This window comes from Neobacillus novalis NBRC 102450 (genome assembly GCF_001591805.1).
GTDB lineage: Bacteria > Bacillota > Bacilli > Bacillales > Cytobacillaceae > Neobacillus > Neobacillus novalis.
The window spans coordinates 1-57,671 of sequence record NZ_BCVP01000030.1; the positions used below are offsets into that span (position 1 = coordinate 1).

A 57,671-nucleotide genomic window follows, 5' to 3' on the forward strand; every position below is an offset into this window, starting at 1 on the left:
CGCTGGAGCTAGACATTTCTCAAAGTCAAAAATTTATACTTTCTTATCTGTAAAGTAAAAAGATGATCCCTTAAGACCATCTTTAGCATATCCTTATTAAAGCATTTTTTGCAAGAAATCCTGTGCCCTTTTGCTTTTTGGATTGGCGAAGAATTCTTTTGGCGGGGCATCTTCAACGAGTATGCCGCCATCAAGAAACAGAACCCGGTCAGCGACTTCCCTTGCAAAGCCCATTTCATGTGTCACAATCGCCATCGTCATGCCTGTATCGACAAGCGATTTCATGACCTCAAGAACCTCCTTGACCATTTCCGGATCAAGAGCAGACGTTGGTTCATCAAACAGCATAACCTCCGGCTCCATCGCCAACGCTCGGGCAATCGCCACCCTTTGTTTTTGCCCGCCAGATAATTTTGTAGGATATTCATTGGCTTTTTCCGATAAGCCTACTTGTTCCAATAGCTTATAGGCTACTTTTTCCGCTTGATCCTTTGATAGCCCTTTTACTTTAATAGGTGCATAAGTAAGATTTTGCAAAACGGTTTTATGCGGAAACAAATGAAAGTGCTGAAAAACCATACCGACATTTTGCCGCACCTTCATAATGTTTGTTTTTTTATCGGTAACATCTTCATTTCCTACCCAAATCTTCCCGTCAGTTGGTTCTTCAAGTAGATTCAAACAACGGAGGAAAGTAGATTTACCAGATCCTGAAGGGCCGATGATTGCTACGACTTCCCCTTTATTAATGGAGGTGGAAATGCCTTTTAGAACTTCTAGTTTTCCATAGTTCTTATACAAGTTTTCGATCTTAATCACTGCGTCTCATTCTCCCTTCAAGCGCTTTTCCTAAGAAGGTCAAGGTAATCACCATTAAGTAATAAATTAAACCCGCTATTAATAATGGTTCAAAAAACGAGTAGTTTTCCGCCCCCACTTGATAAGAACGACGCATAATATCCATAACCCCGATTGTGGTGACAATCGCCGATTCCTTGGTTAGGGTAATAAATTCGTTCATTAACGCTGGAAGGATATTTTTAAGTGCTTGCGGCAGAATGATATCCCACATCATTTTTCTATACGGCACACCTAATGCCATCGCTGCTTCTTGCTGGCCTTTATCAACAGCGAGAATTCCTGCCCGGATAATTTCTGAAATATAGGCACCTGAATTAAGTGCAAATGATAAAATGGCCGCAGTATATGGCTCAATTTGATAGCCGATTAGCTGCGGTGAACCATAATAAATCAACATCAATTGCAATACTAACGGTGTCCCTCGGAAAATCGAGGTATACACATCCGCAACCCAGTTAAGAATTTTTACCGAACTAATTTTAAATAATGATAAAATGATTCCAAGTGCAAACCCTAATACCCCAGCTAATAGCACAATCTGAAGGGTAACTAAAATACCCTTTAAAATATATGGCATGGAGGGAATGAATTGAGTAAAATCTAAGTTCATTCATCTTCCGTCCTCTCTTTAATAAAAATGTTTAGAGACGCTCAGAATCGAACGTCTCATGCGAATCTAGATTATTGTTCCCCGCCGAACCACTTCACAACAAATTTTTGCAGCTCGCCGTTATCTTTCATTTTCTTTAACTCTTTGTTAAATTTCGCTGTTAACTCACTGTTTTTCGGAAAGGCAATTGCAGAACCTGCTTCTTTAGGGTCATCACTAAGGGTGAAGCCTGCAAAATCTTTTTCTTTCTCCAAATACCCTTTTGCTACTGTGTCTTCAATAATCGCAGCATCAAAACGGCCTGATTTGATTTCTTGAATGAGATCTGGAATACGATTACGGTTTTCAATTTTAATCGGCACTTCTTTATTGATTTCCTGTGCTTTCCCTTCTTGAATCGAGCCAAGCTGAACACCAACCGTTTTTCCTTTTAAATCCGCAATCGATTTAATGCCGCTGTCTTTTTTAGAAACTATTAAGTGATGGGCTGTAAAATAAATATCACTGAAATCAACGTTCTTTTTCCTTTTTTCCGTTGGCGTCATTCCCGCTAGGACAAAATCGGCTTGTCCAGATTTCAAGGATTGAACTAAACCACTGAAATCCATATCCTTAACCTTGACTTCGTATCCAAGGTTTTTCGTAATTGCTTTAGCTAGATCTGCATCAAAGCCAATGATTTCATCACTTTTTCCCGTTTCAACATATTCAAATGGCGGGTAATCCGCAGAGGTTGCCATTACTAATACCTTCTTATCCCCGCTTTTCTTATTTGCTTTATCGCTCGTACCGCATGCGGCAAGCACTCCTACTGTCAGCATCATGGTAAATAATAAAATAAAGCCCTTTTTCATTTGTTTTCCTCCTATAATTTATCCGAAAATTTGAACTCGTAATATTCATCTCATTTTCAAGATAGATAGATTATTTGATTAATAATTATTCAATGTAATGAATTTTAACACAAACTAATAATTATGCAAATATGTTTTTAAAAATTCGTATATATTTTTTTACTGTAATTTTTTCCATAGAAAAAGGACTAACCGCAATAAGAGATTAGTCCTGATGATTTCAGCTTAAAATTCTTCACAGTTTTCATCAAATTCTTTTTGCAGTTTTGAAACGACCGTTGCTGGATCAAAGCCTTCAATTTGATGTCTTTCGACCATTGAGAGAATCTTTCCATCTTTTAATAACGCAAAAGATGGTGAGGATGGCGGATAACCGGTGAAAAAGCTTCTCGCTGTTTCGGTTGCTTCCTTATCCTGTCCGGCAAAAACGGTAACCAGGTGATCTGGACGCTTATCATAATGAACAGCATGAGCAGCTGCAGGACGGGCAACGCCGCCGGCACAGCCACAAACAGAGTTAATCATCACTAACGTTGTGCCTTTTTGTGCAAGTGCTTCTTCTACATCCGCACCTGTTTTTAGTTCTTTATACCCAGCAGACACGATTTCTTGACGTGCCTGGTTAACCACATCATTCATAAAAAAGTTAAAGTCCATGCTCATAAAAATGTCACTCCTTAGTGTTTTACATAACTACATCATACCAGTTATAATGTGCTTTTTCCAAATGAAATGATTATTCTTTATTCGTTAAAAAGGTATTAAATAGAGTTTCAACAGCAGCTGCGACCGTCTTTTCTCCCGCAATAACTTCATTTTCCAACTTAGGCAGCTGATTTCTTATCCCACGGTGTTGATAGAAATGGAATTCGAGCTGATCGGTAATCATCGAATAAAGCCATTCTCTTGCTTGGCTTTTCCTTCTTTCGTTAAACACTCCTGATGCTTTGCCTGTTTGTTCAAAGGATTGAATGACCCTCCAGATTTCACTGATGCCCTCCTGGGTCATCGAGGAGCATGTATACGCTTTTGTTGCCCAGCCCTTTGTAGCTGGCTGCAGAAAGTGGAGGATGCGGTTATACTCTTTTCTTGTCTGCTCCGCCTTCTGCTTATTTGCTCCATCCGCTTTGTGAACAAGGATCGCATCAGCCAGTTCCATGATTCCCTTTTTCATCCCTTGCAATTCGTCACCTGCTCCTGTTAGCACAAGGAGCATAAAAAAGTCGACCATATCCCGAATAATGACTTCACTTTGGCCAACCCCTACTGTTTCGATTAAAATCACATCATAGCCCGCCGCTTCACAAATCAGCAGTGATTCCCTTGTTTTCCGGTGTACCCCGCCAAGCTTTCCCGCAGTTGGTGAGGGGCGGATGAAGGCTCTTGGGTTTCTCGCCAATTGCTCCATCCTTGTTTTGTCTCCAAGAATACTGCCGCCGCTAATACTCGAGCTTGGGTCAATGGCCAGAACGGCAACCCGGTGACCGAGGTCACATAAATAACTCCCAAAGGCTTCAATAAAGGTACTTTTGCCTGCGCCGGGGACACCGGTGATGCCAATGCGAATGGATTTGCCGCCATTAGGCAGAAGTTTTTGCAAGAGCTGCTGTGCTTTTTGGAAATGCTGTTCAGCATTGCTTTCCACTAGGGTGAGGGCCCTTGCTAGTAGACTCCGTTCACCTTTTATTACACCTTCATAAAGCTCATCAACTGATGGTTCCGAGTTCCTGCGTTTTTGAAAACGGATATTTTTTTGAATCGAAGCCGATTGCCCTTCATGCTCCTGACCTTTTCTTACGATACTTGAACAATTTTCAGGATTATTTGGGTCACTCCACTCCGGTTTATGATCCGTCGCCATTACTCTGACACTTCCTCATAACCAAGTTGTTTATAAATCTCCTTAATGACCTTTTGGGCTGCAACAGGAATAATTGTCCCTGGCCCAAAGATAGCTGATGCACCGTGGTCATATAAGAATTGATAATCTTGGGCAGGAATAACTCCGCCAATAACAACCAATATATCTTCCCTGCCTAATCTTCTTAGTTCCTCCACTAACTGTGGTAACAACGTTTTATGCCCGGCGGCAAGTGAACTCATGCCAATTACATGAACATCGTTTTCAACTGCCTGTAATGCGGATTCTTCAGCCGTTTGGAACAATGGACCGATATCGACATCAAAGCCGAGATCGGCAAATGCAGTGGCAATGACCTTCGCGCCGCGGTCATGACCGTCCTGGCCCATCTTCGCCACTAATATTCTTGGTCTTCTGCCTTCATTTTCAAGAAATTCATAGGTCATTTTTTGTACTTCCGTGATTTCCTCCTCATTGTTAAACGCTGTACTATATACACCGCTTATCGAGCGGATGATTGCTTTATGTCTGCCGGCAGCCGACTCAAGCGCATCAGAAATTTCACCAAGTGTCGCTCGCACTCGTGCGGCCTGTACTGCGAGCTCCAATAAGTTTTGCTCACCTGTTTCCGCTGCCTTCGTTAAAGCGCTCAGTGCTTCTTCCACTTTATGGTCATCACGACTGGCTTTCAAGGAATTTAATTTTTCGATTTGTTTTAAGCGGACAGCCGTATTATCGATATCTAAAATATCAATAGCCTCTTCTTTTTCGAGGCGGTAACGATTGACGCCAATAATTGTTTCCTTCCCGGAATCAATTTGCGCCTGTCTTCGAGCGGCTGCCTCCTCAATTCTCATCTTCGGCAGGCCTGTTTCAATTGCCTGCGCCATTCCACCAAGACTTTCAATCTCTTCAATATGTGTCCAGGCTCTTTGCACCAATTTATCGGTCAATTTTTCAACATAATACGAGCCTGCCCACGGATCAATAACCTTCGTCATTCCCGTTTCTTCTTGTAAAAATAACTGGGTATTGCGGGCGATTCGGGCCGAGAAGTCAGTTGGCAAGGCAATCGCCTCATCCAAGGCATTTGTATGCAATGATTGGGTATGCCCCATTACTGCCGCATGTGCCTCAATCAGTGTTCTAGTAACATTGTTAAAAGGATCCTGCTCGGTCAAACTCCATCCGGAAGTTTGTGAATGGGTTCGTAATGCTAATGATTTTTCATTTTTTGGCTGGAAGGATTTCATCATTTTTGCCCAGATTAAGCGGGCCGCCCGCATTTTGGCTATTTCCATAAAGTAATTCATCCCAATGGCCCAGAAAAACGACAGCCTTGGGGCAAATGAGTCGATTTCAATTCCAGCCTTAAGGCCTGTCCTTACGTATTCCAAACCATCCGCAAGTGTATAGGCTAGCTCTAAATCGGCCGGTGCCCCGGCCTCTTGCATGTGGTAGCCGGATATGCTGATACTATTAAACTTTGGCATGTATTTTGACGTATATTCAAAAATATCGGCAATAATCTTCATCGACATTTCCGGCGGGTAAATATACGTGTTACGAACCATATATTCTTTTAAAATATCATTTTGAATCGTTCCTGATAGTTTGTCCTGACTGACTCCCTGTTCTTCGGCCGTTACGATAAAATAAGCCAGTATCGGAAGAACGGCCCCGTTCATTGTCATCGAAACGGACATTTGATCCAATGGAATTCCGTCAAAAAGTGTCTTCATGTCGAGAACAGAATCGATCGCCACACCCGCTTTCCCAACATCACCAACAACCCGTGGATGGTCGGAATCATAGCCGCGGTGGGTTGCTAAATCAAAGGCGACCGATAACCCCTTTTGCCCCATCGCTAGATTGCGCCGGTAAAAGGCGTTACTTTCCTCAGCAGTTGAAAACCCTGCGTATTGTCTGACCGTCCATGGACGATTGACATACATAGTCGGATACGGTCCTCTTGTATAAGGTGGGAGTCCCGGAAGATCATCAATATGCGCTAACCCTTCCCGGTCCTCTTTTGTATAAAGTGGTTTTATAGCGATTTGTTCATTTGTTTCAAACAGTAGGTCCTCAATGGAAATGTCAATATCCTGTTTGACTTTTTTCTGCCACTGTTCTTTTGTGATTAACTTTTGCTCGTCAAACAATGCTAAATTTTGAAAATCAGGCTTTTGTTTTTTCATTGGTGTTCACCTCCAGTTCGCTCAAGATTGCCGACAGAGTTTTATAGCAGTTGCTTTTCAGATGGATAAACTGCTTAATGCCTTCGTTTATCCATTGGTCTTGTTTTTCCTTTTCGGGGAGTCCTGCTAAATAAAAAACCCGCTCTGGGAATTCAGCCTTTAATGCCGCTAGGATTTCATGACCAATCGTTTCATATTGATCATTTGTACCTAAGATACAGACGTACTTAGTCGACAGTTCTGAGACAAATTGTTTTGCAGTCTCTATGGATGAAATAGCATTACTTTCTACTACTTCTAAGCCACCCGTAGCAAGAAAACTCTTCATAAAATCAAGCCTTGCCTTATACTGTTTTAATTCCCCAATACAAATCAAACCTACTGATGGCTTCGCAGCTAATTTTTCTTCGATACTTTTTGCTTTTCTTCGCAATTCTTCATATGGTTCGGCCAACCGTTTTTCGAGAATAGCTTCAATTTTTCCCCCATCAGCAAAATATGGTTTCTCGTTTACTAGTGGTTTCTGAGGTACAGCATCAGCTAAATTAGCAAAGACATTTGTCCCAACAATACTTTGTTTTCTTGTTTGAATATCGCTATTCCTTTTTTCATAAACAGCGGTTATTTCCTGCTGGAGCCAGCTGGATTTTAACACTTCAAGAATTCCGCCTGATGAATCGATTTGTTGGAAAAAGACCCACGCTTTCTCAGCGAGTTGGTTAGTTAATGCTTCCACATACCAAGAACCGCCGGCAGGATCTATTACTTTTTTTAGATGCGCTTCTTCTTTTAAGAGCAGCTGGATATTTCTAGCGATTCTCTCAGAAAACGGTGTTGTACCAGTAAGTTCATCATAAGGACTTACATGTAAATATTGAATCCCACCTATAATAGCTGCAAAGGCTTCATTCCCTCCTCTTAGCAGGTTTACGTGGGGGTCATGAACAGTTTTGGTAAAAGAAGAAGTTACCGCAGCAATTACCATCCCACGTACTTCTTCTGTTGCACCATATAGTTCGGTTATTCGATTCCAGAGGACGCGGGCTGCCCGCAGTTTAGCTATTTCCATGAAATAATTACTGCCAATCGAGAATTGGAAGATCATTTTCGTTAAAATTTCCTCCAGCTCTATTCCTTTTTCCTGCAGTTTTTCAAGATAATAGACTCCTACCGCGATGGCAATCCCAAGCTCTTGAACAGCATTTGCCCCGCCATTATGATAAGGAACAGAATCAATTAAGATTGTGCGTAAGTTAGGAAAATTACTATTTGATAGCTGGATATTCTTAACCCATTCAGTGAAAAATTCATTGGAAATAATTCCCTCTTCTGCAAACAGAGCTATTGGGTCGGAACCAATATATCCGCAGAGTTGATTGTGGCCATCCAACCCTGCTACTTCTGTAAGAAATGACGTTTGTAAGTCTTTTGCGTTGATAGCAAATGGGTATTGATGATAGATTCCTGCTAGTATGTTTACTAGGCTTTTCTCCTCCTCAAACAGCACCTTTTTCACATCAAATGAAATGGCAGATTGCCCTTTATCAAATGATTGGTGGAGTTTCTCCTGCAATTCTTGTGGTGTTTGATAGGTAATACGCTGTGCTGCTTTCCATTCATTTTTCATATATCCAAGAGGATAAACCCCTCTTCTAAAATCGGAACCACCTGGGAATTCTGGAACGGACTGCTCATCCTGTCTTGTATAAAGCGGTTTCAAAACTATGTTTTCATATGTAGTAGTTTGTAATGATTCGACCGTTTTGCCTTTTAGAGATGCTTCAGCTTTTTCTTCCCATTCATACCTTGTCTTTAAGGCAAAAGACTGATTCTTTATTTTTTCCAAACTCCTCATCCCCCTTTCAATTACTAATTAAAGTAAAATTCAATTAACTCTTCTAAATACTATTTTATGGTACAAATAGAATTGAGGCAATGGAAAACGGTCGCCTAAAAACAAAACAACCGCTGCACCCGATATGCAGCGGTTGTTTAATTAATAAATCGAGGTTGTTGATTTTGAAGTATTTTCCAATATTTCTTTAACACGTTGTAAGAAACGACCGCTAACGAGACCATCTAATACTCTGTGATCAAGGGACATACATAGATTCACCATGTCGCGAACAGCTATCATGCCATGATTCATAACCACTGGGCGCTTGACAATTGACTCCACCTGTAGAATCGCTGCCTGCGGGTAATTAATGATACCCATTGATTGAACAGAGCCGAAAGAGCCTGTATTGTTCACGGTGAATGTTCCACCCTGCATATCCTCCGATCTAAGCTTCCCTGTTCTAACCTTTACAGCAAGCTCGGAGATTTCACGTGCAATTCCCTTAATCGTTTTTTCGTCGGCATTCTTGATAACTGGGACATAAAGTGCATCATCGGTTGCAACCGCAATCGAAATATTGATGTCTTTTTTCTGGATAATTTTTTCCCCGGCCCACATCGAATTGATTTGTGGGAATTCTTTCAATGCCTGTGCCACTGCCTTCACAAAGAAAGCAAAGAACGTTAAATTAAAGCCTTCTTTTTTCTTAAACTCGTCTTTTAGTGAGTTTCGATAGTCAACCAAGTTGGTTGCATCCACTTCAATCATGGTCCAAGCATGTGGTGCTTCGTGCTTGCTGCGCAGCATATTAGCAGCAATCGCTTTTCGGATGCCTGTTACCGGAATTTCGATGTCACCAGCAGTAACTGGGATATTCACCACAGGTGCCGCCTGCGCTGGACTAGAAACAGGCTGCGCCACTTCTTGTTTGGCAGCCGGGGCTGCTGCAGGCTCTACCTGCGCTTCTAGCCTTTGGCCAGCTACTGGGATATTTCCTGACTCAATTAATTTCAGAAGATCTTTTCTTGTAATTCGTCCACCCGCACCGGTGCCTGACACCTGAGTTAAATCAATGCCATGTTCTTGAGAAATTTTAAGCACTGCTGGAGAGTAACGGGCTTTATTTCCTTGATCCGCTTGGATTCCTGATTCTGCACCAATGGTTGCTGCAGCGGTTTTCTCAGCTTTTTCAGCTTCCTGAGGCTTACCGCCTTCAACCTCAATTGTACAGATAATCTCACCTACTGCTAATGTATCACCTTCACCAGCAATTAACTCTTTAATCACACCTGTAAAGGAGGAAGGGACTTCTGCATTTACTTTATCTGTCATTACCTCTGCAAGAGGGTCGTATTTATTTACTTTGTCACCTACGGAAACAAGCCACTTACTGATTGTACCTTCGGTTACACTTTCCCCTAACTGAGGCATTTTTATCTGTTCAATTGCCACTGTTCATACCTCCTATTGTCCAGCTCCGGCGCCTAGCCCCTCGAATCGCTTCGGTCCTGCCAATGAAGTCAAAGAACGACTTCACTGTCAGGCCCTCAAGCGCTTGTCGGGGCTGCCCAAGGCGCCTCCGCTTTTCTATCAATACTCCGCAAGCTCGCGCATTGCTTTTTCGACTTTGTCGGGATTTATCATAAAGAATTTTTCCATCGTTGGTGCATATGGCATTGCCGGTACATCCGGTCCAGCCAGCCGCTTAATAGGCGCATCTAATTCAAATAAACAATTTTCTGCAATAATAGCTGACACTTCACTGATAATGCTGCCTTCTTTGTTATCCTCGGTTACAAGCAGGACTTTCCCCGTCTTGGAAGCAGCTTCGATGATTGCTTCTTTATCAAGAGGATAGACAGTGCGCAAATCGAGAATATGGGCAGAAATTCCATCACTAGCTAATTTCTCCGCTGCTTGAAGGGCAAAATGAACACAAAGACCATAAGTAATAACTGTAATGTCTTCTCCTTCACGCTTCACATCTGCTTTTCCGATTGGCAAAGTGTAATCATCTGTCGGAACCTCACCCTTGATTAAACGATAGGCCCGTTTATGCTCGAAAAATAATACTGGGTCGTTATCGCGAATCGCCGCTTTTAATAAGCCCTTTGCATCGTAAGGTGTCGATGGCATCACTATTTTCAAACCAGGCTGGTTGGCAAATACTGCTTCAACCGATTGGGAATGATAGAGTGCGCCATGAACGCCGCCGCCATATGGAGCACGAATAACCATCGGACAGCTCCAATCGTTATTCGAACGATAGCGAATTTTAGCTGCTTCCGAGATAATCTGATTGACGGCCGGCATAATAAAATCGGCAAACTGCATTTCGGCAATTGGTCGCATACCGTACATCGCGGCACCTATTCCAACACCGGCAATCGCTGATTCTGCGAGAGGTGTATCGATGACACGTTCTTCACCAAATTGCTCATATAAGCCTTGTGTCGCTTTAAATACGCCGCCTTTTACGCCAACGTCTTCTCCGAGTACAAAAACCTTTGGATCTCTTTCCATTTCCTCACGAATGGCCATTGTAATTGAATCTATATATGAAATGATCGCCATGATATGTCCCCCTTACTCTTCCGTGTCCGCATATACATATTTCATTGCTTCTTCTGGTGCTGCATAAGGAGCATTTTCAGCATAATCAGTCGCTTCATTTACCTGCTTCATCACACGGTCATTGATTTCTTTTTCTATTTCATCATTCATAACGCCGGTTTCCTTTAGATAAGCACCAAACGTAATGATTGGATCTTGTGTTTTTGCCTTTGCCACTTCATCCGGAGCGCGGTAGGATCGGTCGTCATCATCAGAAGAATGCGGTGTGAGACGATAAGAAACTGTTTCAACCAATGTTGGGCCCTCGCCGCGGCGCCCGCGGTCAGCCGCCTCTTTAACAGCTTTGTATACTTCCAATGGATCATTGCCATCAACCGTAATGCCCGGCATCCCGTAACCAATCGCACGATCAGACACCTTTTCACAAGCTAATTGTTTTTCAATTGGAACAGAAATCGCATACTTATTATTTTCACACATGAAAATGACTGGCAGCTTATGAACACCGGCGAAGTTAGCCCCTTCATGGAAATCACCTTGATTAGAAGAACCTTCCCCAAAGGTTACAAACGTAACCAGATCCTTTCTTTCCATTTTTCCGGCAAGGGCAACACCGACTGCGTGCGGAACCTGAGTTGTAACTGGCGATGAACCAGTCACGATCCTATTTTTCTTTTGACCAAAGTGCCCTGGCATTTGTCTACCGCCCGAGTTTGGATCTTCTGCTTTAGCAAACCCTGACAGCATCAGTTCCTTTGGTGTCATCCCAAACGTTAACACGACGCCCATATCACGATAATAAGGCAGCACGTAATCTTTATCCCGATCAAGAGCAAAAGCCGCTCCTACTTGGGCCGCTTCCTGCCCTTGACATGAAATAACAAACGGGATTTTCCCGGCACGGTTCAATAACCACATCCGTTCATCAATACGACGAGCCAAAAGCATTGTTTCATATATTTCCAATACCTTGCCGTCGCTTAAACCTAAAGCTTCATGACGCTTTTCTACCATTAATTATTTACCTCCCATTTGTTCGACTATAATGCTTATGAATGGATAGCTTTCCCATCAACCGCAAGTGCGGCTTCACCTATTGCTTCTGATAAAGTTGGATGAGGATGGATCGTGTGGGCGATTTCCCATGGTGTTGCATCTAATACCATCGCAAGCCCAGCCTCTGTAATCATATCTGTTACATGTGGACCAATCATATGCACCCCTAGAATATCATTGGTTTCCTCATCAGCAATAATTTTCACAAATCCATCTGATTCTCCAAAAACAAGTGCCTTCCCAATTGCACGGAAAGAAAATTTACCAACCTTCACTTTATGACCTTTCTCTTTAGCATGATCCTCGGTAATCCCTACACTCGACACCTCTGGATTACTATAAATACATCTAGAAACTAGATTGTAATCAAATGGAGACGGGTCATTCCCTGCGATATGCTCTACCGCAACAATTCCTTCATGCGAAGCAACATGGGCCAATTGCAAGCCGCCAATTACATCGCCTATCGCATAAATATGGGATTCCTTCGTTTGGAAGAATTTATTTGTTACAATAAAGCCCTTCTCTACTTGAATTTCTGTATTATTAAGTCCGATGCCCTCCGTGTTGGCTTGGCGGCCAACCGAAACGAGAAGTTTCTCTGCTTTAAATTCCTTCACTCCACCCTTAACCTCGGCAGAAATGGCAACTCCGTTATCCTTAACAAGCGTTTCCGGAAGAACCTTGGCACTTGTTACGAGTTTAATCCCTTTTTTCTTCATCAAACGCTGCATTTCCTTTGAAATTTCTTTGTCTTCTGTTGGAATGATCCGGTCAGCATATTCAAGAACCGTCACCTCAACCCCGAAATCAGAAAGCATTGAGGCCCATTCAATCCCAATTACGCCGCCTCCGACAATAATAATTGAACTTGGCAGTGCTTCAAGCTGTAAGGCTTCGTCAGAGGACAAGACATAGTCACCATCAATTTCAAGCCCTGGCAGTGTCCTTGGTCTTGATCCGGTGGCAATAATTACATTTTTTGGAATCAACATTTCATTATCGTCGCCATTGTTCATTTCAACTGAAATTGTGCCAGGCATCGGCGAGAAAATCGATGGCCCTAAAATGCGGCCTAACCCTTCATAAACATCAATCTTTCCTTGCTTCATCAAATGCTGAACACCTTTATGTAATTGATCGATAATTTTATTTTTTCTTTCTTGTACTTTTCCGAAATTAACCGAAACCTCGCCGGTTACAACACCAAAATCTTCACCCCGTTTTGCTGTTGCAAAAACCTCCGCGCTTCTTAGCAACGCCTTACTTGGAATGCAGCCATTATGAAGGCAGGTTCCGCCAAGTTTTCCTTTTTCAACGATGGCTGTTTTTAAGCCTAGCTGTGAGGCGCGAATCGCCGCTACATAGCCGCCTGTTCCACCGCCAAGAATGACCAAATCGTATTCTTGTGCCACTTATGTTTCCTCCCCATTCCCGTTAAATTTTTGCTGTTGTAAAATTCCCTGGATATGTCTTTACGTTTTCTTCACCCCGTAAAACGCGGAGTGCTCCTTCTGCAAGTGCTTGGAGTTCGTTTTCACCAGGGTGTACAATCACATCAGCAATCCAATTAATCCTATCGGTGATAGATTTCACAAAGCCTTTTCCATAGGCAAGTCCGCCTGTTAAAATGATAGCATCTACTTTGCCGGAAAGGACAGCACTGGCAGCACCAATTTCTTTGGCAACCTGATAGGCCATCGCGTCATAAACAAGCCGCGCCTCTTCATCGCCAGCTTCAATTCTTCGCTCTACTTCTACCGCATCATTTGTTCCAAGGTAGCCGACAAGGCCTCCTTGACCGACAAGCCGCTTCATAATTTCTTCACGGTAATGCTCACCTGAAAAACACAAAGCAATTAAATCCCCTGCAGGAACCGTCCCCGCACGCACTGGGCTAAAGGGGCCGTCACCGTGCAAACCATTGTTAACATCGACAACTTTGCCTTGCTTATGGACGCCAACGGTTATCCCGCCACCCATATGGGTTACAATCAGATTCAAGTTGTTATATTTTTTTCCTAATTCCTTTGCCACTCTTCTTGCCACTGCTTTTTGGTTTAAAGCATGGAAAATACTTTTTCTTTCAATTAAGGAAAATCCAGAGATTCTTGCAATCGGGTCAAGTTCGTCGACAACGACTGGATCGACAATAAACGCTGGAATATTAAGGCCTGAGGCGATTTCCGAGGCAATGATAGCGCCAAGGTTTGATGCGTGCTGTCCTGTATGAGCAGAACGTAAATCCTGCAGCATCGTATCATTGACTGCATATGTACCGCCCTCAATCGGTCGGAGCAAGCCGCCGCGTCCGCAAACAGCCGATAATTTCGAAATGTTAATTCCTTCATTATCCAGTGTTTCCAAAATAGTGTTTTTTCTAAATTCATATTGATCAATAATAGTTGAAAAATTATTGATCATCACGGAGTCATGACGGATGGTTTTTTCAAAAATGGAAATTTCATTATCGAAGACTCCAATCTTGGTGGATGTTGAGCCTGGGTTGATGATGAGAATCCGATATTCATTATCTAGCAACGTAGTAACCTCCATTTAACAAAACAACTAAATTAAAGGCAAATGCGCTGAATTTCCCATTCAGCGCCCTGCCGTTTTCTATTTAACGAAAAATTTGCCTATCTTGAGATTCTATGACTTAAAATATGGTGGCCATTTTGCAGGAATTGGCTTCTGGAATTACGGATTCTTGCAATTCGCTCTTCAGCCATTCGATCTGCGGCAACGTAGGTTGGAATACCATCACGTTTTGAAATTTCTATTACCTTTTCAATCGTCGTATAGAGTTGTTCAACCTTCTTCATTGCCCGTTCTTGGTTGTATCCATAGAGTTCATCCGCAACATTGATGACACCACCGGCATTAATGACATAATCCGGAGCATAAACAATCCCCATTTCGTGGATGATATCCCCATGGCGGGTATCTTTCAATTGATTGTTAGCTGAACCGGCAATCACTCTTGCCTTTAGCAGCGGAATCGTTTCATCATTGATGGTTGCTCCTAGAGCACATGGAGCATAAATATCACATTCGACACCATAAATTTCATCCGGGTCTACCGCAAGCGCGCCAAATGCTTCTACCGCACGATTTACTGCTTCTTTATTAATATCGGTTACAATCAGCTGAGCGCCTTCTTCATGTAAGTATTGGCAAAGAGTATACGCTACATTTCCAATACCTTGAACAGCCACTACTCTTCCTTCTAGTGAATCAGTGCCAAAGGCTTCTTTCGCCGCTGCTTTCATTCCGCGATAAACGCCGAATGCCGTTACTGGAGAAGGATTGCCTGATGAACCGAAGGCCGGTGAGATTCCGGTAACGTAATCTGTCTCTTCGTGAATTAAATCCATATCGGCAACAGTTGTACCTACATCTTCCGCAGTAATATAGCGGCCATTCAGTCCTTGGATATAACGGCCAAATGCACGGAACATTGCTTCATTTTTATCTTTTCGAGGGTCGCCGATAATGACTGTTTTACCGCCCCCGAGATTTAAACCTGCAGCAGCATTCTTATATGTCATCCCTTTTGCTAAACGAAGGGCGTCTTCAATCGCAGCTTCTTCTGATGCGTATGTCCACATACGGGTTCCGCCTAAAGCAGGTCCAAGTGTTGTATCATGAATAGCGATGATCGCTTTTAAACCCGATTGTTTATCCTGACAGAATACCACTTGCTCATAATCGTATTTTTCTAAGTAATTGAAGATTTCCATGTTCATATTCCTCCTCGAATTTTGAGTATCTATTTTTTAACACAGCATAACGCTAACGCAAGAGAGTAAAGCTTACTTTCCGCTGAATCGGCCCTTGAGGTTAACACAATCGGCGCTTTCGCCCCGGCAATCACCGCTCCAACCTTTGCCTTTGCAAAGTAAATTAATGATTTATATAACACATTTCCAACCTCAATAGTTGGAACCAATAATATATCCGCTCTGCCGGCCACTTCACTCGAAATCCCTTTGTGTTCTGCAGCCAATGCTGAAACGGCATTATCTAACCCAAGCGGGCCGTCAACAATGCACCCGGATATTTGACCGCGTTTATTCATCATTGTTAACGCAGCAGCATCCACGGTAGCCTGCATCGCAGGATTCACTACCTCTACCGCAGCAATCGGCGCTACTTTCGGAGTTTCGATTCCAATAGCTTTGGCGAGTAAAACAGCATTTTTAATAATTTGTGCTTTTTGTTCCAAGTCAGGCGCAATATTCATTGCTGCGTCCGTGATAATCGTAAATTGGTCATAACCGGGAATTTCAAAAAAGGAAACATGCGATAAAACATTCCCTGTTCTTAGACCATATTCCTTATTTAAGACCGCCTTTAAAAGGATATTGCTTGGAATATTGCCTTTCATCAAAACATTTGCTTCTTTGTTAAAAACAGCTTTAACAGCTAGTTCAGCCGCAATGGCTTCAGAATCAGCATCCACAATTTTCAGCCGATTATTATTCATCCAATCAAATTTTTTCATTTCGATGAGTGAGGAAATTTTCTCTTTATCACCGAACAGGATAAAACGAGCAAGATTTCGGTCTAGTGCATCGATAACTGCTTCAATTACTTCAGCATCTTCTGCTGCAGCAACTGCAACCGTATTTGTGCCTTCCTGGGCTGCTTTGTCAATCAGTGAATCCAGCAACAAGTTGTCATCAACCCTTTCTCCTCTTACTGCAACTCCGATATAGTAATATGCAAGATTCGTGCCAAAACTAACTTCCATGAAAACGCTTTATTCTCTTTCTCTTCCACGCAACTTTTTTCATACTATGAAAATTATTGCGTGCTATTATTTTCAAGTTTGTATTTTTCAAGTTTATAATATAGATTTCTTACTGACAAGCCCAGCGTTTTGGCCGTAAGGGTTTTGTTTCCCTTTAAGCGGAAAAGCGTTTGCTGAATAATTTTTGCCTCGTATTCATCCATCATTTCTGTTAACGATTGGTTTAATGTAAAAGAAGCGCTGCTATAGGTTTCAGAAAGCTCATTGGTTAATTTTTTATTGTTTAATTCGGGTAAATGATGGACATCGATTAATGTCTCAAAATAATTCACAAAAATAATCGCCCTGCCAAGGATATTTTCTAATTCCCGCACGTTCCCGGGCCAGTCGTAGCCCATCAACTGCAGTAATGCTGCTTGGGTAACCCCTTCTACATTTCTTCCATAATCACGATTGATTTTTTGAATGAGTCTTTCACTTAATACAGGAATCTCTTCTTTTCGTTTTCTTAAGGGCGGAATATGTATTGGCATACGGTTTAAACGATAATATAAGTCTTCCCTAAAGGAGCCTTTTGCAATACCCTTTTCCAGATTAACATTGGTTGCTGCGATGATTCTAACATTGATGGGAACAGGCTTTGTCCCGCCTACACGGGTAATTTCATTCTCTTGTAAAACCCTCAGCAGTTTAGCCTGGGTATTGGCGGAAAGCTCACCTATCTCATCAAGAAAAATGCTGCCATTATTCGCTTCTTCGAAGAAACCAAGTTTTCCACCTCTTATTGCCCCGGAAAAGGCTCCTTCTTCGTAGCCAAATAATTCGCTTTCAAGCAAGGATTCGGATATAGCGGCGCAATTGACGCGTATAAATTTGTTATATTTTCGATCACTTGCATTATGGATCGCATGGGCAAACAATTCTTTTCCGGTACCCGATTCCCCCCGCAGCAGAACGGTTGCGGGGGTTTTCGCCCCTAGCTTTGCCTGCTCAATGGCCAGCATCATTTCATCAGATTTTCCGATAATATCTTCAAAGGTATACTTTGCCTCTAGTTTCCGGATTATTTGTCTTGCGCGACTTAATTCCCGGCTTAGCGATTTCATTTCCGACATATCATGGATAACCCCGACACTGCCTTTTAATTTCCCTTTGACGATAATCGGTGCGACATTAACGATGACTTCCCTCTTATTTGGACCTACCCTCATCGGAGTTCCCCGAACAGCTCGTCTGGTTTGCAGTACCTTCATATGCATACTTTCCCCCTCAGAGATGTCCGCGGTAGCAGGCTGGCCGATTACTTGCTCTTTAGTGAGACCAGTAATACGGGTATAGGCCGGATTGATGAGTATTCCACGGCCATTTTCATCGACAACAGAAATGGCATCATCACTGGAATGGATAATCGCTTGAAGCATGGTTTGGATTTCTTTTAAATCTGTGATTTCCTCCGCCAGATTAACAACCTCGGTAATATCTTTAAAGACAGCAAATGCGCCAATTAACGTCCCGTTTTCTTCAATGATCGGAATGCGGGTGGTAATGATTTTCCGATCATTACTCAGGACCATTTCTTGGTTTGCTTCTATCCTTCTAGTGTCAAGAATGAGCGGCAGCCTGGTTGTGGGTATGACTTCAACGACGGGTTTTCCTAATGCTTCCTCTTTTTTTACTCCCATTATTTCTTCTGCGCGTTTGTTAAATAAGATGACCGTTCCATGATTGTCAATCACCATCATCCCATCATTCGTTGCATTGAAAATCAGTTCCTGTTTATATGATTCATTTTGATGCTTAGCGATAAGATCTTCTTTCTCTTCCATAAGCTTCGACAACAGAAAAGCAACGCTTCCTGGAATTAATACTGTTTTTTTCTTTTTTGCATTTCTTAATTCTTGAAAGACTGCGTCATTCCCGGTTACCTCAATGATGATATCGATAGTTTCGGTCAGAAAAGGCTGCCAATTGGTCCCTGTTTTAATCCCCTCTTCTTGAGCCAATATAATTCCTGGTGCATCAAAATTTCGATCAATCACCACCTGAACATGTAACACTTCTGATTCTTTTAAAATTTTTAAGATTGCTGTCCCACCCTTACCGGCCCCAACAATCATAACGTTCTGCATTTTTTCTGCCCCTTTTAATTAAAGAAATATTTTTCATTCTTCCATAGGTAAAAGCATGCAATTTCCTTCACTCTCCCTATTTTATTACCAAACACAATGTTTGACAAATTATTTCTATGTAATAATATTTTCTTGAGATATAATTAGATATACCTTGTCATTATTATTAGCAATTGGAAGGAACTATTTATGATACGTATTTTTGCCCTTATCATATTATTGATCCCAGGAGCTTTAGCCGCTTATGGGATAAAATTAATGCGTGATATGACCTTCGGGATTCTTCAGGCGCCATTCCCTTATTTGTGGCTTCAATTTCTTGTGGGTCTACTCTTTTTCATCGGCGGTCTTGCGTTTGTAACAGGATTTATTTTTCATCGCGATCAAAAGAGAAATAAGGTCCAAACTCGTTTTAAAAAATAAGGAAGAAAAGAGGCCGCTAGGGTCTCTTTTCATATTGTTTCCGGATTCGAAGTGCCTTAACTGTATCGTCGGTAATAATTGCCGTGCAATTAATCTTAAAGAAACGATGCATATCGGCATCTTTATTGACGGTATAGGGCCTTACGGCAATTCCATTTGCCATCGTATTAACGATGATCTTATCTGACATCGCAGAATGTTTTGGATGAATCCCTTTTGCTCTTATCGATTGTGAATAAATCCACGGCATATATATGCCTTCAATAAAAAGCGGAGCTGTTTCAATTTCCGGAGCCAGCCGATAACTGTAAACGATACTATAGTGATTAAAAGAGGAAATAATAATCCGATTGGAGAGGCCGTAGCTTTGAACAAGATCAATGACCTTTTCTTCCATACCTTCATAAGGAAACAGACCGTTTTTCAGTTCAATATTACATAGAAGCTTGTTAGTCTTCATCCGTTCAAGGACTTCTGCCAGGGCTGGAATCGGCTCTTTTTTAACGCCTTTTTTATTGGCATTTAGTTTTCTAATTTCTTTATATAAAAAGTCTTTGACGAAACCATTACCGTTCGTTGTTCGGTCGACTTTTTCATCGTGAATAACAACTAGTTCACCATCTTTCGTCAATTGAACATCGAGTTCGATCCCATCCGCTCCTGCCTTTTCTGCTTCACCAAAGGCACCCATTGTATTTTCAGCAAAAGAGACAGCGTAGCCGCGATGTGCAAAAATCTGCGTCATTTTTTCACTTCCCAACTTTAGAATGGAGGACTTACAATTGAAACCTTTACAATTATCACCCGAAACAGCAATCAAGCTTTCCAAAAAATTAAAAGTACCGATAGAACAGCTTATGCATATGCCCCAACATATTCTTATTCAAAAGATAATGGAATTGGAAAAGGAAAACAATAATTCTTCAAAATAAAAAGCCTCATTGCTGAGGCCTTTTATTTTATTCTTCCTTTCAAGAAGCCTTATGCTCAAGGCGTAATTTATCGGCGACCATGGCGATGAACTCCGAGTTGGTCGGTTTTGCTTTTGACATGCTGACAGTGTATCCAAAAAGGCTGGATATCGAGTCAATATTACCGCGGCTCCACGCTACCTCGATGGCGTGACGAATTGCACGCTCAACTCGGCTTGCTGTCGTGTTATACTTTTTGGCAATATCCGGATATAATACTTTCGTGATTGAGCCAAGAAGCTCGATATCGTTGTAAACCATTGAAATGGCTTCACGCAAGTATAAATAGCCTTTAATATGCGCCGGAACACCAATTTCATGAATAATGCTCGTAATACTTGCATCTAAATTTTTTGGTTTTTGTTCCGATTGAGAACGATAGCTTGACGTCGAAGCCTTACGAGTAAACGAATTGCTATTGCCGCTGACTTGGCGGATATGATTCCCTAGATTCTCCATATCAAATGGTTTCAAAATAAAATAGGAAGCTCCAAGTTCAACTGCTTTTTTCGTCACATCTTCCTGCCCAAAAGCTGTCAGCATAATGACATTTGGCAGTGACCCTCTTTTTAACTCCCGTAGACGCTCAAGGACGGCCAAACCATCAAGATGGGGCATGATAATATCTAAAACAAGAACATCAGGGTCTACACTCCCTAACATGTCTAAACACTCCTGGCCATTATGAGCAATCCCAACCACTTCCATATCTTCTTGGGATGAAATATAATCCTCCAATAATCCAACTAGCTCCCTATTATCATCAACGACGCAAACTTTTATTTTCTTCAATTCCTGTTCCTCCTCAAGTTCAACTCATCTCTATTTCATCTTAAATCGATAATCAGCTGTAATCTCTTAATTCTATTCTAATTTACAAATTCGACAACGCAACAAAAATTCCTCTCATTTTTTTAATATTTCTTAAAATAGTGATAAAAACTTATCTTTTCTTGGTTTTTCTCTTCTTTTCGACGAAATTCGCTTTATTTCCAATATATCACTGGTTTTTGTCGAATATTCTTTTTACATAAAAAAGCAAAATAGAGATTTTCCCCTATTTTGCTCAAAAGTTAGCTAGCCTTGCTTTTTGCTGTTTCGTATATGTTAATTCCAGCTTCATTCAGCATCCATTCTATATGCACCCCATAACCTGAGGTCGGATCATTGACAAAGACATGTGTTACGGCTCCGATTAGCTTTCCATCTTGGATAATCGGACTTCCGCTCATCCCTTGAACAATTCCTCCTGTTTTTTCAAGGAGCCTAGGGTCGGTAACTTTTATGACCATCCCTTTAGTAGCTGGAAACTTTTGCGGAATTGTGCTTACAATTTCGATATTAAATTCTTCTACTCGGTCGTTATTCACCACTGTTAATATCTTTGCAGGTCCTTCTTTCACTTGATGAGATAACGCAATTGGCAATGGTTTATCCATAACGCCATTTTTTAATTCTTCATTTAATTCTCCAAAAATTCCGAACGGACTATTCTTTTGAATATTCCCAACGATTTCACGGTCATTTGAGAAGCGGGCAAGCTTTTCACCGGGATCACCATTACTGCCTTTTTCAATGGACGTGACGGTTGACCGAACAATTTGGCCATCCTCGACCACAATTGGTTTTTTTGTATCCATGTCTGAAATGACATGCCCAAGGGCACCATATTTTTTAGATTGAGGGTGAATGAAGGTCATTGTCCCAATCCCTGCAGCAGAATCCCTAATATATAAACCAAGCTTATAAGTGTTTTCCCCTTTATCTTTTAATGGGGTGAGTTTGGTGGATATCTTTCCACTTTCCCTGCTTATGGAGATATCGAGAGCTTTACCTGTTTGTCCTGCCGTTTGCACAAACGGAGCAACATCGGTCATTTTTTCTATTTTACGGCCGTTAATTTCTGTAATAATATCCCCAATTTTTATTCCTGCAATTTCACCTGGGGACTTTTTTCCATCTGTTGTATTGATTAAATGGTGGCCAACAACTAAGACACCAACCGTATTTAATTTGACACCTATTGATTGACCGCCTGGAATGACTCGAAAATCCTTTAAGACATGTACATCGACCTTTTTTATTGGAATACCAGCAAATTCTAACAGCATTTCATTCTTGCCTTTTTCAGTTGCTTTTACTGTAACCGATTGTTTTTCCTGATCAAGCGTGTTTTTAGAATTGTGAGAATCAAAGGCGGCTGATACCGGGGCAGCCTTATTGAATGTGTAATCCTGTCCTTCAAAAACAGTAATCGTCTTGGGAATACTTAAATATTGACTCATAGGCTGAAAAAAAATAAGGCTAACTAATGAAACAAGGAGAATTCCACCAATAATTTTTCTAATTATCTCAAACCTCAAAATTTTCACTCTCCTCGCTTCTAGTTACTACAGTTAAAAATGGCTACATCTTTAATTTTGCCTCGTTCACAAGCATTTATAACTGGTATAAACATAAAAAAGCTACCCGAGATGGATAGCATTACAATTTTTTCCGAATTAATGGGCGGTAAGACCTCTAAATGATTGAAATTTCACCTTATTTTATTTTCTGCTGCTAAATTTAATAATTCCTCTGCATGTTGTTTGGTAAGTTCGGTAATTTCCGCCCCGGAAATCATCCGGCCAATTTCTTTAATTTTATCTGCTAAAGACAATGGAGTAACCGAAGTTGTCGTTCTGCCGCCTTTAATCGTCTTTGAAATAAATAAATGAGTATCTGCCATAGCTGCCACCTGTGGTAAATGAGAAATACATAACACCTGGGAATCTATCGCAACTTTATAAATTTTTTCCGCAATTGACTGGGCAACTCTCCCGCTCACACCCGTATCTACCTCATCGAAAATGATCGAAGTCACACCTTGATGCTTGGAAAAAATACTCTTTAGAGCTAGCATGATCCGTGATAACTCACCTCCAGAAGCGACTTTCGATAAAGGCTTCAACGGTTCTCCCGGGTTGGTTGAAATATAAAACTCTACATGGTCAACGCCATTTTTTGAAAAATGCTGAATGTCGGATTCAAAACGAATTTCAAAAACGGTTTTCGCCATATATAATTCCTTCAATTCTTTATGTATTAATCGTGTTAGCTTTTCAGCCCATTTGTGACGAAGTTCAGTTAATTGCTTGGCTTCAAGAACTAAGTCTTTTCTAATCGAGGTTAATTCTTTTTCCAATTCAGCTATATGTGTTTCTTTGTTTTGGAGCGTTTCAATTTCTTCTTCGATTTTCGCTGCATATTCTACTATTTCATCGATTGTTTTGCCGTATTTCCGTTTAAGCTGGTTAATTTCATTTAAACGGTTTTCAATTTCATTTAGCCGTTCCGGATCGTATTCTAACGCATCCAATTCACTTCTTAATGAACTTGCTGCATCCTCTAACAGATAAAAACTATTTGATACGGAATCAAAAATTCCTTTATAGCTTGAATCAAGCGCTGCAGCATCTTCGAGGTACCCCATAACCATGCCAATCCAATCAAGCCCTTTTTGGTCTCCATTTAACGCGGCATAACCTGATTGAATCGCTTCAAATACTCTTTCAAAATTCCCCAATTTTCTTTTTTCCTCAAAAAGCACTTCATCTTCATGAAGTTTTAATTCAGCCTTTTGAATTTCATCTAATTGAAATTGAATTAAATCAAGGCGGTGGGCCGTCTGCTGATCATTTTCACTTAAAGTTTTTAGCTTATGTAAAGTCTGTTCGTAACGCCGAAATACTTGCAGGTATTCAGATTCCGAGGCTAAGATTTCTTCCGAACCGAATTGATCAAGCAATTGTAAATGTTTGGTCTCATCCATCAATTCCTGATGTTCATGCTGACCATGAATATCCACAAGGGTTCGTCCAATTTCCCGAAGTGTTGATATCGTTACAAGCTTTCCGTTTATACGGCAAACGCTTTTTCCTGTTCGGGAAATACCGCGCCGTAATACAACCATTTCTTCTTCAATATCGATCCCAAAGTCTAAAGCTTTCTTAATCACAGGATGGTCTGGATCATCAAGTTGGAATAATCCTTCTATTTCTGCCTTTTCCTCTCCATGACGGACAAACTCTGCTGAACCTCTGCCACCTGTAAGTAAATGAATGGCATCAATAATAATCGATTTACCTGCACCTGTTTCCCCTGTAAGAACAGTTAATCCCTTTTTAAAAGAGATAGAAAGGGCTTCAATTATGGCGAAATTTTTTATTGACAATTCTGCTAACAAGGAACTCTCCCCCAATTACAGCATATCTAGGAATCGATTGGTAACGACTTCTGTATCCTCCGGTGTGCGACAAATAATTAATATCGTATCGTCACCACAAATCGTTCCTAATATTTCTTCCCAATCAAGATGATCGATAAGCGCACCAATGGCCATCGCATTACCGGGCAAGCACTTCATGACTAATAAATGCCCCGCTGAATCAATTCTGACAAACGCGTCGACTAATGAACGTTTTAGTTTTTGCAATGGATTAAATCTTTGGTCTGCCGGCAGACTGTATTTATAACGGCCATCAAGTAATGGTACTTTAACCAAGTGTAATTCTTTTATATCGCGTGAAACCGTGGCTTGGGTCACATTATAGCCGGCACTTTTGAGCTCATCAACAAGCTCATCCTGTGTCTCAATATCATTGCCGGCAATAATCTCTCTTATTTTTATAAGACGCTGCCCTTTATTCATTTTTTCACCCCTAGTTGTTAAAAACATTAGAGTATTTTGTACTAAAATGTCGTATCTACCCATATGTTAGCCCATTTTTATTACCTTGTACATTTATTCTTTTAAAATAAATCGAATAAAAGGATAGGCATCAGCCTATCCTTAGTATTCTTTCTTTGTATGAAATTCATTATGTGCTTCCTTAACTACGTCCGTAGGACTAACAGGGAGCTGAATGACGCCTGATTTCCGTTCACCTTCCCATTTAAGGTGAAGTAAAAATTCAATATTCCCATCACCGCCTGTGATTGGCGAAAAGGATAGATCTTCGACAAGGAATCCTTGTTGAACGGAAAAATTAATGATTTTATCGATTACCTGTAAATGTACTTTTTCATCACGCACAATGCCTTTTTTACCAACCTGGTCTCGTCCAGCCTCGAACTGTGGCTTAATAAGGGCAATAATATCACTTCCAGGGACAAGAAGTGTTTTTAACACAGGCAAAATTAAGGTTAGCGAGATGAATGATACATCAATTGAAGCGAAATTTGGCATTTCACCGGTTAAATCAGCAGGTGTTACATAGCGAAAGTTAGTCCTCTCCATCACCACAACTCGTTCGTCCTGCCTTAGCTTCCACGCAAGCTGATTGTAGCCAACATCGAGGGCATAGGACATTTTCGCGCCATTTTGCAGTGCGCAATCGGTAAATCCGCCGGTGGAAGCCCCAATATCTACTAACACTTTATCAAGGACACTGACATTAAATATTTTCAGCGCCTTCTCAAGCTTTAAGCCCCCGCGGCTGACATACTGGAGCATTTTCCCCTTTATGTTTAGCGGGATATCAATCTTGACTTTTTCTCCAGGTTTATCGAGCCGTTCTTCATTTGTATAAACCAGACCCGCCATGATGGTTCTTTTAGCTTTTTCCCTTGTTTCTATTAAACCTCGTTCCACGAGTAAAACATCTAAACGTTCTTTATTTTTCATAAGTTAAGCCCTTTGTTGTTTTTTCCTTGCCAGTTTTGAAATTCTCTTGATCACTCCGTCAGTCGTTAGCCCAATCTCTTCAAGGAGGGAGCCGACATCCCCATGTTCAATAAATTGGTCAGGAATTCCAAGTCTGTCAATTTGAGCATGGTAAAAGCCGTGATCATGTGCATATTCAAGAACAGCACTTCCAAATCCGCCTTGCAATACCGCTTCCTCGATGGTTAGGAGCGGGATGTTAGTTTCTAATAACTTCGTTAGCATCTTTTCATCCAACGGCTTAATAAACCGGGCATTGACCACTCTCACGGAGATTCCTTGCTTTTCAAGGGTCATCGCCGCATCAATAGCCATCGGAATCGTCGTTCCAAAAGTTAGAATGGCTGCGTCCTCGCCTTCTTTGATAACCTCCCACGTCCCAATAGGAATGCTCTGGAATTTCTCATCCATTGGTACACCGATTCCATTGCCGCGCGGGAATCTCATCGCAATGGGCCCATCGTCATAATTCAATGCCGTATAAACCATATGCTGGCCTTCATTTTCATCCTTCGGCATCATTAGGACCATGTTTGGTATATGTCTTAAAAAGGAAATATCGAAAACCCCTTGATGTGTTTCACCATCTGCACCAACTAAACCGGCACGGTCGATTCCAATAAATACATTTAAGTTCTGCCGGCAAATATCATGAACAACCTGGTCATAGGCCCGCTGCAAGAAAGTCGAGTAAATCGCTAAAAAAGGTTTCATATTTTGCGTCGCTAATCCTGCTGCTACTGTTGCCGCATGCTGCTCAGCGATTCCGACGTCATACATTCGTTCGGGAAACTCGCTGGCAAAGCCTTCTAGCTTTGAGCCAACTGGCATCGCTGGTGTAATCGCCACAATTCGTTCATCCTCGCGCGCGAGCTTGCGAACGGTTTCGCTGACTAAGCTGCTCCACGCTGGCGGCTGCTTTTTATTTGGCTTTACAAAGGCACCGGTGTCCATCTTATATGGACCTGTACCGTGCCATGTACCTGTTTTATCCGTTTCAGCCGGTTGAAACCCTTTTCCCTTTTTCGTAATGACATGAAGGAGGACGGGTCCGGCGGTCTTTTTAGCATAACTAAGGTGCTCAAATAAATCGTCAAAATTATGACCATCAATCGGGCCTAAATAGGTGAAACCTAGCTCTTCAAAAAACATACCTGAAACGAATAGATATTTAAGACTGTCCTTTATCCGTTCCGCAGTTGCTGCAAGTTTACCGCCAACAGCAGGCACCTTTTTCAACAGGACTTCTAGTTCATCTTTCACCCATTGATATTTTCCAGCTGTTCGCAATTGACCGAGAATATTATGAAGAGCCCCAACGTTTGGAGCAATCGACATTTCATTATCATTTAAAATCACAATCATGTCTTTTTTCTCATGGCCAATATGATTTAAGGCTTCTAGAGCCATTCCGCCTGTTAAGGCACCATCGCCAATAACCGGTACAACGAAGGATTTTTCTTTTTTTAAGTCCCTGGCAATCGCCATCCCCATCGCTGCAGAAAGCGAGGTGGAGCTGTGCCCTGTCTCCCATACATCATGCTCGCTTTCAATTCGTTTCGGAAAACCGCACAAGCCTTTGAATTGTCTTAGTGTATCAAATTCACGCGCTCTGCCAGTTAAAATTTTATGGACATAGGACTGATGCCCGACATCCCAAATAATTTTATCCTTTGGACTATTAAAACATTTATGTAAAGCTAGAGTTAATTCAACAACACCTAAATTCGGTCCAATATGGCCTCCGGTTACGGATAGCTTTTCAATCAAGAATTGGCGAATATCCTGACTTAAAGCCTCCAGTTCTTTATTCGACATTCCTTTTAAAAAGGACGGGTCTTTTATTGCTAACAGATCCATTTTTGGACCACTCACTTTCATACTTTTTCTGAAAAAATAGCCGCTAACACAGGTAGTGATAACGGCATTTGTCAACGTTTTCTACATTGAAAACTATTATAACACACTTCATTCATTGCCTCAAATTCCCTTTATGATAAAGGAAGGAGCGCCGTAAAACCTGTTTTTAATGGTCTCTTGATGCAATTAAATCCGTTATTTCCTCTAAGAGGTTTGTATGTAAACCTGTCTTTTTTAGATGTACTTTCGCTTGGTTTATTTGCTTATCCAATGCTTCTTTTGCACCTTCCAAAGATAGTAATTGGGGATACGTACTTTTATGATTTACTGTATCACTGCCAACAGTCTTGCCAATTAATTGTTGATTGCCAACTAAATCAAGAATATCATCCTGGATTTGAAAAGCAATACCAAGGTGGTGCGCAAAGGCAGAAAGGTGTTCTAATTGGCTCTCCGTTGCACCTGCCAAGATCGCCCCTGCTAACACACTAAACCTGAGCAGCTTGCCTGTCTTATGAATATGAATATACTCAAGCTCCTGAAGGGTTAAAGACTTCCCTTCGCCTTCCATATCTGCCACCTGGCCGCCAACCATTCCTTCACTCCCGGCTGCTTTTGCCATTTCAATGATTACCTTTAGCAATGTGTCAGGAGAAGCGAAATCAGACGAGATTTTCCCAATAACTTCAAAACTATAGGTTAATAAGGCATCGCCGGCCAATACGGCTATCGCATCACCAAAGACTTTGTGATTGGTCGGCTTTCCACGACGTAAATCGTCATTATCCATACTAGGTAAGTCATCATGGATTAAGGAATAGGTATGGATCATCTCAACTGCTGCAGCTGCAAACAGCCCTTTTTTCGGATCTACGCTATAGGCGTCCAATGTCGCAAATAATAATAATGGACGAATTCTCTTGCCGCCTGCTTCAAGGGAATAGATCATCGATTCTTTAATAATAGGTGGAGCAATGAGCTTATCAACCAGCTTCCGCAGCTCTGTTTCAAGCAGTTGTTTATATTCTTCGGCAAATGCGTCTAGTAACCTGGTTTCCAAGTTTTATTCCTCCTCATCAATCGAAAAGTTCTCCTTTCGCCCATCCTCCGTTATAATTTGAGTCAGTTGCTCTTCAACACTTTTCAATTTATCATGACAAATTTTAGATAATTCCATACCTTCTTTATAAAAAGTAATCGCTTCTTCTAATGGAACATCTCCTTCTTCAAGCTTATCGACAATTTGTTCCAGTTTCGTCATGGCGTCTTCAAAAGATAATTTCTTTTCATTCGTCACTTTTTCCGCTCTCCTTTATATTCTCCACATTACAGTATAGACTCCCGTCTGATAATTGAATCTGAACCCGCTCATTCACTTTAACTTGTTTCACCGTTTTAACAAGGCTGTAATCTTCGGTATAGGCTAAACTATAGCCTCGTTCCATTATTTTCAACGGGCTTAAGGCTTGTAAGGTTGACAGAACATGATTGAAATCCGTTTGTTTTTTTGAGAATATTTGAAGCATAGACCGGTTCATTTCTTTTTGTCTACGGTTGAACTGATTTTTAGCTTCAAGTAATGCTTCACTCGGGTGGTTTCGCTCCAAATGTTTATTAAGAATTTCATACTGGCCTTTTTTTAATAATGATAACCGGGAAGATCCGCGAACAAGCCTTTCTGTTAATTTGTCTACTTGCTCTAGCTTCTGTTCATAGAGACGATGTGGATAGCGGAAGGCATATGATTTTTGCACCCGGTTTAACCGCTCTTTTTCAAACCGGAATTTTTCCTGCATGGCTCTTAAAAGACGTGTCTGCCGCTGCAAAATCCGGTCCATTAGTTCCTCAATATGTGGAACAGCGAGCTCAGCAGCACCTGTCGGGGTCGGTGCTCTTAGATCAGCAACAAAATCTGCAATCGTAAAATCTGTTTCATGACCGACGGCCGAAATAATCGGAATCATTGAGGAAAAAATCGCCCGGGCTACCTGTTCCTCATTGAACGCCCATAATTCCTCAATAGAGCCTCCCCCGCGCCCAACAATCAAAACATCTATTTCCTTTATCTCATTTGCTTTATCAATTGCTTTAACAATGGAGGGTGCGGCATTATCACCTTGGACAAGGGCAGGGAAAACAAGAATATTGGCAATTGGATAACGCCTTTTAATTGTCGTAATGACGTCTCTTATCGCTGCACCTGTTGGAGAAGTAATCACGCCAACCGTTCTCGGATACAGGGGAATGGCCTTTTTCGCTTCCATTACAAATAGTCCCTCAGCCTCTAATCTTTGTTTTAACTGCTCATAGGCTAGAAATAATTCTCCAATGCCGTCAGGCTGCATCTCTCTAATATAGATTTGATACTGTCCGCTTGGTTCGTACACGGAAATATCGCCTTTTACAATCACTTTCATTCCGTTTTCCGGAGTAAATTTCATGAACCGAGACTGGCTGGCAAACATCACCGCAAGAATTCGGGCTTTTTCATCCTTTAAAGTAAAATACATATGGCCGCTCGAATGTTGTTTAAAATTTGAAATTTCGCCTCTTACATGGACATCATGTAAATGTGGATCAGCATCAAATTTTCGTTTTATGTATTTAGTTAAAGCATTTACGGATAGATATCTTTGCTCCTGCATAATAAGTTCCTCTTTTCAACCAATTCGCGAGTCTGTCCTTATTCTTTAGAGAATATAAAAGATAAGGACATGATCCTGCTAATCGCGCGTTAAACTTTGCTCGGCGGATTTTAGCGTATTATACATCAGCATCGTTATCGTCATTGGTCCTACTCCCTTTGGTACCGGTGTGATATATCCAGCCTTTTCACTCACCTCATCAAAGGCCACATCACCACAAAGCTTGCCGTCCTCATTACGGTTAATACCTACATCAATGACAACCGCGCCTTCTTTAACATGATCCGCTTTGATAAAGTTCGGGATCCCGACTGCAGCAACAAGGATATCCGCTTGTTTAGTATGTAACTTTAAATCTTTGGTTCTGGAATGACAGTAGGTTACGGTCGCATGCTGATTAAGAAATAATTGCCCTACCGGCTTGCCGACAATATTACTTCTGCCGACGACGACGACGTTTTTCCCGGCAATAGATATTCCTGTTTCCTCCAGAAGCACCATGATTCCATAAGGTGTACAGGGCAAAAAGGTATTTTGCCCGGTCATCATCCTGCCGATATTAATCGGATGGAAGCCATCGACATCCTTTACCGGGGAAATCGTCTCAATTACCTTTCTTTCATCAATATGTTTAGGAAGCGGCAGTTGAACTAAAATCCCATGGATGGCGGGGTCCCCATTTAATTCTTCAATTTTCGCAAGCAGGTCCTCTTCGGAAACCTCCTCCGGCATTTCAATTAATAAGGAGTACATGCCAAGATCTTTACATGTCTTTTCTTTATTAGTTACATATGTCCGTGAAGCATGGTTACTTCCGACAAGAATAACGGCTAATCCTGGGGTTACTCCCTGAGATTTAAGGGTAGCCACATGTTCGGCAATTTCTACTTTTTTCTTCGCAGCAATTTCTTTTCCATTAATAATTTGAGCAGTCATTATTATATCTCCCCTTATGTGAGAGGGACCAATCAATTAATCGTTAAGAAGCTTTTGTTTCACCTTTGAAAGAACACCATTAATAAACTTGCTTGATTGGTCATCCCCGTAAATTTTGGCTATCTCTATAGCTTCATCTAAAATAACATTTTCCGGAACTTCTGTTCGAAAGTATGATAATTCAAATACAGCCATTCTTAATAGGTTTCGGTCAACGGTAGCTAAACGATCTATCGTCCATTTTTCAAGGTTTTCACTTATCAATTTGTCAATTTCTGTTTTATTTTCGACAACGCCTATAACGAGCTTAGAAAGATATTCGTCACCTGCCTCCCCTTCCAAAACATGTTCAATCGCGGATGATGCCTCAGTGCTGCTTACATCGATTTGAAACAGAGCCTGTAATGCTTTTTCCCTTGCTGTTCTTCTCTTCATTATACCGTTAACTCCTTTAGATATATTAAAAAATTTTGTCTATATTTCATACATGATATTGGATTAAAACTAATAAAGATGGTTTGCACATAAAAAGATAATAGCATAACTAACATGGATTCGCACTGTAAGGATCATTTTTTTTCAATTTGAATCATTGGAAAAGAAAAACCAAAGGATTAAGTTCCTTTGGTTTTACATCTTACATCTCTGAATCAATTTCCGGTTCATTCTTTTGGGTTTCAAATTGAATTCCAACGACATGAATATTTACTTCCTCTGCATCTAATGCAGTCATATTAAGGAGCGCTTGCCGGATGTTATCTTGTACTTTCCCAGCTACAGTCGGAATCGATACTCCAAACTTCATCAAGCAGTACACATCAACCTTTATTCCTGATTCCGTCAGCTCCACTTTAACACCTTTACCGTGATTTTTTTTCCCTAAACGTTCTACAACACCCGTTGCAAAGTTTCCCCGCATCGAGGCGATACCTTCCACCTCGGAAGTGGCAATCCCCGCGATGACCTCAATTACTTCAGGGGCAATTTCAATCTTCCCATGCCCGCTATTACCCTGTTCCATTTCTAATACACTAAACTCGCTCATCTTTCCGTTCACCTCCATAAATTAGCTAGACTTCATCACATCATGCAATTCCAGGAATTTCGTATTAAATCCGCCTTCTACAAATGTTTCATGCTCTAGCAGTTTTAAATGAAATGGGATTGTTGTATGGATTCCCTCGATAACAAATTCACTTAATGCCCGTTTCATTCTTGAGATTGCCTCTTCCCTGCTGGCACCATATGCGATGACTTTCGCAATCATAGAATCGTAGTAAGGCGGTATCGTGTACCCTGGGTATGCAGCCGAATCAACACGAACTCCGAAACCTCCAGGCGGCAAGTACATTTTGATTTTTCCAGCAGAAGGGAGAAAATTCTTTTCTGGGTTTTCAGCGTTGATCCTGCACTCAATTGCCCATCCTGTAAAAGTGACTTCCTGCTGTTTTAATGATAACTTTTCACCGTTTGCCACTCGAATTTGTTCTTTAATGAGGTCGATTCCAGTGACCAATTCAGTTACAGGGTGCTCCACCTGAATCCTGGTGTTCATTTCCATAAAATAAAATTTACGATTGCGGTAGTCATAGATAAATTCTACCGTTCCGGCACCTGAATATGCAACTGCTTTTGCTGCTTTTACAGCGGCAGCACCCATCTCCTCGCGAATTTCTCCGTCTAAGGCAGGTGAAGGCGTTTCTTCAAGCAGCTTTTGCAGCCTGCGTTGAATGGAGCAATCTCTCTCGCCTAAATGGATGGTATTGCCGTGAGAATCACCCAAGACCTGAATTTCAACGTGACGGAAATCCTCAATATATTTTTCAATATAGACACCGGGATTCCCGAAAGCGGTAAGTGCTTCCTGCTGGGTAATATTGATGCCTTTAATTAATTCCGGCTCATTCCTGGCAACACGGATTCCTTTGCCGCCACCGCCTGCTGTTGCTTTAATAATGACTGGATACTGAATTTCTTCCACGAGTTGAAGGGCCTCATCGATGTCATTAATAATTCCGGTCGATCCGGGAACTATCGGCACCCCTGCTTCCTTCATCGTTTCTCTTGCGATATCCTTTGTACCCATTTTGGTGATTGCTTCTGGGCTTGGTCCAACAAAGGTTATATTACATTCACGACAGAGTTCAGCGAAATCGGCATTTTCTGCCAAGAAGCCATAACCAGGGTGAATGGCATCACAAGCGGTTAGCTTGGCGACACTAATAATATTTGTTACGTTTAAATAACTGTCTTTTGATGCAGTAGGACCAATGCAATAGGCTTCATCAGCCAACTGAACATGCAATGCTTCACGGTCTGCTTCTGAGAAAACGGCAACTGATTCAATTCCCATTTCCCGGCAGGCGCGAATAATCCTTACTGCGATTTCTCCTCTATTTGCAATTAACAGTTTTTTTATCATTCTGTTACCGCTCCTAACTTAAGGCTTTACTAAAAATAATGGCTGTCCGTATTCAACTAATTGGCCATTTTTTGCAAGGACTTCCACAATTTCTCCAGTTACTTCTGCTTCAATTTCATTAAATAATTTCATCGCTTCGACAATACACACAATGGAATCCTTCGTTACATGTGACCCTGCTTTCACATATGCATCTGCATCCGGAGTCGGAGAGGCATAGAAAGTTCCTACCATTGGTGAAGTAATCTTGTGTAGATTTTCTGTATCCGCTTCAGTGGTTGTTTCAACCTTTGGAGCTTCCTGCTTTACTTCCACTGCAGGCGCAGTTGGAGTAACAGCTGCAACCGGGATTGTTTGAACGGCAGCCGGTGCTGCTGAAGCAGCTGCTTGAATAACTGGCTGAACAGTCGTTACTGTTGCTGGACCATTCTTCTTCATCTTGATTTTAGAACCGTCATTCTCATATACAAATTCATCAATACTCGACTGGTCAACCAATTTAATCAATTCACGAATTTCTTGTACTTTTAACATTATGTAACACCCCTCGTACGACTTTAATAAAATGCTTTTAACTTTGAATACTGGCTAGCTCAGCACCCAGTGGCTAGTGACTTCGCTAAACGGGTGCTTCCGCTTTTCTTATGACTTACTACTAATACTATAATATAATACTAAGTAAAAGTTCAATAATCTTAATCGGATTTCTCACTTTGCCCCATGCTTCTATCTTAATATTTTTTATTAAAAAAGGGAATTTTTACTGTAGATATCAATACAAAACACTATTTTTCCCTATTAAAAAATAAATAAACGTAAAAAAGGAAGCGAGGCTTCCCTTTTTTAACGGTTTATTTTGAAGGCTGATATTCTACTGCAACATAGTTCGTTTCATCAATTTCTTTTTTCACTTCGAGCATAATTTTATTTGCTTCCGTTACTGATGGCTTCTTCTTGGCTTTAACTGTAACGATAACTTTCGGCCCGTCGGCTCTAACTAGTACATCATCATAGCCCATCGTTTTAATAAAATGTTCAAGCAATTCTTCCTTTGCCGCTGTTTCAGTTAACTTATTCATTTGATCTTTTACCTTACTTATTTCTTCCGCGGAAAGATTGGTGGAAGCAAGTTGGGTAGTTAAGTCCTGTCTCTGTTCGCTCCGCATGTCTTCAAGGTCCATTTTAAGTTCTTCAAACTGAGCATCGCCCGCTACAGAAGATATGACAGATTTGCCATCCTTGGCTTCGGTTTTTGTTTTACCCTGATTTTGATCTTTAGCCTTTTGTTGGACGGCTGTCAGTTCATTCGTCTTTTGCTCAGGAGAGGTAATATAATAAACCGTCAGCACAACTACTAAACTTAACATTGTCAATAACCAAACTGTTTGTTTTTTTAAAAGCATGAAGAAATCCCCCTTTTATTTTTTAGGCATAACAGCCACTCTGTGGCTCGGCACTCCTAAAACTCTCGTAACTGCTTCCCTTATCCATTTTTTTACCTCGATATTTTCAACACCCTTGGCAACGACCAATACGCCGCGAATCTCTGGTTTTTTTGTTTCGACTACAATTGGAACCTCTTTTTCTCCTTCACGGATTATCACCAGTTGTTCATCCGTTGAGGAATCCTGAACTTTCCGCTGCCCGCCGTCACGATCTACCTCATCCGTTGTTTGGGATTTTGTTACCCGATTTTTTTCCAGTACCTTTTTATCTGTTGAATCAATGTTCACAACGACGGTAACATCATTTACTCCTAACATTTCCTGAAGTGCCTTCTTTAGTTGATTCTCATATTTTTCTTCATAATCAGCTATCGACTTATTGCCTGAACCCTTATTCAGGCCAAATGCTGCTACATCCTCGGACTCTGTTTTCCCACTGGTTGCAGCAGGAACCGCAGCAGGATTTGTGTCATTTTTGAACACAATATTGCCTACAAACATAAACGCGGCGCCAATACAAAGGACAAGGATCATATACTGGTATTTACCGGGTTTCTTCTCGCCATTTTCATCAGGTTTGAGTATTTTTTTGAGCCATGATAATGGTCCTTGATTGTTATCCATTTTTCTTTTTGATCCCCCCCTCAATCGAAACCTCAACTGACTCTTCTGATACATTCCATTTTTTCGAAAGAAATGCGGCTATTTGTTCTGTTTCTTCTGTTGATCCTTTGGATGGAAGAGGTGTTCCTGTGTTAATTTCGATTTGTTTAATCACTTCGACTGTCTTCACGCCAGTTTTTGGCTGCTTCAGAAGAACCACAACCTTTTGGAGGTTTTCAGGAAATGCTTTGTCGCTTTCTTCGTTAATGGCTAGGTCAATTGTTTCTATCTCCAATCCGTATTGGTCCATCAACTCCTTTTTAACGTCCTTTTTCAGCTGGACAGCCATGTCTTTTAAAATATATGCACTCTGGGATGCTTGTATTTCTTTTTTCTTCAAATCTATTAAATTTTCCATATTTTTTTCCCCGGGTGCTTGATACGTTGGAATGGCTGCAAAGGCTGATTCAAAATCCTTGGAAATCAATTTAAGGATTGGGGTTAAGATAATGGCGATTAAGAGCAGTCCTGTAACCATTTTCGTATATTTCTGCATACTCGAATTTGGAAGCAGCATATCAATGACTGTAGCTAACAGGATAAACAGAATAATATTCGTTACCCACTCTTTCAAAAACTCCATTTTCGGGGCCCTCCTATCTCATCATCATCGTCAAATTTCCGGCCGCTACAATAACCGTAATACTTAAAAAGAACATCAGTGAGACAATCGCTAGTGCGGCAAAAACATAAATCACACTCTTGCTGATAATATCCAAACAAGTAATGATTGGCCCGCCGCCTAATGGCTGCAGGATAGCGGCCGCAAATTTATAGATAAAGGCAATCATCAAAATTTTAATCGCAGGGAATGCAACGATGATTAGCAGAATGGCTACCCCGGCAATCCCAACCGTATTTTTTAACAGAACAGATGCGGTAACGACTGTATCGGTAGCATCGGTAAACATTCTGCCGATGACCGGAATAAAGTTTCCGGTAACGAATTTCGCTGTCCTGATGGTCACGCCATCCGTTACGGCGGCGGAAGCCCCCTGGACAGAGATAACACCTAGAAATACTGTTAAGAACAGCCCCATTAACCCGATGCTCCAGTTTCTTAGCAAGGCTGCTAGCTGCGAAACTTTATATTGTTCTGACATTGTACTGACAATACTAAGCAAGGTAGCTAGAAAGAGGAGCGGGAGAATAATATACTGCATAAATAACCCGCTCATATTCATTAAAAATAATATGACTGGATGGAAGAAAGCCGCGGAGACAATTCCTCCGGAAGCCGCTATTAACGCCAGCAGTAACGGCACAAGCGCAAGCACAAAGGAAATCATCGTCCCGATAGCTTCATTCGTGTAATCGATAGCGATATGAAAACTATTAAGGGCAAGAATCACCAGCACCATATAGACGATCGAATAAGCAACCTTGCTGATTGCGCTTTTCTCGAAAGCATTTTGCATCGATTGCAGGAACATACTAAAAATCGTTAGCATGATCAACGAACCCAGTAATTTACCATTCGCAACAAACTCATGGAAAGCAAACTTTAAAACTCCCTGCCCCCATTGTTTAAAGGAGAATTTTTTATCGCCTTTTACAAAATCATACAAGCTTCCTTTTTGGCTTTCCGGGAGAAAGCCGCCATATTTATTGGTGATATCTTCCCAGAATTGTTTAAGTTCCGCCAAGTCCAAGGCTTTAAGCTGTGTATCTACTAATTCCTGCGGTGAAAGCGGGTTAGAGGTGTCTTTAGATTCTTCGGCAGCTTGGACACTAGGAATCAATAAAAAAAAGAATACAAGAATGATGATAGGAATAAACTGCAGCCTCTGCTTCAATTTTTACACCCCATTAGCTCGGAATTAGTTTGATAATGGTTTCAATTAGAACGGTTAGAATGGGTATCGCCATGGCGAGAATGATTATTTTTCCTGCTAATTCAATTTTTGAGGCGATGGCTCCTTGGCCGGCATCCTTGGTTATTTGGGTCGCAAATTCGGCGATATAGGCAATCCCAATAATTTTGAGAATCGTTTCAACATAAACCATATTCACCTTGGCATTCACTGCTAATTTTTCGAGCATATGAATGATTTCAAAAATCTTATCCACTAAAAACAGAAAAATGACACAGCCGACAAAAACAACCAAAAGGAAGGCGAAATTTGGTTTTTGCTCTTTAATAATTAAAGCAAGAAAGGTTGCTATAAGAGCGACACCGACTATTTTAATGATTTCAATAGCAGAGCCCTCCTTTCTATTGAAACAAGAATACAGATTTTATTTTTTGAAAGAGGTCGTCCACAATCGAGGCCACCTGAAACAAAATATAGATAAATCCAAACAAGGTGACCCACTGTGCGTATTCCTTTTTACCCACTTGATCAAGAACAGTATGCAAAAAAGCAACCACTATGCCAACACCGGCAATTTTAAAAATAATATCTACTTCTAAACCCATTGCTTTTCCCCCTAAAATAATAAAATAATCAGTAATAATCCTGATAAGAAGCCCAGGCTCTTTACCATCTTTTCATATTTTGCCTGCCGGTCGATGGCATCCGATTCTTCTCTTTCAAGATGTGTCAGCGTCAGCATAATATGTTTTTGCTGGGAAAAGCGATCATGGCGGCCAAGGGTTTCCCCAAATTGCTTCATAATTTCAAATTCTCCCTGCTTTAATGCTGTGGACTTCCAAACCTCTTTTAAACTAGTTTCCCAAGCATCCTTCACCGTTGTTTCTGTGTCTGTCAGTTTCTTTCCAAAGGCTTCAAAAAACAGGGAAAGAGGTTTTGAAAGCTGTGCAGCTAATCTCCTGGCAGCCTCATGCAACGGTGTGTGACTATACATGATTTCCGCCTCTAGTGATTGTAGTGCCGATCTTAACGCCCTTAGCTGCTTAGGCCGGTCACTAAAATTTCGGGCTGCCTCAAACCCAGTCCAAGTCGTCGCAACAATTATGATGATCGCTCCTATTAACTTAATCATTCATGTCACTCTCACTTTTTGTTTCATTTCATTTCCACTTGCATCAAGTATATGTGTAATCGTTCCGGGCCCAGCAGCGCGGCTCAGAATGACAAAGCGCTCAAAAATTTGTTGGTCAATAATGGCTCGTAGGGATGGCCGATTCCGTATTTCTTCGATGCTCGTCCCATGTGTCGTGGTGATTAGTTTGATACCGGCATGGACCGCCTCTTGAATGGCCTCAGCGTCTTCTATACGGCCAATTTCATCGGCAATCAGGACATCCGGGCTCATCGAGCGAATCATCATCATCATTCCTTCAGCCTTTGGACAGGCATCTAAGACATCAAGCCGATGGCCAAAGGTTAATTGCGGTACGCCATTTACACAACCAGCGATTTCACTCCGCTCATCTACGATACCTACTTTACGAGCCTGAAAGCCTTTTGCCCTGTTCCCGGAGGAAATGATTCTTGCAATATCTCGTAACAAGGTTGTTTTCCCTGTTTGCGGTGGTCCAATGACCATCGTATGCATCCAATTCCTTTGATAAAGATAGGGAATTAGTGGTTCAGCTATCCCCACCTTTTCCCTGGCAATCCTTATGTTAAAAGAGGAGATATCCCGAATTGCCTTGACCCTTCCCTCTTCAAGGATCACCTTACCAGCGAGACCAATCCGATGTCCCCCGGAAACGGTAATATATCCTCGTTTGAGCTCTTCCTCAAGTGTATATATTGAGAAGTGGCTTATTTTATTCATTAAATGAACAGCATCTTCGGGTTGAATAAGATAGGATAAAAATCTTGGTTCTCCCTTAAGCGTCATTTCTACAGGCCGGTTAATGCGAATGCGGATTTCCTCTAATTCTTCTTTTTCATTAGGAGGGATTTGGCTGATTAGCTCGGCAATTTTTTTGGGTAAGAAGTTTAGTATTGTTTCCACGAAGGTTTCCTCCTTGTCTCTCATTATTTAAAATGTATGCCTGCTTGGACGCATTATGACTTTCAAATCTGTTCATTCTTTCAAAAATTATCATTCGATTCTATTTTCTTAAGCCTTTTACTAGACAAAATAGAAGAATTCTTACAAAGGAACATTTACTGGAGGTTTGCCGTATTTTATAGAAAGCTCGAAGTGTAAAGGAGGAGAAGTATATTTGTATAATTACCAGCCGCCAATAAGGAATGGGCTTCTAGGCAAAGGACAATCATTGATTAAGGTAACCGGGGACGGAGAACTGGCAGTCCAACCTGACACTGCCTCTGTCAATCTAGGGGTTATCACTGAAAATAAGGAACTAATAACGGCCCAGCAGCAAAATTCTCAAGAGTCAACGAAGGTTATCAATTCCCTGCTATCACTTGGCATCCCCCATAGTCATGTGCAAACATTCGATTACCGGATTGAATCCGATTATGATTATGAGCAGGGAAAACAAATTTTTCGGGGCTATAAAATCACTCATATCTTACAGGTGAAAATAGAAGATTTATCGATAATAGGAAAAGTGGTGGACACTGGGGTCGAAAACGGAGTAAATTATGTCTCAAATATCCAGTTTAAAGTGAAAAACAAGGATTCTTATTACCATCAGGCTCTTACCTTGGCAATAAACAATGCGATTGAAAAGGCGAAAACAATTGCAGCTGCATTAAATGTGACACTAGTTCAGACTCCTAGTTTGATCATCGAAGGAGGAGCCGTTGCCCAGCCCTTTTATCATCAACCGGAAACACTTGTTAAAGGGATAAGCTCCACCCAATTTGAGCCGGGACAAATACTGGTAAAGGCAAGTATAGTAGCGGAATTCCACTATCTTCCAACGCATTAAAAAAGGATTGAACCATAGCAGGTTCAATCCTTTTTTTGCATTAGTTATCATATTTCTTTGCCCATTTATACAATTCCATTTCCGTAATAACTCCATTGTAGTGCTCTCGAATGACTCCCTGTTTATCAATAACAAATGTCTCAGGCTGCCCGGTAACATTGTACAATTTAGAAACCTTCGCATTGTAATCAAATAAATAGTTCATTCCAGCTTTATTGTTGTCGGTAACTTTTTTAATCTTATCCATTGTCTCACCGCGGTTAATCATAAGGAGGTTATATTGATCACCATACTCTTTTTGGAAAGCCTCGAGCTCTGGAAGTTCTTCCTTACACGGGGCACACCATGATGCAAAATAATTCAAAATAACTACTTTCCCCTTAAAATCAGTGAGCTTCGTGGTACTTCCATCTAAATTTGGCAGCTCGAATTGGTATGCCTTATCACCGACATCTGTATGTTTTCCTTTTGTTACCATACTATAACCAAAAAAGCCGAACATACCTACAATCAGAATAAATACGAGTAATTTGATAACTCGCTGGTTCATCATATTTCCTCCTGACACCGATAAAATCAACAGGCAAAACCAACCTGTTATTTTTCAAGCTGTTTTAAAAACTCAATTTCCTTCTGAAGCTTGCTGTGTTTTTTACCAATAATGAACATATAACCAAAAATGACAACCCAAGCAACGGAATACGCTCCAAACATATATTCATAATTCATGATTAATTCCTCCTATTGTTCTAATTCTTCTCTTAATTTTTCTTTATAGCGTTCGACTTTCAATTTCATCTTCTCAAAGGAAACGCCCTTTTGAAGCAGGTAAGCATAAAGAATCGTGAACGCTGTAATCGTGACTAGCAATGCCACAAGCATACTGCTTTCAATCCCGCCGCCTTGTTGGGAAGGTCCGTCACCAAAGACAATTGGGTGGAACTTTGTCTGCCACCAGCGAATGGCAAAGAATACAATTGGAACGTCAGCAAAACCGATGATGCCAAAGACAGCGGAAAGCCGAGCCTTTTTATCCCAAACACCATCCATTTGGCGAATCATAATGTAAGCAATGTAGATAAAGAAAAGGATTAGTGTCGTAATGAGACGCGGCTCCCAAACCCACCAGGTATTCCAAGCTGACCTTGCCCAAATTGGTCCAGTTGTTAAAACAATGATCGTAAAGACCACACCAATTTCTGCTGAAACATAGGCATAAGTGTCAAAGATTCGCTTGCGCTTGATTAAGAACAAAATACTGAACACAAATGTTACGAAAAACGCCATGAAAGCAAGCCATGCAGAGCTGACATGGAAATAAAAGATTTTTTGCGCGGCATGCATCGTTGATTCTTCCGCCGCAAAGATAAAGATAAAATATAGAGATACCAGCATGGAAATGACTGTACCACCAAACAGAATTTTTGATAGATTCGCTGATTTCACACTAGTCAACGGTGTTCCAGGGAGCATCGCTTTCTCTCGTTCGAGATTCATACTCATCACTTAAACCTCCAGCACATAATCGATTAATAAGAAACAAACAACAAAGAAGATAACATCATACGCTGTAACCAATTGAATCCAGGCAATCGCACTCGAAAGTTTTTCGACATTCGTTAAAATGATTTTCGTTGCCTGGACAACACCGATTAGGATTGGCGTTGTGATTGGAAAAAGCAGCAGTGGCAGCAGCATTTCACTGCTCTTAGAGTTAGCAGCTAAGGCCGCTAAGAACGTCCCAATGGCGATAAATCCAAAACTGCCTAAGAAAACTACTAAAATAAAATAGGGTACGCTGCCAAGAAACTTGAAATCAAATAGTAAGAATAAAAACGGAATAGAAACGAGTTCAACTACAAGCATCATCGCGAAATTAGCTAAGAATTTTCCTAAGTAAATGCTCGCAGCCTCCATGGGTGCAACCAACAGCCCTTGCATCGTCTCGTTTCGCTGCTCGGAAATAAACGAGCGGTTCAAACCTAAGATTCCAGCAAATACGATAATGACCCAAATGACTCCCGGAATGACAGCCTTTGTTGTGTTATTAGCTGGATCAAAGGCAAAGCTGAAAACCACAATAACAAGTCCTGCAAAAATAATTTGTGTAGTTAAGATTTGTTTTGTTTTTAACTCAGAATATAAATCTTTTTTAGCAAGTAATAGCGCTGTGCGGAATAGGTTCATGATACACCCTCCACTTGGAGCTCATATTTTTCAGAAACAAAACCTAAGTTACGATTTTCAATCTTGAAATCATCGACAATTTTGCCGTTTTTTACAATGATAATCCGGTCGCAGATTTCCGCTGCTTGTTTGAAATCATGGGTAACCATTAAGGTTGTCGCACCTTTTTCCTTCATGGAAAGAATCACATTATTGAGAATGGAAATAGCACCCTGATCCAAACCGGTATGTGGTTCATCGAGCAGCAAAATCTCCGGATCATGGATAATCGCACGGGCGATGGCAATCCGCTGAATCATGCCTCGAGAGAAATTCTTCACTGGTTCATTTAGAAAGAATGATAACCCAACTTCCTTTACAAGCTCAATCGCTCTTTGCTCTACATCATCGACACCGTATATATTTCCAAAAAAAACAAGGTTCTCTAACGGCGAGTAATGATCATATAGCAAGCTGGAATGGGGTAAATAACCTAATAGTTTTTTGATTTCAAGATGATTTTTTTTCAAATCCAAGCTATTAATCTTAATTAGGCCTGATGTCGGCTTAATCAGGGTTGCCAGAACCTTAAGCAGTGTACTTTTACCGGCACCGTTTGGTCCTAATATCGCAACGGTCTCCCCTTTTTTGATGGAGAGGTCAACACCACGTAAGATTAGCTTATTATCAGCTTGCTTCGTCAGTTTTTTTATTTCAATCATAAGAGTCACTCCTAACAAGCTGTTATTCGATATAATTACGTAAACTTAACTTAACCTGGACTAAATGCTGTTTATAGGCAGCTAGTTTGGCTTGGTACTCTGCTTCGGAAAGCTTCCCATCACCGAAGGTTTCTTCCAGTTCGATAATCTTATCCATTATCGCCTTCTGCTTCGCCATTAACTGCTTAAAGGCCTTCTCTTCCTTGTCAGCCCCAAGTCGTTCCTCTTCTAATCTTGCTTTCCGTCTAAAGTAGGCAAAATAGGATATCCCCGCGATCACAATGGCTCCGATTATAATCAAAAAAACGTGTGGGTTAAAACGATGTAATGGTGACTGCGCCCACATTCTTAGATGGCCGGGATTATGGAATGCTGGTGCCGTATGGGTAACAGCACTATTTGCCCCATTTTCACTTGTTGTTTGCTTCTGTTCGGTATCCTTCTTAGCAGGCTGTACGTCTTTGTTGTAAACAAGTGAAAATGGCGAGTTCGCTTGAATATCTTCTATGGTGTAAATCCAAAAGTTCTTACCATCCATATTTAGCAGCTCTGGACTAACGGCTTGAATCCCGCTCATTTCAAGACTGCCCTTCCCTTCTTCAACAAGGAAGATTAACGATTTTACCGTATAATCAAAGGATAAATTGATGTCCTTCCCTTTTTCTATTCTATAGCTGTAGGGAAGCTCAATCCTTTGATCTCCCGGAATGGGAGTAGTGGTAATAAAGCCTGTATCAACTTGCTTAGAAGCAATTTTATTTTCTGAAAAATCTAGATCCTTTGCTCCTTTAGGGAGGGTTACATTTAAAACGGCCTCACTTTTTCCATCACCTTTATATTCATCAGCTGCTGTGTTTAAATAGAAGCCCCTATTATTCAAATAGGTCGAGCCATCTTCGGAAGGTCCAACAACGATATACTGCATATCAATTATGATTTTGGAATCAGATGCTGCCAATCCGTTTAACGGTATTAGCAGCATAAGCCCAAGGAGGAGAACGGTGAATTTCTTGATCACTTTCCTTCCCCCTTTTTACTTTGATAGCTTTTCATCTGCGCTTCTATTTCTTTTTCCACTTCGGCCATTAATTCTTGGTCCACTGGTTTATCCGTTAATTGCTCTTCTTCCTTCATAATGCTGGCCACTTCTGATTCATATTGTTTCTTTAAATTTTTGTAATCGGCGTGTGAGATTTTATCCATTTTGTACTCAAACTCTATTTCATTCAGAGTGGTCAAAAGCGCTTCTTTCGTCGACGCTAAATCTTGATTTTTAGTACTAACATGTAAATAGGTATCCCACTTAAATAACGGTGACAATATTAGAAACAAACAGACAAGCGCCAGCGCGGCTGTAAAAATCATTGAAATGATTGTGATATCATGCATTTTGCTCACATCCTAAAGATACTTTTTGCGTTCCTCATCGATCATGGAAGAAAGGATTTCCCCTTCTACTTCATCCTCAGTGTTCTCATATTCAGTGACTACTTCTTCTTCTGCTCCTCGTTTCTTCACCCATTTACGAATGATGATAAACAAAGCCGCTGCAGCTGCTCCGAGTACTACAAATGGAAGAACCCAAGCCATTAAGCTAAAACCGCTTTTCTCTGGAGAAGTCAATATTTCTTCACCATAAATATTGACATAGTATTTACGGATTTTATCCTTATCCCAGCCCTTGTTCATCATCTCGACAAGGTCTTTTTTGAACTCGGTTGTAAGATTACACGTATTGGGATCACATTCGTAATGATCTTGTCCGCAGCCGCATGTACAGGCGAATTGGGAAGCGACGGCTTTAAATTCGGCAGATTTATAGTTTATTTGACTGGCCTCCACCTGTAATATTGATCCTTGAAAGATAAACGCAATGAGGAGGAGCCCTATATAAATTTTGTTTTTCATATTAAGACACCTCACTACGTACTCCTGTGTATCTTGGAGTGACATTCCCATATTTTCCGTTCCAAACCGCGAACAAGGCACCAATGACAATCATGAACGAACCAAACCATAACCAGTTCATCATTGGATTAACCTTGACGACAAAGGTTGCTTTGCCATCATCTTCCCAGGCACTTAATACAATATATAAGTCTTCCTTAAGTGAAGAAATGATCGCTACTTCGGAAGAAGGCTGTTCCCAGTTGCCATAAAACACTTTTTCCGGCTGGTAGGAACCAAGTTTTTTACCATTTTTGAAAACCGTAATATCTGCATAAACAATATCGTTGATACCTTCTCTTTTTTGATCAAGACGCTCGTAATTGAGTCGGTAATCTTTTATTTCAATCGATTGTCCTAAACTAACAGTCTTCATCGTCTCTAAGTTATAGTTTTGTGAGCCGATGATCCCCATAGTAATGAACGCGATGCCAAGGTGGACGATGTATCCTCCATACCTGCGGCGATTTCGTATCATCAATCGGTACAATGCAACAAAAGGTGTTTCTTTCGTCATTTTCCTTCTGGCTTTGACACCACGATAAAACTCTAAGTAGTGGGTGATTAATAATAGAATGATAACCCCGTAGCCAATGACTGCCCATGCTTTTTGGATACCTAACACAACCATGAGGATCATCCCAAGAACAGCAAGGATTGCAGGCATCATGAAGTTTTTCCTCAAATTTTTTACCGTTGACCGCTGCCAGGCAAGCATTGGACAAACCGCCATCACAAACATCATTGATAAGAGAATCGGTGCCTCTACCTTATTAAAGAACGGCAGCCCTACTGTTACCTTCGTTCCGCGGACAGCTTCAGATACTAGCGGGAAAATCGTTCCCCAGAAGACAGCAAATGCGGCACCAACTAATAATAGATTGTTAACTAAGAAGCTGCTTTCTTTAGAGACAAACGATTGGAATTCACCAGCGCTTCGTTTAAGCATATTGTAACGGCTCATTAACACATATAATGCTAGGATTACGGCTACAGCCATAAAGATTAAGAAGTATAATCCTAGATTTGAATTGGCAAACGCATGAACAGATGTTAGAACGCCGCTTCGTACTAGGAATGTTCCAAAGAGTGTCAATGCGTAAGAAACGATGATTAAGCTGATATTCCATATTTTCAGCATGTTTTTCCGTTCTTGAATCATCACAGAATGTAAGAAGGCAGTAGCCGTTAACCATGGCATAAACGACGCATTTTCAACTGGATCCCATGCCCAGTAGCCGCCCCAGCCAAGCTCTACATATGCCCACTGGCCGCCAAAAATATTTCCAAGACTTAAAAACAACCAGGCAATAATTGTCCAGCGTCTCGTCGCTTTTATCCAGAAGTCATCGACATTTTTCAAGATTAGGGCTGCCATTGCAAAAGCGAATGGAATGGCAAGGCCGACATAACCTAGGTACAGTGTTACTGGATGAATAATCATTCCAGGGTTTTGGAGCATAGGATTTAGACCTTTCCCTTCGATTGGAACAGTATCTAATAGAAGGAAAGGTTTTGCTACAAACCCCAGGATAAAGTAGAAGAAAACCGCGTTAGCCAAAAGAATAGCTGAAATATACGGAACCATTGGGTTTCCTTTCATCTTCCTGGAAAAGACAATCATTATCATGTAAAGCGTTAAGAAGAATGTCCACAATAGCAAGGAACCAGCGTTACCTGCCCAAAGGGCTGTTAATTTATAAATGATTGGCAGCTCACTGCTGGTATAATCATGAACGTATTCGTATTGAAATTGCGATGTTGCTAAGAGGTAGAACAAGGAAAGCATCGCAAGGGCCGCACAGACAAATAATGCAATTAAACCGCCTTTGCCGCTGTTTACAAACTTCTGATTTTTAGTACTAATTCCCAATGTGATTATGAGGAGTGAATAAATTGCAATGGCTAATCCGATATAAATAGTTGCGTTAGCAAATAAAAACATTTCATCACCTTCTTAAGTTTGCCTGTTATTTTTCTTTCGGTGGTTGATTTAACTTATCTTTATGTGTTTCAGGATCATAGTCCTTAATATCATTTCCTTCGTATTTGGAAGGACATCTTGTTTTCACTGACTCAGCTTCAAAAGTATCTTTCTTTGTCGGAGATCCTTGAAGAATAGTGATGACACCTTCAGAGAAGTTATCTGGTTTTGGTCCGTTATGAATAACATGCATGATTTGACCTTCGTTATTTTTTACATCAAATTTCAACTCAATTTTGTCGGGATTCCATTTAATCGAGTCTTCCATTAATAACCCTTCTACAGTTACAAAGTCATCTTTATGCTGATCTTGGGTTGCGAGCAGCTCTTTCATTGTCAACTCCACCCCACTCGAACCTGGTGTTGCCGCCATCAGTAAGAACACAATGGCTCCAGCAATAATAAAACCGCCAAGCATGACAAGCGTATTTTTTTTCATCCTTCTCACCTCATTAGATTAATTTCTTCATTTCTTCTTCGTACATTTCTTGGTCGATCTTTCCGGTTAAGAGTTTCTTACGGAGTTCCTTTTTTTCCTCAGCATTGGCAGCTTTGTTATCTCTTTTTTCAGTTGGTTTCTTTGGCTGTTGTTTGTTATGTTTTGAACCCTTTGCTGCTGTATGAGTTGACTGTGTGTTACCTTTCATTCCTAGGTAAACGAAGAGACCAGCAATAATAATCGCTATTCCAATAATCGATGCACCGCCAACTCCGATAATTGGACGTTTTGAGTTGTCGTTTCCGCCATTTAGAACTTGATCTGTTGCAGTCCCATTTACTCCTGTATGGTTTTCATCATTTGGCGGCTGTGCCTTGTTTATTGCTTCCATTGTTGATTCCGTGCCATCTTTCTTGTATGCGAAGGTATAGTTCATGTTTTCTCCGGCTTTTACATTTTTGTATTGGTAATAATAGAGCTCTTCTCCATATTCATTTTTGGAATTGTTTGGCGCTTTCGGTTCTAACTGGATCTCCTTGGCGTTCATTGGCGCATAAAAAACAACATCAAGCAGATCAATATCGGCATTGTTGACGAGTTGATATGTAAAGCTCTTTTTGTCCTTTACATCAATTGTTTTTGTGTAATATTCGATAACAAATTTGTAAGCCTCGTTATTTTTGATTGGTTTTGCGGGTTTCCAGCTAATGATTCCCTTTTCCTTATTGACATCAAACGGACGCTGTACTTCTGGTTTATTTTCCTCTGGAAATTCTGCCACTAAAGCAGCCTCAAAGCCCTTATCACCCGCGGGAACTGAAATTTCAATTTTGCCATCATAATCTTGGCCGCTTTTGTTTGTAATCGTTCCGTACTGACCGACTAGTAACGAAGGAACATCTTTGGATTCCCAATCCTCAGGGTAATCAAACTCTGGCATGACTTGAACCTGCATTTCCTTCATCGGAAATTTTTCTGCCTGGAAAGCTGTTTCAGCACTTGCCTTTGGTAGGATAAAATTAGAGACAAATGATGCAGTAACGAATAATGCCAACCACTTTTTCTTACACATGTTAATCCTCCTTGATATGGAAAACTCATCACTAGGGAGCATTATTTTCCACTATAGTCCTCTTTGAAATAAATATAATCTTTATCCAACCCTAATTGTTGAGACACTCTTGAACATTTTGTTAAAGGATGAAAAACGTTCCCTTTTCGTCAAAAAACCACCACAAAATTGACACAATTAAGATAAGCAGAACAAAAAAACCCCGAGTCCATTTGAATGGGCTCAAGGTTTAAGGTAATCGTTAGGCACTTCTTTATTTTCTTTTATTGAACGTATATAACTAATGATATCCGAAATATCTTGCTTTTTTAACTGGCGCACACCTTCAAGGCCCTTTAATGACGGACCCATCTTTGTTTCTTCGCGGCCATAAGCGGTGGTAATCCAGATTTGCTTATCTGTTGTATATTTTAAATATTGCGGATTAGAAAGAGCTGTACCCATTTTAATTTTGCCAGCTCCTGCCTCACCATGACAGTTTAGACAATAGACATTGTATTGTTTCAACCCACGATCTGGATCACCGGAAACTGTTTTTGGCACATTAAAATCAAGCTCTTTTGTTTGCCAATTTCTCATGAACGCTGTAAGGTTCACCAAATCCTTTTCCGACAATCTTGGGCCGTAAGCAGGCATTGCAGTACCTTCCCTGCCATATTTCACGTAATTATATAGGTCTTTATCGGAAACAATACTTAAAAAACGCTGATTATTAATGGCTGTCCCCGCATTTGACCCTTCACCTTTTCCGGTTTCACCGTGACAGACAAGACAATTTTTGATATAAATCTTTTCTCCTGAAGCAATGGCTTTTGAATTCTTGCTGTCAAAAATACCACTATTGCCAATGCCAAAAATAACCCCAATAATAATCAAAACATAACTTCCGATTAATATTTTTTTCATGGCTTATACCTACTTTGGTTCAGGTGTTGGTGTTGGATCTCCGTAATTTTCATATTTCTTCGTGATTAAATCATGAATTTTCTTAGGGCTTTTACCGTCAAGATGCATATCTACTGCATCCCTGGCTATATCTACACAGGTGTCACATGATATTCCGTGCGAATCCCATTCTGTTACTGCATTTTCTCCACCAACTTGCTTAACAAAACAATCAAGATTACTCTTATGACCCTCTACACTACAACCACAATAGCAAGGGACAGATGCTATGACTTCAGGATACGTTGCTGCCATTACGTATGTTTCTTGAACTTTTTCTGAAGAACTTAAAACATAATCAGGTAATGACTTATGCTTTTTATCAAGTGCCCATTTTTCTTTATCGAGTTTGGAACCGCAGCCTGCAACTATCAGGGCTACTGTAAAACAGAAAAATAAAAGAGTCGTAATTCGTTTCATTGTTTGTATCACCTCTTTCTATTCATTTATACAATATAATCTTATCAAAAAGCTATTGGATAAATAGTCGCTAATTCTTACTATTTAGTGAAGTTTTCAAGATATTAAAAGGTAAAATAATATATTCCTTTAAAATGAAAAAAAGGCCTTTCTCCAATATTTCGGAGCTAGACCTTTTAAACTAATTACGCACGTGAAACGTAAGCTGCTTCTGTTGTATTAATGATTAACTTGTCACCTTGGTTGATAAAGAAAGGAACTTGAACATGAAGTCCTGTTTCAAGGGTAGCAGACTTTGTTCCGCCGGAAGATGTGTCCCCTTTAATTCCCGGTTCTGTTTCCGTTACTTCTAAAACAACCGTGTTTGGTAATTCTACTCCAAGGGTTTCATAATTAAACATCATAATGTGGACTTCCATATTTTCTTTTAAAAACTTTAGTTCATATTCAATGTTCGCAGCTGGAAGTTCTACCTGTTCGTAGGATTCCATATCCATAAACACATGTTGATCGCCGCTGGCATACAAATATTGCATTTTGCGGTTATCAATTTGTGCCTTTTCCACCTTCTCGCCAGCACGGAAGGTTTTTTCTTGAATCGCTCCATTACGAAGATTACGCAGCTTAGAGCGAACAAACGCTGCTCCCTTACCAGGCTTAACGTGTTGGAAATCTAAAACGCGCCATAGGCCGCCATCCACTTCAATTGTTAAACCTGTTTTAAAATCGTTAACAGAAATCATCTTAAAATCCTCCTAAATTCATTACAATATAATTAGTTCTTTTGTGGAATGAGTAAGGGCTTGGTTCCCATCCTCGGTTAATAGAGCATCATCCTCAATCCGAACGCCACCTAGTCCCGGAATGTAGATACCTGGTTCACACGTTACCACCATTCCAGTTTCTAAAATGACTTCAGATTTCAGCGAAAGACTTGGGCCTTCGTGGACCTCAAGTCCAATCCCATGTCCTGTTGAATGCCCAAAGTATTCTCCATAACCCTTTTCTGTTATGTAGTCTCTTGTCAACGCGTCTGCTTCCTTACCCGTCATCCCAGGTTTGATTCCAGCCATACCTGCTAGCTGCGCTTCAAGAACAATCTCATAAATTTCTTTCAGCTTCCCGTCCGGCTCACCAACAGCAACTGTCCGTGTAATATCAGAGACATACCCATTATAGTAGGCACCATAATCCATTGTTACGAAATCGCCGGCTTCGATTACTTTATCACTGGCAACACCATGCGGAAGTGCTGAGCGGTGCCCGGAAGCAACAATCGTATCAAAGGATGAGGAAGTCGCACCAGCCTTTCTCATAAAGAACTCCAATTCATTCGATACCTCTAATTCCGTTTTCCCAGGACGAACAAAATCCAAGATATGTTTAAAAGCCGCATCGGCAATATCCGCTGCTACCTTTAATATCTTAATCTCTGCATCGGTCTTTATCAAGCGTAATTTTTCAATGACACCTATGATTGGAACAAGTTCAGCTTCCACTTCTTTGTCATATAATTTAAAAGAGGAGCATGTTAAGTAATCCTCTTCAAAACCAAGTTTCTGAATCCCTAAATTTTTTGCAAGACGCGCGACTTCTTCGGGAATGGAACTAGAAAATTTTACAATTTCATATTCGTGGCATTGCTTTGTAGCTTGTTCAATATAACGGAAATCGGTAATAAACAGTGCCTTGTCTGCACTAATTAATACGACACCGGCAGAGCCAGTAAAGTTGGATATGTAGCGGCGGTTAAATGGGCTTGTGATCAGAATTCCATCAATTCCATGGTTTGAAAAATTCGATCTCAGTCTTTCAATTTTTTCCAATCGTCTCCACTCTCCTTTTCTAATCCATGTGGACAAAAATATTTTATCACAACCTAACAATTCCGACTAATCCGAACTTAGGTTGAAGCCTCTTTCTCTTGTACATTATTAATTTGATACTCATAATTAATGGAATAACCAATGAAAATTCCATATAGGATATATAAGCAAATTGAGGTTATGATTGTATCCATGTTTAAATCGTTAAACGGTTTTATCCCGGGAAAAAGAGGATTTAGAATAAAAAATACCAATAAGAACAAAACGATTCCATAGCCAATACCGAACCAAAATCCTTTGAATTTTTTTAGACCTGCAAAATAAATAAAGGCAGCGACAACAGAAAATGCACCCAGTAAAATAATGGAGATCACAGTGCCCAGCCACCCATTTTTCCAATCTCCTAGAGCCCATGGTTCAAGTATGACATTTGGACGAATTTCTGTAAAATTAAAATAGTAGGCAAAAAAGCCAACCGTTCCCCAAAAAATCCCTCCAAATAAACCGGTCCAAAATACCATAGCCAAAAAAGACATCGCTTTTGGATAATTTACGCTTTCCTGTTCATTTACCATTGTAACATCCTCCGTTTACTTCAAGTTTTTGGGATTGAACTTATCAAACAAGGTGTTTTTTCAAGTATCACAATAAAAATGGAAAATCTATACTAAATTCGATAATATTATGCCCTTAGAATGTTAATCCTTACATGTAAAAATATTTTTTCTGATTTTATATGGAAATATTATGTCATCCTAGAGGTTTTTTCATTTTTCTAGTAGAATAAAAGTAAGTACAAACAGATTTTTTTCATTTCTGCTATTGTGCAACTTTTGATATAGGTTGGTGTTAAACTACATGTCCAATTCTCAAAAACCTGTTTATGGCGGCCAAGCGGTCGTTGAAGGAGTCATGTTTGGCGGGAAACATCATTATGTGACCGCAGTTCGCAGAAAAGATCGCTCTGTTGAATACTTTCATTTACCGCGGAAAGCAAATCCAGCTTTAACTAGCTTAAAAAAAATCCCGTTTCTTCGTGGAATCATTGCGATTATTGAAGCAAGTGCCAATGGATCAAAACATTTAAACTTTTCGACTGAAAGGTTTGATGTCGACCCAAAAGAAGATGATACAATAAAGGAAAAAGAAGTCTCTAAGTTGACAATGTACTTAGGAGTTGCTGCGATAGGAGTGATTTCCTTCTTATTTGGAAAATTTGCCTTTACATTAGTCCCTGTTTTCCTTGCAGTGCTAACGAAACCAATATTTCCATCGGATTTTGCACAGGTTTTAGTGGAGGGGTTTTTTAAGCTTGTACTGCTCCTATGTTATATCTATTTTGTCTCGCTTACCCCGCTCATAAAAAGAGTGTTTCAATACCATGGTGCTGAGCATAAAGTAATTAACACCTTTGAATCAGGGGTTGAGCTGACGGTTGAAAATGTGCAGGCCCATTCCCGACTGCATTTTCGCTGCGGCAGCAGTTTCATCCTATTTACTGTCATCGTTGGTGTTTTTGTCTATATGCTGGTTCCTACGACACCGCTCTGGTTAAGGGTTGTCGATCGTCTTCTTCTAATACCTGTTGTACTAGGAATTTCTTTTGAAGTCCTTCAGGTTACTAACAAGCTGAGAGATATTCCCGTGTTGAAGTATTTTGGCTATCCCGGACTTTGGCTCCAGTTGTTAACGACAAAAGAGCCAAATAATGACCAAGTAGAAGTAGCAATTCTTTCCTTTAATGAATTGCTTAGACGAGAAAAGGTAACTGAGTACGAATTAGAAAATAAAGAAATTGTCTAAATCTTAGATTTCAAGTGTTTAAAAGCTAGTAAAAATGCTTAAGATGCTCTTAGGGAGGTGGCTTTTTTGAAAAATCGGACATCCGTTATTATTGTCGGGGGACTAATCATTCTAGCCTTACTTGGTCTATTTAGTTCATTTACAGCTGATCCTGCCGGTTTCCTACAGAAAATAGCTGTCATTGCCATAATCGGTCTGCTCATTTATTTCCTTGTTCGGAAGTTTTCATCTTCAAGCCCACAAAAAAGAGAGCAGCGAGCATTTCTTAAAGCAGCAAAAAAGTCAAAAAAGCGATTGCAGCAAAAGAGCGGGGACTCTTCAGCAAAGACCTCTTCTCTTGGAACGTTAACAACATTAAAAAAGACCAATAAGACAAAAAAGAAATCTCCTGCACACCTAACCGTTATCGACGGGAAAAAGGGGAAAAAGAAAAATCGAGCGTCGTTATAGACGTTCGATTTTTTTTAATAACTCCAATTATTTAAAAACTTTTTTGCATGTTCTCGGCCTATTTCAAATAATTCCCGCTTTTTCTCTTCGGTTAAATTAAATTCGGTTAGCGAAACTCCTTCAGCCGTAATAAAAATAATATTTTCCACATGCTTTTTGGAAATATATCTTTGATCATGGGCATCCTTCATCGTCTCAAATAAGGCGCCAAATAATTGAATACCGTTTTTTATTTTATGTTTTTCATGTTCATATTCACTTGGACTAAGTTTGATACCAAGTACCGGTCTGATCTTTTTTACATTATCCTTATCAAAAAGCCACATCGGAAAATTACTAAGTACTCCCCCATCCACGATTACGCTCATTCCATCCAGTGAACGCAATTTAACTGGTTCAAAAAAATAAGGAATACTGCAGCTCATTCGGATCGCTTTTGCGATTGAGAACGAACCTGGTGGTATCCCGTATTTTTCTAAATCATCTGGCAAAACAATCATTTGTCCCTTCGATAGGTCTGAGGCAATCACCCTAAGGGCATGTGGAGGAAGATCGGAGAATGTTCTTAACCCCTTTGCTTCCAGCTTCTCTTTCATCCATTTTTCAAGCTCATTTCCTTTATAGAGTCCTAATCTCCAGTATACGAGCAGCCACTTAGCAATCGGAAAGGGAATGATCGATTTACGGGTATCAAGCATTTTGGGCAGATCAAACTCATTCACCAATTGATAAATCTCTTTACTCGTATAACCAGCCGCGATTAAGGCGGCTACGATTGACCCTGCACTTGTTCCTGCGACTCTTGCAAACTGAAATCCCCTGTTTTCAATTTCTTCATAGGCACCAACGAGTGTAAATCCTCTAATTCCGCCTCCTGAAAAAACACCGTCTATTTTCATGGCAGTCACTCCTAAAGATGAACTCATTGTTACATCTTTAATCGGCTCCTCGTGAAAATAGTACATTAGACAAGAATAAAATTTTTGGTCATTATTTGTTCCTATTTTGTCTACAAAATGTTCAGCATAGTAATTCCATTCATCGGATAGACTTTTTTAGAGTTTCACTTTTTGTAAACGCAAGGCATTTAGAACCACTGAAACGGAGCTGAAGGCCATCGCAGCACCAGCAAGCCATGGCGCAAGGAACCCTAGCGCAGCAATGGGAATGCCAAGCGAATTATAAGCCAGCGCCCAGAATAAATTTTGTTTAATATTGGTAATCGTCTTTTTACTCATGAAAATCGCGTCAGCAATACTATTTAAATCGCCGCGAATCAGCGTGATATCGGCTGCTTCCATTGCAACATCTGTACCCGTACCAATCGCCATTCCAATGTCAGCAATCGCAAGTGCCGGGGCATCATTAATTCCATCTCCGACCATGGCTACAATATAACCCTGCGCCTGTAATTTTTTGACTTCTTCCGCCTTCCCCTCTGGAAGAACTTCGGCAATTACATGATCAATTCCAGCTTGAGCAGCGATTGCTCCCGCGGTCTGCTGATTATCACCCGTAATCATGATGACATCAAGTCCCATTTTCTTTAGGCGGCTAATGGCTGTTTTGGAAGTTTCTTTGATCGTGTCGGCTACAGCTACAGTACCGGCATATTGACCGTCAACAGCAGCAAGCATCGCTGTTTTTCCTACTTTCTCCAATTCCTCCATCTTAACTAGGGCATCAACAATTTCAACTTTATTTTGATTCATTAGCTTTCTCGTACCAACTAAGATTTGTTTTCCGTCTACGATAGCTTTAATACCAAAGCCTGGAACAGCCTCAAATTCAGTGACTTCTTTTAATGGAATCCCTTTGTCTTTAATACCTTGAACAATCGCTTGTGCGAGTGGATGTTCTGATTGCTTTTCAGCTGACCCTACTAATGCTAAAAATTCTTCCTGAGCAAACGAGCCTTTCGGGAGAACATCCGTTAAAACCGGTGTTCCATTAGTTACCGTACCTGTTTTATCCAATATAACTGTGGCTACTCGATGGGTCATTTCCAGATGTTCTCCACCCTTAAAGAGGATTCCATATTCAGCCGCACGACCGGAACCAGCCATAATCGAGGTTGGTGTTGCCAATCCCAATGCACAAGGACATGCGATAACTAGAACCGCTATCATTTTTTCTAATGCATCTGCAAAATCTCCGGGAGCAACCCAAACATACCAGATGATAAAAGTAATCACCGCAATGGCTACAACTATCGGCACAAATACTCCGGAAATTCTATCGGCGAGCCGTTGAATCGGAGCTTTTGAACCTTGTGCCTCTTCCACCACTTTAATGATTTGCGCTAGCGCCGTATCCCTGCCAACTTTTGTCGCTTCAGCTTTTAAGAAGCCATTTTTGTTAAGTGTAGCACCGATTACCTCATCGCCCATTTTTTTATCCACTGGGACACTTTCCCCGGTTAGCATGGACTCATCAATGGCTGATTGACCTTTAATAATGATTCCGTCTACTGGAATCTTCTCACCGGGCTTAATATGGAGGATATCCCCAACCACAACTTCTTCAATTGGGATTTCCATTTCAATACCATTACGTTCAATTATCGCCGTCTTCGCTTGAAGACCCATTAATTTCTTAATGGCTTCCGAGGAACGCCCTTTTGCTTTTGCTTCAAAAAGCTTTCCTAAGATAATTAATGTAATAAGGACAGCACTTGTCTCAAAATATAGATCTACGCTATGAGCACTATCTGCAAGCGACATAATTGATAAATATAGACTATAAAAATAGGCAGCCGATGTACCTAAGGCAACGAGTACATCCATATTGGCACCTTTGTTTTTAATCGCCTTATACGCAGATACGTAAAACTGACCTCCAATGATGAATTGAACTGGTGTAGCCAAAATTAACTGGAACCAAGGGTTCATAAATATTTTTGGTACATAAATAAACGAGGTAAACGAAAAGTGGCCAACCATGGCCCATAAAAGTGGCAATGACAATATCGCAGAAAAGATAAATTTTTTCGTTTGCTTAGCAATTTCTTTTTGGCGATGGTCGCTCGTTTCTTTCGAGTCTTCTTTTATTTGGGCTTTATAGCCAAGGGATTCAACTTTTTTTATTACATCATTATTCGTAAGCATTGAGCCGTTAAACTCAACTGTTGCTTTTTCAAGCGCCAAATTTACATTAGCCTTAACGACACCATCTAACTTATTCAAGCCCTTTTCTATTCTTGTTGCACATGCGGCACAAGTCATTCCGGTGATATCAAACTCTGCCTTCTCCATTACAACATCGTATCCTAAATCTCTGATTTTCTTTTCAATATCATCAACATTTATCTGTGATGGATCATATTTTATT

At 40.7% G+C, this 57,671-nt stretch carries 61 protein-coding genes (1 of these 61 running past the window's edge); 5 read left to right on the top strand and 56 right to left on the bottom strand.

What is annotated here, in order from left to right:
• Positions 1 to 96: 96 nt before the first annotated feature.
• From BANVL01_RS19975 to BANVL01_RS20045, 15 genes are all read right to left on the bottom strand, one after another.
• Positions 97 to 819, bottom strand: a complete 723-nt coding sequence (locus BANVL01_RS19975; protein WP_066089601.1) for an amino acid ABC transporter ATP-binding protein — start codon at positions 817 to 819, stop codon at positions 97 to 99.
• Positions 812 to 1,471: an amino acid ABC transporter permease gene (locus BANVL01_RS19980; RefSeq protein ID WP_066089603.1), complete on the bottom strand. Its 660-nt coding sequence runs from the start codon at positions 1,469 to 1,471 to the stop codon at positions 812 to 814. The genes BANVL01_RS19975 and BANVL01_RS19980 overlap by 8 nt, the downstream gene beginning before the upstream one ends.
• 71 nt (positions 1,472 to 1,542) lie before the next feature.
• Positions 1,543 to 2,325, bottom strand: a complete 783-nt coding sequence (locus BANVL01_RS19985) for a transporter substrate-binding domain-containing protein (RefSeq protein ID WP_066089607.1) — start codon at positions 2,323 to 2,325, stop codon at positions 1,543 to 1,545.
• Positions 2,326 to 2,550: 225 nt separating this feature from the next.
• Positions 2,551 to 2,988, bottom strand: coding sequence for a BrxA/BrxB family bacilliredoxin (locus tag BANVL01_RS19990; protein WP_066089610.1), 438 nt, complete (start codon positions 2,986 to 2,988; stop codon positions 2,551 to 2,553).
• A gap of 73 nt (positions 2,989 to 3,061) precedes the next feature.
• Positions 3,062 to 4,186, bottom strand: coding sequence for a methylmalonyl Co-A mutase-associated GTPase MeaB (meaB, locus tag BANVL01_RS19995; RefSeq protein WP_066089613.1), 1,125 nt, complete (start codon positions 4,184 to 4,186; stop codon positions 3,062 to 3,064).
• Positions 4,186 to 6,384 carry a methylmalonyl-CoA mutase gene (gene scpA, locus BANVL01_RS20000; RefSeq protein WP_066089616.1) on the bottom strand — a complete coding sequence of 733 codons (2,199 nt, stop codon included), beginning with the start codon at positions 6,382 to 6,384 and terminating at the stop codon, positions 4,186 to 4,188. Before scpA ends, meaB begins: the two co-directional genes overlap by 1 nt.
• Positions 6,365 to 8,239: a methylmalonyl-CoA mutase subunit beta gene (locus BANVL01_RS20005; RefSeq protein WP_066089619.1), complete on the bottom strand. Its 1,875-nt coding sequence runs from the start codon at positions 8,237 to 8,239 to the stop codon at positions 6,365 to 6,367. The genes scpA and BANVL01_RS20005 overlap by 20 nt, the downstream gene beginning before the upstream one ends.
• A gap of 141 nt (positions 8,240 to 8,380) precedes the next feature.
• Positions 8,381 to 9,676 (bottom strand): dihydrolipoamide acetyltransferase family protein, encoded by a 1,296-nt coding sequence (locus BANVL01_RS20010; protein WP_066089620.1) that lies wholly within the window; start codon positions 9,674 to 9,676, stop codon positions 8,381 to 8,383.
• A gap of 138 nt (positions 9,677 to 9,814) precedes the next feature.
• Positions 9,815 to 10,798, bottom strand: a complete 984-nt coding sequence (locus BANVL01_RS20015) for an alpha-ketoacid dehydrogenase subunit beta (protein WP_066089623.1) — start codon at positions 10,796 to 10,798, stop codon at positions 9,815 to 9,817.
• Between the two features lie 12 nt (positions 10,799 to 10,810).
• Positions 10,811 to 11,812, bottom strand: coding sequence for a thiamine pyrophosphate-dependent dehydrogenase E1 component subunit alpha (locus BANVL01_RS20020; RefSeq protein ID WP_066089626.1), 1,002 nt, complete (start codon positions 11,810 to 11,812; stop codon positions 10,811 to 10,813).
• A gap of 35 nt (positions 11,813 to 11,847) precedes the next feature.
• The gene (gene lpdA / locus BANVL01_RS20025) at positions 11,848 to 13,269 is read right to left on the bottom strand and encodes a dihydrolipoyl dehydrogenase (RefSeq protein ID WP_066089629.1); all 1,422 of its coding nucleotides are present in this window, start codon (positions 13,267 to 13,269) and stop codon (positions 11,848 to 11,850) included.
• Between the two features lie 22 nt (positions 13,270 to 13,291).
• Positions 13,292 to 14,410 (bottom strand): butyrate kinase, encoded by a 1,119-nt coding sequence (buk, locus tag BANVL01_RS20030; protein ID WP_172800872.1) that lies wholly within the window; start codon positions 14,408 to 14,410, stop codon positions 13,292 to 13,294.
• An 83-nt stretch (positions 14,411 to 14,493) separates the two neighbouring features.
• Positions 14,494 to 15,603, bottom strand: a complete 1,110-nt coding sequence (gene bcd / locus BANVL01_RS20035; RefSeq protein ID WP_180321546.1) for a branched-chain amino acid dehydrogenase — start codon at positions 15,601 to 15,603, stop codon at positions 14,494 to 14,496.
• 23 nt (positions 15,604 to 15,626) lie between these two features.
• Positions 15,627 to 16,532 (bottom strand): phosphate butyryltransferase, encoded by a 906-nt coding sequence (yqiS, locus tag BANVL01_RS20040; protein ID WP_066096743.1) that lies wholly within the window; start codon positions 16,530 to 16,532, stop codon positions 15,627 to 15,629.
• 131 nt (positions 16,533 to 16,663) lie between these two features.
• Positions 16,664 to 18,739 carry a sigma-54 interaction domain-containing protein gene (locus BANVL01_RS20045; protein ID WP_066089638.1) on the bottom strand — a complete coding sequence of 692 codons (2,076 nt, stop codon included), beginning with the start codon at positions 18,737 to 18,739 and terminating at the stop codon, positions 16,664 to 16,666.
• Between the two features lie 189 nt (positions 18,740 to 18,928).
• Between BANVL01_RS20045 and BANVL01_RS20050 the strand changes: the two genes are divergently transcribed.
• Positions 18,929 to 19,162, top strand: coding sequence for a DUF2627 domain-containing protein (locus BANVL01_RS20050; protein ID WP_066089641.1), 234 nt, complete (start codon positions 18,929 to 18,931; stop codon positions 19,160 to 19,162).
• Between the two features lie 16 nt (positions 19,163 to 19,178).
• On the opposite strand, the gene BANVL01_RS20055 is transcribed toward BANVL01_RS20050, so the two are convergent.
• Positions 19,179 to 19,907 (bottom strand): glycerophosphodiester phosphodiesterase, encoded by a 729-nt coding sequence (locus BANVL01_RS20055; protein WP_066089644.1) that lies wholly within the window; start codon positions 19,905 to 19,907, stop codon positions 19,179 to 19,181.
• Positions 19,908 to 19,944: 37 nt separating this feature from the next.
• Here BANVL01_RS20055 and BANVL01_RS26925 point away from each other — a divergent pair, with 37 nt between their 5' ends.
• Complete coding sequence (locus tag BANVL01_RS26925; protein ID WP_066089649.1) at positions 19,945 to 20,094, top strand: YycC family protein; 150 nt, start codon at positions 19,945 to 19,947, stop codon at positions 20,092 to 20,094.
• 39 nt (positions 20,095 to 20,133) lie between these two features.
• Here BANVL01_RS26925 and spo0A read toward each other — a convergent pair whose 3' ends face one another.
• The 22 genes from spo0A to spoIIIAA all read right to left on the bottom strand — a co-directional run bounded on the left by spo0A (position 20,134) and on the right by spoIIIAA (position 39,678).
• Positions 20,134 to 20,925 carry a sporulation transcription factor Spo0A gene (gene spo0A / locus BANVL01_RS20060; protein WP_066089652.1) on the bottom strand — a complete coding sequence of 264 codons (792 nt, stop codon included), beginning with the start codon at positions 20,923 to 20,925 and terminating at the stop codon, positions 20,134 to 20,136.
• Positions 20,926 to 21,206: 281 nt separating this feature from the next.
• Complete coding sequence (gene spoIVB, locus BANVL01_RS20065; protein ID WP_066089653.1) at positions 21,207 to 22,496, bottom strand: SpoIVB peptidase; 1,290 nt, start codon at positions 22,494 to 22,496, stop codon at positions 21,207 to 21,209.
• Between the two features lie 173 nt (positions 22,497 to 22,669).
• A complete protein-coding gene (gene recN, locus BANVL01_RS20070) occupies positions 22,670 to 24,358 on the bottom strand; it encodes a DNA repair protein RecN (protein ID WP_066089656.1) in 1,689 nt (562 codons plus the stop codon).
• A gap of 15 nt (positions 24,359 to 24,373) precedes the next feature.
• Complete coding sequence (gene ahrC, locus BANVL01_RS20075; protein WP_066089659.1) at positions 24,374 to 24,823, bottom strand: transcriptional regulator AhrC/ArgR; 450 nt, start codon at positions 24,821 to 24,823, stop codon at positions 24,374 to 24,376.
• A 141-nt stretch (positions 24,824 to 24,964) separates the two neighbouring features.
• Positions 24,965 to 25,798 (bottom strand): TlyA family RNA methyltransferase, encoded by an 834-nt coding sequence (locus BANVL01_RS20080; RefSeq protein ID WP_066089663.1) that lies wholly within the window; start codon positions 25,796 to 25,798, stop codon positions 24,965 to 24,967.
• A 3-nt stretch (positions 25,799 to 25,801) separates the two neighbouring features.
• Positions 25,802 to 27,697, bottom strand: coding sequence for a 1-deoxy-D-xylulose-5-phosphate synthase (gene dxs / locus BANVL01_RS20085; RefSeq protein WP_066089666.1), 1,896 nt, complete (start codon positions 27,695 to 27,697; stop codon positions 25,802 to 25,804).
• 166 nt (positions 27,698 to 27,863) lie between these two features.
• On the bottom strand, positions 27,864 to 28,757 hold the full coding sequence (locus BANVL01_RS20090) for a polyprenyl synthetase family protein (RefSeq protein WP_066089669.1): 894 nt from the start codon (positions 28,755 to 28,757) through the stop codon (positions 27,864 to 27,866).
• Positions 28,758 to 28,760: 3 nt separating this feature from the next.
• Positions 28,761 to 28,994 carry an exodeoxyribonuclease VII small subunit gene (locus tag BANVL01_RS20095; protein WP_066089672.1) on the bottom strand — a complete coding sequence of 78 codons (234 nt, stop codon included), beginning with the start codon at positions 28,992 to 28,994 and terminating at the stop codon, positions 28,761 to 28,763.
• Positions 28,984 to 30,342 (bottom strand): exodeoxyribonuclease VII large subunit, encoded by a 1,359-nt coding sequence (gene xseA, locus BANVL01_RS20100; RefSeq protein ID WP_066089675.1) that lies wholly within the window; start codon positions 30,340 to 30,342, stop codon positions 28,984 to 28,986. The genes BANVL01_RS20095 and xseA overlap by 11 nt, the downstream gene beginning before the upstream one ends.
• Positions 30,343 to 30,420: 78 nt before the next feature.
• Positions 30,421 to 31,278: a bifunctional methylenetetrahydrofolate dehydrogenase/methenyltetrahydrofolate cyclohydrolase FolD gene (folD, locus tag BANVL01_RS20105; RefSeq protein ID WP_066089677.1), complete on the bottom strand. Its 858-nt coding sequence runs from the start codon at positions 31,276 to 31,278 to the stop codon at positions 30,421 to 30,423.
• A 36-nt stretch (positions 31,279 to 31,314) separates the two neighbouring features.
• Entirely contained in the window at positions 31,315 to 31,713 is a 399-nt protein-coding gene (gene nusB / locus BANVL01_RS20110; RefSeq protein WP_066089682.1) for a transcription antitermination factor NusB, read from the bottom strand.
• A 202-nt stretch (positions 31,714 to 31,915) separates the two neighbouring features.
• Positions 31,916 to 32,323: an Asp23/Gls24 family envelope stress response protein gene (locus tag BANVL01_RS20115; RefSeq protein ID WP_066089685.1), complete on the bottom strand. Its 408-nt coding sequence runs from the start codon at positions 32,321 to 32,323 to the stop codon at positions 31,916 to 31,918.
• Positions 32,324 to 32,344: 21 nt separating this feature from the next.
• Positions 32,345 to 33,700 (bottom strand): acetyl-CoA carboxylase biotin carboxylase subunit, encoded by a 1,356-nt coding sequence (gene accC / locus BANVL01_RS20120; protein WP_066089689.1) that lies wholly within the window; start codon positions 33,698 to 33,700, stop codon positions 32,345 to 32,347.
• An 18-nt stretch (positions 33,701 to 33,718) separates the two neighbouring features.
• Positions 33,719 to 34,234 (bottom strand): acetyl-CoA carboxylase biotin carboxyl carrier protein, encoded by a 516-nt coding sequence (accB, locus tag BANVL01_RS20125; RefSeq protein ID WP_066089692.1) that lies wholly within the window; start codon positions 34,232 to 34,234, stop codon positions 33,719 to 33,721.
• A 317-nt stretch (positions 34,235 to 34,551) separates the two neighbouring features.
• Positions 34,552 to 35,103 (bottom strand): SpoIIIAH-like family protein, encoded by a 552-nt coding sequence (locus BANVL01_RS20130; protein ID WP_066089694.1) that lies wholly within the window; start codon positions 35,101 to 35,103, stop codon positions 34,552 to 34,554.
• A gap of 15 nt (positions 35,104 to 35,118) precedes the next feature.
• The gene (spoIIIAG, locus tag BANVL01_RS20135) at positions 35,119 to 35,769 is read right to left on the bottom strand and encodes a stage III sporulation protein AG (protein WP_066089697.1); all 651 of its coding nucleotides are present in this window, start codon (positions 35,767 to 35,769) and stop codon (positions 35,119 to 35,121) included.
• A complete protein-coding gene (gene spoIIIAF, locus BANVL01_RS20140) occupies positions 35,762 to 36,391 on the bottom strand; it encodes a stage III sporulation protein AF (protein WP_066089700.1) in 630 nt (209 codons plus the stop codon). Before spoIIIAF ends, spoIIIAG begins: the two co-directional genes overlap by 8 nt.
• 13 nt (positions 36,392 to 36,404) lie before the next feature.
• The gene (gene spoIIIAE / locus BANVL01_RS20145; protein ID WP_066089703.1) at positions 36,405 to 37,604 is read right to left on the bottom strand and encodes a stage III sporulation protein AE; all 1,200 of its coding nucleotides are present in this window, start codon (positions 37,602 to 37,604) and stop codon (positions 36,405 to 36,407) included.
• Positions 37,605 to 37,617: 13 nt separating this feature from the next.
• Positions 37,618 to 38,007 (bottom strand): stage III sporulation protein AD, encoded by a 390-nt coding sequence (gene spoIIIAD, locus BANVL01_RS20150; protein ID WP_172800905.1) that lies wholly within the window; start codon positions 38,005 to 38,007, stop codon positions 37,618 to 37,620.
• A gap of 16 nt (positions 38,008 to 38,023) precedes the next feature.
• Positions 38,024 to 38,227 carry a stage III sporulation protein AC gene (gene spoIIIAC / locus BANVL01_RS20155; RefSeq protein ID WP_007084610.1) on the bottom strand — a complete coding sequence of 68 codons (204 nt, stop codon included), beginning with the start codon at positions 38,225 to 38,227 and terminating at the stop codon, positions 38,024 to 38,026.
• A gap of 11 nt (positions 38,228 to 38,238) precedes the next feature.
• Positions 38,239 to 38,754, bottom strand: coding sequence for a stage III sporulation protein SpoIIIAB (gene spoIIIAB, locus BANVL01_RS20160; RefSeq protein WP_066089708.1), 516 nt, complete (start codon positions 38,752 to 38,754; stop codon positions 38,239 to 38,241).
• Positions 38,755 to 39,678 carry a stage III sporulation protein AA gene (spoIIIAA, locus tag BANVL01_RS20165; RefSeq protein ID WP_066089714.1) on the bottom strand — a complete coding sequence of 308 codons (924 nt, stop codon included), beginning with the start codon at positions 39,676 to 39,678 and terminating at the stop codon, positions 38,755 to 38,757.
• 214 nt (positions 39,679 to 39,892) lie between these two features.
• Here spoIIIAA and BANVL01_RS20170 point away from each other — a divergent pair, with 214 nt between their 5' ends.
• A complete protein-coding gene (locus BANVL01_RS20170) occupies positions 39,893 to 40,567 on the top strand; it encodes an SIMPL domain-containing protein (RefSeq protein ID WP_066089717.1) in 675 nt (224 codons plus the stop codon).
• A gap of 40 nt (positions 40,568 to 40,607) precedes the next feature.
• On the opposite strand, the gene BANVL01_RS20175 is transcribed toward BANVL01_RS20170, so the two are convergent.
• The 16 genes from BANVL01_RS20175 to BANVL01_RS20245 all read right to left on the bottom strand — a co-directional run bounded on the left by BANVL01_RS20175 (position 40,608) and on the right by BANVL01_RS20245 (position 52,663).
• Positions 40,608 to 41,117 (bottom strand): TlpA family protein disulfide reductase, encoded by a 510-nt coding sequence (locus BANVL01_RS20175; RefSeq protein WP_066089720.1) that lies wholly within the window; start codon positions 41,115 to 41,117, stop codon positions 40,608 to 40,610.
• 47 nt (positions 41,118 to 41,164) lie between these two features.
• Positions 41,165 to 41,296: a CcmD family protein gene (locus tag BANVL01_RS26930; RefSeq protein WP_082805081.1), complete on the bottom strand. Its 132-nt coding sequence runs from the start codon at positions 41,294 to 41,296 to the stop codon at positions 41,165 to 41,167.
• A 12-nt stretch (positions 41,297 to 41,308) separates the two neighbouring features.
• Complete coding sequence (locus BANVL01_RS20180; RefSeq protein WP_082805082.1) at positions 41,309 to 42,070, bottom strand: cytochrome c biogenesis protein; 762 nt, start codon at positions 42,068 to 42,070, stop codon at positions 41,309 to 41,311.
• Between the two features lie 3 nt (positions 42,071 to 42,073).
• Complete coding sequence (locus tag BANVL01_RS20185) at positions 42,074 to 42,754, bottom strand: heme exporter protein CcmB (RefSeq protein WP_066089723.1); 681 nt, start codon at positions 42,752 to 42,754, stop codon at positions 42,074 to 42,076.
• On the bottom strand, positions 42,751 to 43,455 hold the full coding sequence (locus tag BANVL01_RS20190) for an ABC transporter ATP-binding protein (RefSeq protein ID WP_066089725.1): 705 nt from the start codon (positions 43,453 to 43,455) through the stop codon (positions 42,751 to 42,753). Before BANVL01_RS20190 ends, BANVL01_RS20185 begins: the two co-directional genes overlap by 4 nt.
• 22 nt (positions 43,456 to 43,477) lie before the next feature.
• Positions 43,478 to 44,473: a hypothetical protein gene (locus BANVL01_RS20195; RefSeq protein WP_066089728.1), complete on the bottom strand. Its 996-nt coding sequence runs from the start codon at positions 44,471 to 44,473 to the stop codon at positions 43,478 to 43,480.
• Positions 44,470 to 44,844, bottom strand: a complete 375-nt coding sequence (locus BANVL01_RS20200) for a hypothetical protein (RefSeq protein WP_066089731.1) — start codon at positions 44,842 to 44,844, stop codon at positions 44,470 to 44,472. The genes BANVL01_RS20195 and BANVL01_RS20200 overlap by 4 nt, the downstream gene beginning before the upstream one ends.
• Before the next feature lie 12 nt (positions 44,845 to 44,856).
• Positions 44,857 to 45,363 (bottom strand): cytochrome c-type biogenesis protein CcmH, encoded by a 507-nt coding sequence (locus tag BANVL01_RS20205; protein WP_066089734.1) that lies wholly within the window; start codon positions 45,361 to 45,363, stop codon positions 44,857 to 44,859.
• A gap of 1 nt (position 45,364) precedes the next feature.
• On the bottom strand, positions 45,365 to 47,347 hold the full coding sequence (locus BANVL01_RS20210) for a heme lyase CcmF/NrfE family subunit (protein ID WP_066089736.1): 1,983 nt from the start codon (positions 47,345 to 47,347) through the stop codon (positions 45,365 to 45,367).
• Between the two features lie 25 nt (positions 47,348 to 47,372).
• A complete protein-coding gene (locus BANVL01_RS20215; protein ID WP_066089741.1) occupies positions 47,373 to 47,825 on the bottom strand; it encodes a cytochrome c maturation protein CcmE in 453 nt (150 codons plus the stop codon).
• 13 nt (positions 47,826 to 47,838) lie between these two features.
• Positions 47,839 to 48,897 (bottom strand): hypothetical protein, encoded by a 1,059-nt coding sequence (locus tag BANVL01_RS20220; protein WP_066089743.1) that lies wholly within the window; start codon positions 48,895 to 48,897, stop codon positions 47,839 to 47,841.
• Between the two features lie 222 nt (positions 48,898 to 49,119).
• Positions 49,120 to 49,803 (bottom strand): c-type cytochrome, encoded by a 684-nt coding sequence (locus tag BANVL01_RS20225; RefSeq protein WP_066089746.1) that lies wholly within the window; start codon positions 49,801 to 49,803, stop codon positions 49,120 to 49,122.
• 9 nt (positions 49,804 to 49,812) lie between these two features.
• A complete protein-coding gene (locus BANVL01_RS20230) occupies positions 49,813 to 50,262 on the bottom strand; it encodes a PCYCGC motif-containing (lipo)protein (protein WP_066089749.1) in 450 nt (149 codons plus the stop codon).
• A 185-nt stretch (positions 50,263 to 50,447) separates the two neighbouring features.
• Positions 50,448 to 51,005: an elongation factor P gene (gene efp / locus BANVL01_RS20235; RefSeq protein WP_066089753.1), complete on the bottom strand. Its 558-nt coding sequence runs from the start codon at positions 51,003 to 51,005 to the stop codon at positions 50,448 to 50,450.
• A gap of 21 nt (positions 51,006 to 51,026) precedes the next feature.
• Positions 51,027 to 52,088, bottom strand: a complete 1,062-nt coding sequence (locus BANVL01_RS20240) for a M24 family metallopeptidase (RefSeq protein WP_066089756.1) — start codon at positions 52,086 to 52,088, stop codon at positions 51,027 to 51,029.
• Positions 52,089 to 52,165: 77 nt separating this feature from the next.
• Positions 52,166 to 52,663 carry a YqhR family membrane protein gene (locus BANVL01_RS20245; protein ID WP_066089760.1) on the bottom strand — a complete coding sequence of 166 codons (498 nt, stop codon included), beginning with the start codon at positions 52,661 to 52,663 and terminating at the stop codon, positions 52,166 to 52,168.
• A gap of 283 nt (positions 52,664 to 52,946) precedes the next feature.
• Between BANVL01_RS20245 and BANVL01_RS20250 the strand changes: the two genes are divergently transcribed.
• Positions 52,947 to 53,891 (top strand): DUF1385 domain-containing protein, encoded by a 945-nt coding sequence (locus tag BANVL01_RS20250; RefSeq protein WP_066089763.1) that lies wholly within the window; start codon positions 52,947 to 52,949, stop codon positions 53,889 to 53,891.
• A 57-nt stretch (positions 53,892 to 53,948) separates the two neighbouring features.
• A complete protein-coding gene (locus tag BANVL01_RS20255; protein ID WP_342342319.1) occupies positions 53,949 to 54,341 on the top strand; it encodes an SA1362 family protein in 393 nt (130 codons plus the stop codon).
• 14 nt (positions 54,342 to 54,355) lie between these two features.
• Here the strand turns inward: BANVL01_RS20255 and BANVL01_RS20260 are convergent, their stop codons facing one another.
• Together BANVL01_RS20260 and BANVL01_RS20265 are read right to left on the bottom strand one after the other, a co-directional pair.
• A complete protein-coding gene (locus BANVL01_RS20260; protein WP_066089769.1) occupies positions 54,356 to 55,240 on the bottom strand; it encodes a patatin-like phospholipase family protein in 885 nt (294 codons plus the stop codon).
• A 156-nt stretch (positions 55,241 to 55,396) separates the two neighbouring features.
• Positions 55,397 to 57,671 carry the 3' portion of a heavy metal translocating P-type ATPase gene (locus BANVL01_RS20265; RefSeq protein WP_066089772.1) on the bottom strand. The gene runs 140 nt beyond the window's last position, so only the last 2,275 of its 2,415 coding nucleotides appear in the window; its start codon lies off the right edge, out of view; the stop codon is at positions 55,397 to 55,399.

Coding starts and splice junctions, on each gene's coding strand:
- ahrC (WP_066089659.1), bottom strand. CDS start 24,823: ATGAATAAAGGGCAGCGTCTTATAAAAATAAGAGAGATTATTGCCGGC.
- BANVL01_RS20190 (WP_066089725.1), bottom strand. CDS start 43,455: ATGATTGAAATAAAAAAACTGACGAAGCAAGCTGATAATAAGCTAATC.
- BANVL01_RS20050 (WP_066089641.1), top strand. CDS start 18,929: ATGATACGTATTTTTGCCCTTATCATATTATTGATCCCAGGAGCTTTA.
- BANVL01_RS20245 (WP_066089760.1), bottom strand. CDS start 52,663: ATGGTAAATGAACAGGAAAGCGTAAATTATCCAAAAGCGATGTCTTTT.
- BANVL01_RS20005 (WP_066089619.1), bottom strand. CDS start 8,239: ATGAGGAGTTTGGAAAAAATAAAGAATCAGTCTTTTGCCTTAAAGACA.
- scpA (WP_066089616.1), bottom strand. CDS start 6,384: ATGAAAAAACAAAAGCCTGATTTTCAAAATTTAGCATTGTTTGACGAG.
- BANVL01_RS20020 (WP_066089626.1), bottom strand. CDS start 11,812: ATGGTAGAAAAGCGTCATGAAGCTTTAGGTTTAAGCGACGGCAAGGTA.
- efp (WP_066089753.1), bottom strand. CDS start 51,005: ATGATTTCTGTTAACGATTTTAAAACAGGTTTAACAATTGAAGTGGAT.
- BANVL01_RS20215 (WP_066089741.1), bottom strand. CDS start 47,825: ATGAAAAAAAATACGCTTGTCATGCTTGGCGGTTTTATTATTGCTGGA.
- BANVL01_RS20015 (WP_066089623.1), bottom strand. CDS start 10,798: ATGGCGATCATTTCATATATAGATTCAATTACAATGGCCATTCGTGAG.
- spoIIIAC (WP_007084610.1), bottom strand. CDS start 38,227: ATGGGTTTAGAAGTAGATATTATTTTTAAAATTGCCGGTGTTGGCATA.
- BANVL01_RS20045 (WP_066089638.1), bottom strand. CDS start 18,739: ATGCAGAACGTTATGATTGTTGGGGCCGGTAAGGGTGGGACAGCAATC.
- BANVL01_RS20210 (WP_066089736.1), bottom strand. CDS start 47,347: ATGTTTTTATTTGCTAACGCAACTATTTATATCGGATTAGCCATTGCA.
- spoIIIAG (WP_066089697.1), bottom strand. CDS start 35,769: ATGGATAACAATCAAGGACCATTATCATGGCTCAAAAAAATACTCAAA.
- BANVL01_RS19980 (WP_066089603.1), bottom strand. CDS start 1,471: ATGAACTTAGATTTTACTCAATTCATTCCCTCCATGCCATATATTTTA.
- BANVL01_RS20225 (WP_066089746.1), bottom strand. CDS start 49,803: ATGAAAAAAATATTAATCGGAAGTTATGTTTTGATTATTATTGGGGTT.
- spoIIIAB (WP_066089708.1), bottom strand. CDS start 38,754: ATGATTAAGTTAATAGGAGCGATCATCATAATTGTTGCGACGACTTGG.
- BANVL01_RS20080 (WP_066089663.1), bottom strand. CDS start 25,798: ATGAAAAATAAAGAACGTTTAGATGTTTTACTCGTGGAACGAGGTTTA.
- spoIIIAF (WP_066089700.1), bottom strand. CDS start 36,391: ATGGAGTTTTTGAAAGAGTGGGTAACGAATATTATTCTGTTTATCCTG.
- BANVL01_RS20185 (WP_066089723.1), bottom strand. CDS start 42,754: ATGAACCTATTCCGCACAGCGCTATTACTTGCTAAAAAAGATTTATAT.
- BANVL01_RS26930 (WP_082805081.1), bottom strand. CDS start 41,296: ATGAATTATGAATATATGTTTGGAGCGTATTCCGTTGCTTGGGTTGTC.
- BANVL01_RS20250 (WP_066089763.1), top strand. CDS start 52,947: ATGTCCAATTCTCAAAAACCTGTTTATGGCGGCCAAGCGGTCGTTGAA.
- BANVL01_RS20260 (WP_066089769.1), bottom strand. CDS start 55,240: ATGAAAATAGACGGTGTTTTTTCAGGAGGCGGAATTAGAGGATTTACA.
- bcd (WP_180321546.1), bottom strand. CDS start 15,603: ATGAACATGGAAATCTTCAATTACTTAGAAAAATACGATTATGAGCAA.
- BANVL01_RS20220 (WP_066089743.1), bottom strand. CDS start 48,897: ATGTGTAAGAAAAAGTGGTTGGCATTATTCGTTACTGCATCATTTGTC.
- buk (WP_172800872.1), bottom strand. CDS start 14,410: ATGGAGGTTACTACGTTGCTAGATAATGAATATCGGATTCTCATCATC.
- BANVL01_RS20055 (WP_066089644.1), bottom strand. CDS start 19,907: ATGACGCAGATTTTTGCACATCGCGGCTACGCTGTCTCTTTTGCTGAA.
- BANVL01_RS20230 (WP_066089749.1), bottom strand. CDS start 50,262: ATGAAACGAATTACGACTCTTTTATTTTTCTGTTTTACAGTAGCCCTG.
- accC (WP_066089689.1), bottom strand. CDS start 33,700: ATGATAAAAAAACTGTTAATTGCAAATAGAGGAGAAATCGCAGTAAGG.
- folD (WP_066089677.1), bottom strand. CDS start 31,278: ATGACTGCTCAAATTATTAATGGAAAAGAAATTGCTGCGAAGAAAAAA.
- BANVL01_RS20115 (WP_066089685.1), bottom strand. CDS start 32,323: ATGAGCGAGTTTAGTGTATTAGAAATGGAACAGGGTAATAGCGGGCAT.
- dxs (WP_066089666.1), bottom strand. CDS start 27,697: ATGGATCTGTTAGCAATAAAAGACCCGTCCTTTTTAAAAGGAATGTCG.
- BANVL01_RS20205 (WP_066089734.1), bottom strand. CDS start 45,363: ATGAAAAACAAAATTTATATAGGGCTCCTCCTCATTGCGTTTATCTTT.
- BANVL01_RS20180 (WP_082805082.1), bottom strand. CDS start 42,070: ATGAGTATGAATCTCGAACGAGAGAAAGCGATGCTCCCTGGAACACCG.
- BANVL01_RS20175 (WP_066089720.1), bottom strand. CDS start 41,117: ATGAACCAGCGAGTTATCAAATTACTCGTATTTATTCTGATTGTAGGT.
- BANVL01_RS19990 (WP_066089610.1), bottom strand. CDS start 2,988: ATGAGCATGGACTTTAACTTTTTTATGAATGATGTGGTTAACCAGGCA.
- BANVL01_RS20200 (WP_066089731.1), bottom strand. CDS start 44,844: ATGCATGATATCACAATCATTTCAATGATTTTTACAGCCGCGCTGGCG.
- BANVL01_RS20130 (WP_066089694.1), bottom strand. CDS start 35,103: ATGCTTTTAAAAAAACAAACAGTTTGGTTATTGACAATGTTAAGTTTA.
- xseA (WP_066089675.1), bottom strand. CDS start 30,342: ATGCAGGAGCAAAGATATCTATCCGTAAATGCTTTAACTAAATACATA.
- meaB (WP_066089613.1), bottom strand. CDS start 4,186: ATGGCGACGGATCATAAACCGGAGTGGAGTGACCCAAATAATCCTGAA.
- BANVL01_RS19985 (WP_066089607.1), bottom strand. CDS start 2,325: ATGAAAAAGGGCTTTATTTTATTATTTACCATGATGCTGACAGTAGGA.
- nusB (WP_066089682.1), bottom strand. CDS start 31,713: ATGAAGAGAAGAACAGCAAGGGAAAAAGCATTACAGGCTCTGTTTCAA.
- accB (WP_066089692.1), bottom strand. CDS start 34,234: ATGTTAAAAGTACAAGAAATTCGTGAATTGATTAAATTGGTTGACCAG.